This is a genomic window from Peribacillus sp. Hz7, from assembly GCF_042136355.1.
Lineage (GTDB): Bacteria > Bacillota > Bacilli > Bacillales > DSM-1321 > Peribacillus > Peribacillus asahii_A.
This window is the reverse complement of the sequence record NZ_JBHHJV010000010.1, coordinates 78,809-136,479: the sequence shown is the minus strand read 5'-3', so window position 1 is coordinate 136,479 and position 57,671 is coordinate 78,809. Positions and strand designations below refer to the sequence as shown.

Sequence of the window (57,671 nt, the reverse complement as noted above, 5' to 3'; positions counted from 1 at the left end):
GAAGAAGGCAAAGATTCATTTGCGAAAATAGAATCACAAGATAATATGATTTCTGCACCACAAGTAAGTGAAGTATTTAATACGAATACAGTATACATAACAGGTCAATTTACAGTAGAAGAAGCAAAAGAATTAGCGAATTTATTAAATGCAGGTGCTCTTCCTGTTGATTTAGAAGAAGTATACTCAACGTCTGTAGGCGCACAGTTTGGCGAAGAAGCGCTTAACAAAACTATTTACGCTGGTATTATCGGGATTGCCTTAATTTTCTTATTCATGTTAGTCTACTATCGCTTCCCGGGCTTTATCGCGATTGTTACACTAACGATTTATATCTTTTTAACGCTTCTTGTGTTTGACTGGATGAATGCGGTTTTAACGCTTCCAGGTATTGCAGCATTGGTGCTCGGAGTGGGGATGGCCGTTGATGCGAATATTATTAGTTATGAGCGAATTAAGGATGAATTGAAATTAGGCCGTTCCGTAAAAGCAGCTTTTGCGGAAGGAAACAAAAACTCGCTAGCTACGATTTTTGATGCGAATTTAACGACGTTGCTTGCCGCAGCCGTTTTATTCATTATTGGGACAAGCTCTGTTAAAGGGTTTGCTACAACGTTAATTATTTCGATTCTAATGAGTTTCATCACTGCTGTTTACGGTACACGACTTTTCTTAGGCTTATGGGTAAAAAGCGGCATCTTTGATAAGCGTCCGGGCTGGTTTGGAGTAAGAAAGAAAGATGTTCATCAATTATCAGAAAAGCTTGATTTAGCCGATTTAAGCACACCATTTGATCGTATTGGCTTTGTTAAGAATAGAAAAGTGTTTTACGGCATTTCAACAGTAATCACGATTATTGGGATTATCTTCTTGTTTGTATTTAAGTTAAATCTTGGTATTGATTTTACAAGTGGAACGCGCATTGAAATTGGCGGAGATAAGCCATTAACAACGCAGCAAATTGAAACAGAAATGAACAAGCTAGATATTGAAGTGAAGGATATTAATTTCGCGGGTACAAATAATGAAATTGGTGTCGTTCGTGTAATCGGTGTTCTAGATAAAGAAGAAATTGCTGAATTGAAGGATCACTTCAGTAAAGATTTTGGTGTTGAGCCAAATGTTAGTACGGTTTCACCAACGGTTGGTAAAGAGTTAGCGAAAAATGCGTTAATTGCTGTAGCCATTGCCTCACTTGGAATCATTTTATATGTTTCTGTACGATTTGAGTGGAGAATGGCTGTACCATCTGTTGTTGCTTTAATACATGACGCCTTTTTTGTCATTACGCTTTTCAGCGTTCTGCGATTAGAAGTAGATATTACGTTTATTGCCGCGATTTTAACAATCGTGGGGTATTCGATTAATGATACAATTGTTACCTTTGACCGAATCCGCGAAAATTTACGGAAGAAGAAGAAAATTAAAACAGTGGAAGAGCTTGAAGAAATTGTGAATATTAGTATTCGTCAAACATTAACAAGATCGATTAACACCGTTTTAACCGTTCTTGTAACGATTATCGCTTTAATGATTTTCGGCAGCGAATCCATCCGTAACTTCTCGATTGCGCTATTTATTGGGATGGTTTGTGGTGTGTACTCTTCTCTATACATCGCTTCTCAATTCTGGCTCGATTTGAAGGCAAAAGAATTGAAGCAAAAAGGTACGTTAAAAACAGAAAAAGTGAAAAGAGAAAGCTTAGAAGGACAAGTATAAGCTTTTGAATGGAGAGACTGGCAATATGTCAGTCTCTTTTTTTTAATGGAATTGGCAGATAAGAGGCGCTCTTTTTGAGTGTGAAATTAAAATTGAAACTGCTCCTCTCTTTTTTGTATAATGAATAGATTGAGGGGTGAATTCATGTTAAAGCCAAAAACGCGGTGGAATGTACAAGCCGCTGATTCAAATAAAATTACTGCACTAGTGGAACAGCTTCATATTACACCTCTAGTAGCAACGCTATTAGTTAATCGAGGCTTAGATGATGTCGAAGCTGCTCGATCTTTTTTATATGTAAAAAAACAAACGTTTCATGACCCATTTCTATTAAAAGATATGGATAAAACCGTTCATCGTATACAAGAGGCGATTCACCGTGGCGAGAAAATTCGCATATTCGGCGATTATGATGCGGATGGTGTCACATCGACAACGGTGATGATGACAACGCTAAAAAGACTAGGCGCTCACGTAGATTTCTATATTCCCAATCGTTTTACAGAAGGATATGGGCCGAATGAGATGGCTTTTCGTCTTGCTGCTAGTGAAAGCGTTCAGCTATTAATTACCGTTGATACAGGAATTGCTGCCGTAGCAGAAGCAGCACTTGCCCGTGAGCTTGGGATGGATTATATTGTGACAGATCATCATGAACCAGGACCAGAGCTTCCAGAAGCATTCGCTATCATTCATCCAAAGTTAGAAGATAGCAGCTATCCGTTCAAAGAATTAGCTGGAGTTGGGGTAGCATTCAAGCTTGCACATGCCCTGCTTGGAGAACTGCCGGAAGACTTACTAGAAATTGCTGCGATTGGAACGATTGCAGATTTAGTACCGTTGATTGGGGAAAATCGCTTGATTGCTGCAAAAGGGATTGAAAAGATGCGCCAAACGAGAAGACCAGGTCTTGTTTCTTTAATGAAAGTAGCGAACATTGAGCAAAGTTCGTTAACGGAAGAGTCGATTGGGTTTTCTTTGGCGCCGCGTTTAAATGCAGCCGGACGTTTAGGTCCTGCAGATCCTGCTGTTGATTTACTAATGGCAGAAGATTTGTTAGAGGCAGCTGAGCTTTCAGAAGAAATTAATGAGCTCAATAAAGAGCGTCAAGCAATTGTAGCAGAAGCAGTAGAGGAAGCAATTCGTGAAGTAGAAGAACATTATCCACTCGCTAATAATCAGGTTCTGATTGTTGGGAAAGAGGGATGGAATTCAGGTATTGTAGGAATTGTTGCTTCAAAGCTTGTTGAGCGTTATTATCGACCGACAATCGTTCTAAGTTATGATCGAGAAAAAGGTTTAGCAAAAGGATCAGCACGCAGTATTGCTGGATTTGATTTATTTCGGAATTTATCTACTTGTCGCGAATTATTACCTCATTTCGGAGGTCATCCAATGGCAGCTGGAATGACGTTACAAATTGATGATGTGCCCGAATTGCGTATGCGTTTAAATCAATTGGCGGCTGAACAATTAACAGCGGAAGATTTTATTCCTGTAGTGAGCTTAGATGGAGCCGTACATATTGAAGAGGCTTCCATTCAAACAATTGAGGAAATGAGCTTATTAGCTCCATTTGGTGTCAGCAATCCTAAACCGAAAGTTTTACTTGATTCTGTTCAGCTTGCAGGCATTCGAAAAATCGGTGCCAATCAAAATCATTTAAAGTTCCAGTTTGCAGAGGAAGATAAGCAGCTTGATGGGGTGGGATTTGGCTTAGGACATTATGCTGATCATATTGCTCCGCATGCCAAAGTGTCCGTTATTGGAGAACTTTCTATTAATGAATGGAATAATATGAAAAAGCCGCAAATTTTTGTGAAAGATGTTGCTGTTGATCATTGGCAGCTATTTGATTATCGTGGTAAAGGGCAAGTGGAAAAGTGGTTAACGGAGATTTTGCCAACGAAGCGAAAAATCATTGTTTTTTCGGCAGAGACGATGAAACAGTATCCGTTTTTGCAAGATTATCCAGATGTGATGTTGGTTCAAACGGAGCAGGATGTAGAGAGGATAGAAGGAATTAATAGCTATTTAGTATTGATGGACCTGCCAATGTCTCGCGAGATTTTACAGAAAATCATCCGTAATCAACAACCAGAGCGGATTTATGTTCACTTTTTTCATCAACAAGATCATTTCTTAAGTACGATGCCAACTCGGGACCATTTTAAATGGTTTTATGCATTTTTATCGAAAAAAGGGCCGCTCGATTTAGGAAGATATGGAGATGACCTTGCTGCATACCGTGGTTGGTCCCGAAATACAATTGATTTTATTTCTAAGGTGTTTTTTGAATTAGATTTTGTTACAATAGATAATGGATTAATTATGCTTAAAACCAATGCGAAAAAACGCGAACTAACTGATTCAATATCGTATCAACGAAAGAAAGAGCAATTTGAGCTTGAAAAAGAGCTTGTTTATTCTTCCTATCAGCAATTATTCGATTGGTTCAATCAAGAATTAATTCAAGAGGTAATAGACCTTGAGGAGGAAACAAAGCAATGGATTTAAAGCAATTTGTAACAATTGTGCCAGATTGGCCGAAAAAAGGAATTATTTTTAAAGATATCACGACGTTAATGGATAATGGTCAAGCCTATAAATATGCAACAGATCAGATTGTAGAATATGCACGTGATAAAAAGATTGATTTAGTCGTTGGACCGGAAGCACGTGGCTTCATTATTGGATGCCCAGTTGCTTATGCATTAGAGGTTGGCTTTGCACCGGTACGTAAAGAAGGGAAGCTTCCACGAGAAACTGTGAAAGTCGAGTATGGATTAGAGTATGGGAAAGATGTACTAACGATTCATAAAGATGCGATTAAGCCGGGACAGCGTGTGTTAATTACCGATGACTTGCTGGCAACAGGAGGCACAATCGAAGCAACAATTAAACTTGTGGAAGAATTAGGCGGAGTAGTTGCAGGGATTGCCTTCTTAATTGAGTTAAGCGATTTAGATGGCAGAGATAAACTAAACGGCTACGATGTCTTAACATTAATGACATATTAATAATGAAGAAAGAGCATTCTTGAAATAGAATGCTCTTTTTTACAAGGCTGCTTAATAAAAAATGGCCAGTTATTAAGAAAATACAAGGAATTCTCTTTACATCCTCCCTTTTTTTTTCGATAATAGTAACAATAATGTTTTTTTTCTGCAAAAATTGTCGTGTTTTGAATGAAGTCTAATAGATATGATTAATTATACTCAATCCGGTGTATTAGTATAAATAGAGACAATAAGATACCGGTGGCAGTTAAAGTGGGGTTAAGGTGATTTCATGGCTAATGATCAAATATTGACTGCCGAGCAGGTTGTCGAAATAGCGAGCCGGTATCTTCAGCCCGAAGAAGCTGAATTTGTTTATAAAGCATACAAATATGCTGAGCATGCTCATCGTGAGCAATATCGTAAATCGGGTGAGCCTTATATTATTCATCCGATTCAAGTAGCTGGAATTCTAGCCGATCTTGAAATGGATCCAGCGACGATTGCAGCGGGCTTTTTGCACGATGTTGTGGAAGATACCGAAGTGACGCTGAAGGACCTTGAGGAACATTTCAGTGCTGAAGTTGCGATGCTCGTTGATGGTGTAACAAAACTCGGAAAAATTAAATATAAATCTCAGCAAGAACAGCAAGCAGAGAACCATCGCAAAATGTTTGTTGCTATGGCTCAAGATATTCGTGTTATTTTAATTAAGCTTGCGGATCGCTTGCATAACATGCGGACATTGAAGCACTTGCCGCAAGAAAAACAACGTAGAATTTCGAATGAAACATTAGAAATTTTTGCTCCGCTTGCTCATCGACTTGGAATTAGTACGATTAGATGGGAGCTTGAGGACACAGCGCTTCGCTACTTAAATCCACAGCAATATTATCGCATTGTTAATTTAATGAAGCGAAAGCGTGCTGAGCGTGAGCAGTATCTTCAAGAGGTTATTAATGAAGTTCGGGATAGTGTTGGTGCTGTGAACATTAAGGCAGATATTTCAGGAAGGCCAAAACATATTTATAGTATTTATCGTAAAATGGTAATGCAAAATAAGCAATTTAGTGAAATTTATGATTTGTTGGCAGTTCGTGTTGTTGTCAGCAGCATTAAAGATTGCTATGCCGTACTTGGGATTATTCATACATGTTGGAAACCAATGCCGGGGCGCTTCAAAGATTATATCGCTATGCCGAAGCCAAATATGTATCAATCTTTGCATACGACAGTGATTGGACCAAAAGGTGATCCGCTAGAAGTCCAAATTCGGACGAGTGATATGCATCGAATTGCTGAATTTGGTGTTGCAGCTCACTGGGCGTATAAAGAAGGAAAAGATGCAAGCGATCAGCCATCACTTGAGGATAAGCTTACATGGTTCCGTGAAATTCTTGAATTTCAAGATGATGCTACAAATGCTGAGGAATTTATGGAATCGCTGAAAATTGACTTATTTTCGGACATGGTGTTCGTTTTTACTCCAAAGGGTGACGTAATTGAACTGCCGGCTGGTTCGAATCCAATTGACTTTGCTTACCGAATTCACTCGGAGATTGGTAACAAAACAATCGGTGCAAAAGTAAATGGGAAAATGGTTCCGCTAGACTACAAATTAAAAACGGGCGATATTATTGAAATTTTAACATCTAAGCATTCGTATGGCCCAAGTCAAGACTGGTTAAAACTAACGCAAACTTCACAAGCGAAGAATAAAATTCGAGCCTTTTTCAAAAAGCAACGCCGCGAGGAAAATATTGAAAAAGGAAAAGAGCTTGTTGAAAAAGAGATTAAGGCGATGGAATTTGATACAAAAGAAATTCTTACGCAGGATAATTTAAAGAGAGTAGCTGAGAAGTTTAATATTATTAATGTAGATGATCTGTTTGCTGCTGTCGGCTATAATGGTATAACTGCGCTGCAAGTAGCTAATCGCTTAACGGAAAAATTACGCAAACAAAAGGAACGTGAACAAGAGCCGGATATTAAAAATGCGGTTTCTGAATTAAAATCGTTCCCAATGAGTAAAAAGCGTGAATCGGGTGTACGTGTACCAGGAATTGATAATTTATTAATTCGTGTTTCTCGTTGTTGTAACCCGGTGCCGGGTGATGAAATTGTTGGTTATATTACAAAAGGGCGCGGTGTTTCAGTTCATCGAAAAGATTGTACAAACCTAGATGTAAGCGAAGATGAAAATCGCCTTATTCCGGTTGAATGGGAAAGTATTGCGAATGATCGAAAAGAATATACAGTGGAAATTGAAATTAGCGGTTATGATCGTCGAGGCTTGTTGAATGAAGTATTACAAGCGGTAAATGAAACAAAAACAAATATTTCGGCTGTTTCAGGAAAATCAGATCGTAATAAAGTAGCGACGATTCATATGTCCATTTATATTTTTAATCTGGCTCATTTACAGAAAGTGGTCGAACGGATTAAGCAAATTCCAGATGTCTATTCTGTAAGAAGGATGATGAATTAAGGAGTTTTATTTATGCGTGTAGTATTGCAACGATCAAAGGCAGCTAAAGTAGTAGTAGCTGGAGAAACAATTGGTGAAATTGAAAGCGGTCTTGTTTTGCTAGTGGGTGTCACTCATGGTGATACAGCAGAAGACGCTGCTTATTTAGCTGAAAAAATTGTGAATTTACGAATTTTTGAAGATGAGAATGGAAAAATGAATCACTCGGTTCTTGATGTTGGTGGCTCTATTCTTTCTGTCTCTCAATTTACGCTATATGGTGATTGTCGCAAAGGTCGTCGTCCAAACTTTATGGATGCAGCACGTCCGGAAGAGGCCGAGGTGTTGTATGAACGATTTAATGAGGAAATTCGTAAGCGAGGCGTCCATACCGAAACCGGGCAATTCGGTGCAATGATGGATGTTCAGCTTACAAATGATGGGCCTGTCACCCTAATATTAGAAAGTAAGTAACAAAAAAATCCCTATCAGGGATTTTTTTGTTGTTTAATAGTAGATTCATTATATCTAGTAACATAGCCTTATTTGAAATATCGAGCAAGTCCGTTGTAGATTGCCGATGTGACATTTTCTTGATAGTCATTTGTTGTGACAATTAACTCATCAGCAGGGTTACTTAAATAGCCGAGTTCGACTAGTGCTGCTGCTCGTTTATTTTCCCTTAGTACGTGATAATTTCCAAGGCGATGCCCGCGGTTTTCAACTTGTAAGGCCGAGGCGAGCGAGTAACTAATGGATGAGGCTAAAGCTTGTTGATATCCATGATAATAATAGGTCGTGATTCCACTCGTTGCGAGATTTACCGTACTATCATAATGCAGGCTAATAAAAGCGTCTGCGTTATGAATATGAGAGATGCTTACACGAGAGGGAAGCGGTACATATGTATCCGTACTTCTTGTTAAGATGACATCGGCTCCAGCTGCATGTAGCTTGTCGTATAGCAGCTTGGCTGTGCGACTTGTTAAATGCTTTTCAAGTGTGCCTCGCAGGCCGATTGTTCCGCCATCACGTCCACCATGACCAGGGTCAATAATAATGACCTTATCTTTTAAATATTTTTCTACACCAGGGCGGGTAACTTGTTCGTGCTGGCCATCGATGCTTACCATCCAGCCCGCTACATAGCCTGTTTTTCCGCTCTTCCATTTTACTTTATACCAATCGTCTTCAAGACCTGTAACCGAGAAGGTATCTCCTTCTTTTGTTTGTTTAAGGATGGTTGAATTTGCAGTTGGTTTTTCTCGAATCAATGTATCATCGTACATAATGGAAATTGTGCCGTTCGTTGCTTTCTTTTTTTCGGAAGAGAGTGCTGGCTGTTCTTCTTTTTCTAAAAACCAGTTAGCTACCCACCCTTTTTTTTTCGAATTAAGCTGAATTTGTGTTAGGTACCCTTTTTCTTTTATAATAGGATAACTTTCATTTTTTTTGACTTCACCTAATATGCTGCTCGTTAGCGAGGCCTCTTTATGAACGGCTAAATTTGGTGCTAATACTTTTGCGGTTGCCCGGCTGGATGCTGCATCTTTTGTTTGAATATATTGCTTTAAAACCCAGCCTTTATAATTTTGGAAGTTAATTTGCACCCAATTGCCTTCTTCCTGATAAACAGTCACTTCGCTATTTTTCGCTAATTTGCCTAAAACTGCTCCGCTCGTAGATGGTTGTAAGCGTACATTTAATTGATCAACGTTTACTAAGCCTGTATATAGTTCTTTTGTTTTTGTTTTCGCTTCTTTTGCTTTTTCAGGTTGCTTGATGGCAGAAAGCTGAACATATTGCTTAGCTACCCAGCCTTGTACATGATCGGTTTTGATTTCGAGCCAATTCTCGTTGTCTGTTATGGTGATGTTGACAGCTGTACCGTGAGATAGTGAACCAATCGTTTGAAAGGATGTTCCAGGTCCAGTACGAATGCGAACAGAGTCTCCAATGATGGTACCTTGCTCCGTTGTCTGGTTCACTGTTTCAGTTTTTTCTACAAGCCAATTGGCAACCCAGCCTGTTTTGGCTGCTGATAATTTAATTTGAATCCAATCGCCTTCTTCTTTTATAACAACGTATTCTTCCCCTTTTGCTAATTGACTGATGACAGGAAAGCTAAGTCCTGCTCCATTGCGCACATTGACGCTGTTGGATGTTGCGGTAACTTTTTGCTGCTCACTAAAGGCGTATGCATGTGGAAAAGCAATGAATATGATAAGTAAAGCGAGAGTAAGTATGATCCCTTTTTGTTTCAATGAGCTCAATGCCTCCTCTTAGATAAAATTTTGTTTATATGTAACATTTCAATATTTAAAAAACCCTCTAATAGGAAATACTATAACTAAATGAGGAGGGGGTTCGTTTATGAAATTTAGTGAGAAAGGGCAAACGAGTTTAACTGGTGCCAATCAATTAACAGGAGTCGACTTTCACGATTTTATTCAAAAAGAGCAAAGCACTAATTTAATTGAATTAGCGACTGAATTTGGCGTGAACGTTCGGACAATTAAAAATCTAAAAAAGCATTTACGGTAAAGCGAAATTTGTCGAGCGAGTCTTGACATTTGAAGACAACGTCCGTATGATTATAGAATATCATACATATTACTGCAACAACCAATGATGGAGAAAAGTAGTTAAGATACACATGAAAAGAGAGGAAATGCCTTAGGCTGAGAGCATTCCACATGATGCCTTAATGAAAGAACACTCTGTAGGCTTCACTCTGAACAAGCATTCTTTAGTAGGAGATGAACGTAGGCAGGCGTTAACTGCTTAAAAGAGGAGGCACTTATTACGTGCTTCAACTAGGGTGGCACCACGGGATATTCAACTCTCGTCCCTTGTAGCGATTGAGTTACAGGGGACGAGAGTTTTTTGTATGGGCAAATAAGAATGGAGGGAACGCAATGGGTATTCAAATTCCACGAGGTACGCAGGATTTACTGCCGGGCCAAACGGAGATCTGGCAATACATTGAGAATACAGCGCGCGAGCTTTGTCGTCGCTATCAATATAAAGAAATTCGCACACCGATTTTCGAGCATACGGAACTGTTCTTACGCGGTGTAGGTGATACAACAGACATCGTGCAAAAGGAAATGTATACGTTTCAAGATCGCGGTGGAAGGGACTTAACACTGCGTCCAGAAGGAACGGCATCTGTTGTTCGTTCGTATATTGAAAATAAAATGTTTGGTCATCCATCACAACCAGTTAAGCTTTATTATATTGGACAAATGTTTCGTTATGAGCGTCCACAAGCGGGTCGCTTCCGTCAATTTGTTCAATTCGGAATAGAAGCTTTGGGCAGCAAAGACCCAGCTATCGATGCAGAAGTGCTGGCATTAGCGATGAACCTTTATCAAGAGTTAGGGTTGAAAAAACTAAAGCTTGTCATTAATAGTTTAGGTGATAGCGAAAGTCGAATCGCTCACCGCAATGCGTTAATTAATCATTTTGAACCGCGCATTGGTGAGTTTTGCGGCGATTGTCAAAATCGCTTGCAAAAGAACCCGCTTCGCATTTTAGATTGTAAAAAAGATCATGATCATGAGTTAATGAAAACGGCTCCGTCGATTATTGATTATTTAAATGAAGAATCACGTACGTATTTTGATAAGGTGAAACAGCATTTGACAGATTTAGAGATTGAATTTGTGGAAGATCCAACGCTTGTACGTGGTTTGGATTATTATAATCACACGGCATTTGAGATTATGAGTGAAGCGGAAGGATTTGGGGCGATTACAACATTAGCTGGAGGCGGGCGTTATAACGGCCTTGCTGAAAGTTTAGGCGGTCCAGAAACACCGGGTATTGGTTTTGCTCTTAGTATTGAACGCTTAATTGCGGCTTTACAAGCAGAAGACGTCAAGCTTCCTATTGAGCAAGGCATTGACTGCTATTTTGTTTCCTTAGGAGATGCTGCGCGTGATTATACGGTCAAGCTTGCTTACCAATTGCGCAATGCGGGCTTTACTGTTGAAAAAGATTACTTAGACCGTAAAGTAAAGGCACAATTTAAATCAGCTGACCGATTAGAAGCAAGATATGTGGCTGTACTTGGGGATGATGAGTTAGCAAATAACAAAATCAACCTTAAAAACATGGCGACAGGCGAGCAAGTTGAATTAGACTTAGCAACATTTATTGAACAATTTAAGAAGTTACAAGCTTAAGGAGGAACTAAGATGTTTGGTAGATCATACTTCTGTGGAGAAGTGTTAGAAACAGCAATTGGTGAAAAAGTAACATTAAAAGGATGGGCTCAAAAGCGACGTGATTTAGGTGGATTAATTTTTATTGATCTGCGTGACCGTACAGGCGTTGTTCAAATTGTGTTCAACCCAGATGTATCAGCGGAAAGCTTAGCCATTGCTGAGAAAGTTCGTAACGAATACGTTCTTGATGTGCAAGGAACGGTTGTAAAACGTGATGAAACAACGGTGAATCCAAATATTGCAACAGGTACAATTGAAGTACAAGTTGAAAATATTACGATTATTAACGAAGCGAAAACTCCTCCATTTGCTATCGATGGAAATACGGATGTCTCTGAAGATGTTCGTTTGAAATATCGTTATTTAGATTTACGTCGTCCAGCGATGTTTGAAACATTAAACATGCGCCATAAAGCGACAAAAGCAATCCGCAACTATTTAGATAGCGAAGGATTCCTAGACATTGAGACACCAATTTTAACAAAAAGTACACCAGAAGGAGCACGTGATTACTTAGTACCGAGCCGTGTTCATGAAGGGGAATTCTATGCCCTGCCGCAATCACCACAATTATTTAAACAATTATTGATGGTATCTGGATTTGAACGTTACTATCAAGTAGCTCGTTGTTTCCGTGATGAAGATTTACGAGCTGACAGACAACCTGAATTCACACAAATCGATATTGAGACAAGCTTCATGAGCCAAGAAGACATTATGTCTATGACAGAAAACATGATGGCTAAAGTGATGAAAGCAGTAAAAGGCTTAGATGTGACACTTCCATTCCCTCGTATCACATATGATGATGCGATGAATCGTTATGGTTCAGATAAACCGGATACTCGCTTCGGCATGGAACTTATTGATATTGCTGAAGTGGCGAAACAAAGCAGCTTAAAAGTATTTACAGGTGCTCTTGAAAAAGGCGGCCAGGTAAAAGCAATCGTAGTCAAAGGCGGAGCTGCGGACTACTCTCGTAAAGAAATGGATGCTTACGCAGAATTTGCAGCAATTTACGGTGCAAAAGGTCTTGCTTGGTTAAAAGTTGAAGAAGACGGTTTAAAAGGACCAATCGCGAAATTCTTTGGTGAACTTGAAGAAGCGTTAATCCAAACTGTGAAAGCTGAAGTTGGCGATATTATCATGTTCTGTGCCGATAAGAAAAGCATTGTAGCGGACACACTTGGGGCTCTTCGCGTGAAGCTTGCGAAAGAACGCGGCTTAATTGACGAATCTGCATTCAACTTCCTTTGGGTAACAGATTGGCCGCTTCTTGAGTACAATGAAGATGAAAAACGCTATACAGCAGCACATCATCCATTCACAATGCCATTCCGTGAAGACTTAGATAAATTGGAAAGTGCGCCACAAGAAGTACGTGCTCAAGCGTATGACATTGTCTTAAATGGTTATGAGCTTGGCGGTGGATCTCTGCGTATTTTTGAACGCGATGTTCAAGAGCGTATGTTCAAAGCACTTGGTTTCTCTGAAGAAGAAGCAAAAGAGCAGTTTGGTTTCTTAATGGATGCTTTCGAATACGGAACGCCTCCACACGGCGGAATTGCTCTTGGTTTAGACCGCTTAGTGATGCTGCTTGCAGGTCGTACAAACTTGCGTGATACAATTGCGTTCCCAAAAACAGCAAGCGCAAGCGACCTGTTAACAGCGGCACCAAGTACGGTAAGTCCAGCGCAGCTAAAAGAATTGAATTTAGCGATTACACCTTCAAAAAAATCATAACCAATATCGCTTGAAACAGACAAAAGCAATATGGTATGATATTTCCAAGTAAGAGAGAGTCCTGATGTGTACGTTTCCAAACCTATAAGTTTTGACCGAACACTTATAGTTAAGGGAGCTCCCAAGTTTCTAAGCCGCGTACATGCCTCCTTGAGAGGACTTACAATCGTTTAGAACAGAGCACCCACCTGCGGAGAGCGGGTTCAAAACAAGGGCACAAACGGCATAATTGGGACCTCTTAATCATGAATGTACAACCCTACATACGTAGGGTCTTTTGCATTTAACGGGTAAAGTACTGCCATTGGCAGGTAAATATATCAATTTAACAGGTAAACGAGTTAATATAGTAGATAAAAGTAAATAATCATAATATAACAGCACATTCCTGGTAAACTTTCGTACATATATAATAACGATAACAAGTGAAGAGAAGAGTGGGCATCTTGAAGGATCTATTGAACGTAAAGAAACAAGAAATGCTTCATTTTTTAGAACAAATCGTAAATATAGATAGCGGTTCTCACATAAAGTCGGGGATTGATGAAATAAGCGGGTTACTAAAAGTAAAATTTGAGCGTCTTGGTTTTATCGTAGAGGTAGTAGAAGAAAAAGCGCATGGTAATCATCTAGTTATCCAACATCGTGATGCTGTACAACCTGAAATTATCATTATCGGTCATATGGATACAGTCTTTCCAGAAGGAACGGCGAAAAGACGGCCATTTACAATGAAGGACGGCCGTGCATATGGTCCGGGTGTAATTGATATGAAGGCAAGCTTAGTTGAGTTAATCTATGCACTAACATGCATGAAGCAGACAGGAAGAAAGGGATACCAGAACGTTCAGATTGTTTTAAATAGTGATGAAGAGCTTGGGTCTCCAACCTCTAGGTCACTTATTATGAAGCAGGCTATCAATAAAAAATATGCTTTAATTTTAGAGGCGGCACGTCCAGATGGTTCAATTGTAACAGCGAGAAGAGGAGGAGGGCAGTTTAAGGTTTTTGTAGAGGGTAAAGCAGCCCATTCCGGGATTGAGCCAGAAAAAGGTCACAGTGCCATTGAAGAACTAGCTTATAAAGTGATTAAACTTCAGCAATTGACGAATCATGAAGAAGGAATTAGTGTAAACGTTGGTCTTATACAAGGTGGAACGGCTGCCAATACTGTAGCAGCTGAAGCTTCTGCTCATGTGGATGTCCGTATTTCACAAAAAAAGCAAATCAATCCTTTGAAAGAGCAAATTGAAAAAATTTGTGCAACAAATTATATTGCTGGGACAAAAACAAATGTAATTGGGAAAATAGAGAGAATTCCAATGGAAAAAAACCAAAGAACAGAGGCTCTGCTATCCGTAATTAAGCAGGCGGGGCAGGAGCTTGGTTTAACGATTACAGATACGGCGACAGGTGGAAGTTCAGATGCTTGCCTTACATCTGCTATGGGAGTGGCGACAATTGATGGGCTAGGGCCAATTGGTGGTTTCTTTCATAGTGAAGAGGAGTATTTAGTCATCTCGAGTTTATTGGAACGAACGTTATTATTAGCGACCGTTATCCAAAAGCTGTCGGAATAATTCAGAGCGGGAATCATTCCGATAGGCTGGCTTTTCATTTTAACTTGTCATGTACTGTAGTTATGTTATATTCTTGACTTTATAAGTAATTTTATTGGAGTTGAGAATAATGTTGCACCAATTTTCGCGAAATGAATTAGCTTTAGGCCAGGAAGGCTTAAACTTATTAAAAAATTCAACGGTCGCTGTACTCGGTATTGGCGGAGTCGGCTCGTTTGCAGCAGAGGCCTTAGCACGTTCCGGTGTTGGACGTCTTGTTTTAGTCGATAAAGATGATGTAGATATTACAAATGTTAATCGACAAATTCATGCCCTGCTTTCAACAGTTGGACAGCAAAAGGTTGAATTGATGCGCGACCGCGTAAAAGAAATTAATCCAGACTGTGAAGTTATTGCTTTAAAAATGTTTTATACAGAAGAAACATATGAACAATTTTTCAGCTATGGCTTAGATTATGTCATTGATGCGTCTGATACGATTATGTATAAAATACATTTGATGAAAGAATGTTTAAAGCGTAATATCAAGATGATTTCCAGCATGGGTGCTGCCAATAAAATGGATCCAACTCGTTTTCAAATTGCGGATATTTCTAAAACACATACCGATCCGCTGGCGAAAGTGATTCGTACCAAACTTCGTAAAGAAGGCATTACAAAAGGGATTCCTGTTGTCTTCTCTGATGAAAGTCCAATTGTCATTCGTGAAGATGTTCGAAAAGTGGTTGGTAACGATGAGGCAAAAATTCGTAAAGCGAAAATGCCGCCATCATCCAATGCATTTGTTCCTTCAGTGGCAGGATTAATTGCTGCAAGCTGGGTAGTCCGAGATATCGTTCGCGATATTGATATCCGCCGTGTAAGCGATGAGAAATGAATATAGTTGAACTGACTCTGTAGGCAGGGTCAGTTTTTTTATTTGAGAATGATTCGTAAATATTAGTGTTCAATAATAAAATTGGATTTGTAGATGGGCTAGAGAATAGTATTTCTAACGAAAAAATTCATAGTTTATCCCTTATTTTCCCTATTTTGATAGAAAAAAACAATAGGGATATAGACGTAATTAAGTTTTTAAGGTAGAATATTTTTAATATTTACTTATTTGTAAATATTTAGTTAATTTGTTGCTTTTTACAAAAGACGTTGGGGGGATTTTTGCATGAAAAAGAAAAAGCTAGCGGGAATATTTATGTCCCTATCACTAGCGGCAGGGGTACTAGCTGGTTGTTCCGGCTCGGATGAAAAGGCAAGTAATTCTTCTACAGGTAAAGAAGAAACGATTAAAGTTGGAGCTAATCTTGAGCTATCTGGCGGTGTTGCTTCATATGGGCAATCGATTTTAGAAGGGCTTGAACTGGCACTGGAGGAAATTAATAAGGAAGGCATTGATGGCAAGAAAATTGAGCTTACGACCGTTGATAATAAATCGGAAGCCGCTGAATCAACAAGCGCAGCATTAAAGCTTACTTCACAAGATAAGGTAGCGGTAATTATTGGAGCGGCGACAAGTGGGAACACGATTGCACAGGTGCAAATTGCACAAGATAGTCAAACACCGGTTATCTCACCAAGCGGGACAAGCCCAGATATTACATTTAAAGATGGAAAATTAAATGATTTCATTTTTAGAACAAGCTTTATTGATCCGTTCCAAGGAACAGTAGCCGCAAACTTTGCAACGAAAGAAGTAAAAGCGAAGAATGCAGCAGTTTACATTGATAGTGCAAGCGATTACTCAAAAGGCTTAGCAAAAGCGTTTATTGAGCAATTTAAAGCAAACGGTGGCGAAATTGTAGCTGAAGAAGCGTATGTTGCAAAAGATACAGATTTCCGTGCGACATTAACGCGAATTAAATCAGCGAAACCAGACTTTGTTTTCCTTCCTGGTTATTACGAAGAGGCTGGCCTAATTGTAAAACAAGCTCGTGAAGCGGGATTAGACGTACCGTTTATGGGTGGAGACGGCTGGGATTCTCCTAAGCTTGTTGAAATTGCCGGTGCAGACGCTTTAAATAACACCTTTATTACAAATCATTATTCTTCAGGTGATCCCGATGAGAAAATTCAGAATTTTGTAAAAGCATTTAAAGCAAAGTATAAAGATAAATCACCGGATGCGTTCAACGCTCTAGGCTATGACACGGGTTATTTCTTAGCGGATGCGATTAAGCGCGCTGGCTCAGCGGATTCTGTAAAAATTAAAGAAGCACTTGAAGCGACAAAAGATCTTGAACTAGTATCAGGTACATTTACATTAGACGATAAACATAATCCAATTAAATCCGCTTCTATTCTTGAATTTGTAAACGGAGAACAACAATTTAAGACAAAAATCGATCCTGAATAAGAGATTGACGGAATAGGGGGGCGAAATGGCCTCCTATTTCGGGTTTAAAAAAACTATCATCATAATGAAGGAGGTTCAAAATCATGGAACTGATTCAACAGCTTGTGAACGGACTTTCACTGGGCAGCATATACGCTCTCATTGCCCTCGGCTATACGATGGTATATGGGATTGTTAAGTTGATTAACTTTGCCCATGGGGATGTATTTATGGTTGGGGCATTTGTCGGTTTTTATTCTATTACTATTTTAGAGTTACCTTTTTTACCAGCTTTATTGATCTCTATGATTGTCTGTGCCATCTTTGGAGTACTCATCGAGAGAATTGCGTATAAACCTTTACGGAATGCGACGAGAATTGCTGCATTGATTACAGCAATTGGTGTGTCCTTGCTTATCGAATATGGGATGATTTATATTCGCGGTGCGCAACCGGAAGCCTATCCAAAAGATGTTATGCCAACGAGCAAGATTGATATTTTAGGCGTTTCAATTAGCAGCCAGTCCCTATTAATTTTCTTTGTTGCGATTGTATTAATGATTATTTTGCAATTTGTTGTACATAAAACAAAAATCGGAAAAGCGATGCGTGCTGTCTCTTTTGATGCCGATGCGGCAAGATTAATGGGCATTAATGTAAATAACACGATTTCGGCGACATTTGCGATTGGCTCTGCCTTAGCGGGTGCAGCCGGTGTTATCTTTGGTATTTATTATATTAAAATAGAGCCTTTAATGGGAATCATTCCTGGACTAAAAGCGTTTGTTGCGGCTGTCCTTGGTGGGATCGGGATTATACCTGGCGCCATGGTCGGGGGATTACTTTTAGGGGTGATTGAAGCGTTAGTAAGTGCAGCTGGATTTTCCTTATGGCGTGATGGTGTAGCATTTGTTGTCCTTATCTTAATCCTCATCTTTAGACCACAAGGCTTATTCGGAAAAAATAAAAAAGAAAAAGTATAGGAGGGACAAGGCGATGACGATTTTGAAGCGAGCAAAAGGCTTTTGGCTCTCTATTTTGCTATCATGTATCTTCTTTACCATTATTCAAACGATGATTAGCGGTGGACTATTAAATCCCTTTTATCAAAATACAATTATGTTAATTGGTATTAATATTATCTTGGCGGCAAGTCTTCATTTAATTATTGGGATTACAGGTCAATTTTCAATTGGTCATGCTGGATTTTTGGCGGTAGGTGCTTATGCATCCGCTATTATGACTATGAAGCTTGAAATGCCGTTTTTTGTATCCTTACTAGTTGGAGGGCTAATGGCCGCTCTTGCAGGATTAATTATCGGAATCCCGAGTTTACGCCTAAAAGGAGATTATTTAGCAATTGCAACACTTGGATTCGGAGAGATTGTTCGAATTGTTCTGCTGAATATTGATTATGTTGGTGGAGCGAGCGGCATGCAAGTTTCCCATTTGACGACGTGGCCATGGGTATTTGCCTCCGTTCTTTTGACCATTTTAATTATTCGTAACTTTACGAGTTCTACGCATGGCCGCGCCTGTATTTCGATTCGTGAAGATGAAACAGCAGCAGATTCTATGGGGATTAATACAACGTACTATAAAGTAGTTGCTTTTGCGATTGGTGCTTTTTTAGCCGGGGTTGCTGGAGGCTTGTATGCACATAATTTTTATATTATTTTGCCTTCGAACTTTGGTTTCTTGAAATCGTTTGATATTTTAATTTTTGTTGTACTAGGTGGTCTAGGCAGCTTATCTGGTGCTGTATTAGCGGCTATTTTGTTAACGGTTGTGACGACTTTCCTACAAGATTACCCGGAAACACGAATGATTATTTATAGCCTTGTCTTAATTATTATGATGATTTATCGTCCACAAGGATTATTAGGTACAAAAGAGTTTACAAGCTTCTTTAAGCGTAAAGGAGGTCACAAGCATGACAACGAACAAACCATTGCTTAAAGTTGATGCTGTCGGGATTCAGTTTGGCGGATTAAAGGCTGTGTCCAATGTGAATGTTGAACTCTACCCAGGTGAATTAATTGGATTAATTGGACCCAATGGAGCGGGAAAAACGACGTTCTTCAACTTATTGACAGGAGTGTATGTACCAACAGAAGGAAGTATTTCATTAGAGGGACAGAACTTAAGGAAACTGCCGCCATATAAAATTAACCAAAAAGGAATCAGTCGTACGTTCCAAAATATTCGTTTATTCGGCGACTTGTCTGTTATTGATAATGTAAAAGTAGCCTATCATTCGCTAGCGAAACACAGTATGATAAGCTCTATTTTACGCCTCCCAGCTCATTTTAAAGGTGAGCAAGAAATGGATGAAAAAGCGCTTGAATTTTTAAAAATCTTTAATTTAGATCATTATCAACATGAATTAGCTAAAAACTTGCCTTATGGTCAACAACGGCGCTTAGAGATTGCCCGTGCGTTAGCAGCTAATCCTAAATTGCTTCTTCTTGATGAACCAGCAGCTGGAATGAACCCGCAGGAAACACATGAATTGATGAACTTAATTGCCTTTATCCGCGAAAAATTTAATTTGACCGTCCTTTTAATCGAACATGATATGTCACTTGTGATGGGGGTATGTGAACGAATTTATGTATTGGATCACGGCCAGCTCATTGCTGAAGGAAAGCCCGAAGAGATTCGTAACAACCCAAAAGTGATCGAAGCGTATTTGGGTGAGGAGGTTGTGTCATAATGTTGAAAATTGAAGATATCAATGTGTATTATGGGAACATTCAAGCAATACGCGGAGTTTCAATGGACATTAACAAAGGGGAAATTGTTACCTTAATTGGTGCTAATGGAGCAGGGAAAAGTACGTTATTAAAGACGATTTCGGGCTTATTGAAGCCGAAACAAGGGAAGATTTTATTTGAGGGAGAATCGATTGGCGGAAAAGCGGCACAATCGATTGTAAAATTAGGTATCTCACATGTTCCGGAAGGTCGAAGAGTGTTTGCGAATATGACTGTAGAAGAAAATCTGGAATTAGGTGCTTTTTTACGAAAAGATAAAGCAGGGATTAAGCAAGACTTAGAGAAAGTGTATACGCTTTTTCCAAGATTGTTAGAGCGAGTTAAACAGCAGTCGGGAACATTATCGGGTGGCGAACAGCAAATGCTTGCGATGGGTCGGGCATTAATGGCTAGGCCCAGACTATTACTTCTTGATGAGCCTTCAATGGGTTTAGCGCCCTTATTAGTAAAACAAATTTTTAATATTGTAGAAGAAATTAATAAAGGAGGAACAACAATTTTACTCGTTGAACAAAATGCTAATCTAGCTTTATCGATTGCGGACCGAGCATACGTTGTAGAAACAGGAAGTATTGTTTTATCGGGAGAAGCGGAAGAGTTAACAGCTAGTGAGGAAATTAAAAAAGCTTATCTCGGTGGGCACTAATGAGAAACCGCTATTGCGGTTTTTTTTTGTTGAATGTGAAAGAATAGGTTGTTTCGTCCTTTTTAACTAAAGCCAAGATGAGGAAATAGAGCGTATAATAGATTCATATATTTTTAGGAGTGAGCATAGTGTACAAATTTGTGAATCGTCTATTATTCTTCATCTTAGTTGTAAGTTTTCTATCCATTCTTCAGAGTGAGTCTAAGGTATATGCTGAAGAAATGGACATTGACCAAGTGATTGTAAAATATAAATCTGACGAAGAAATGGTCACTCTAGATGTTCCAGCTAAAAAGTCAGCCGCGAACTTTATAGCTGAATTAGAAGAACAGCCGAATGTGGAAGCAGTAGAACCGAACTATGTAATCAAGCGTTCTGCTACGGCTAGTGATCCGTATTATACAAGACAGTGGTATCATCAAGTGATTGGAATAGAAGATGCTTGGGACGTTACGACAGGATCTAGGGAGGTTGTCGTTGCTATTATTGATGACGGTCTCGATATCAATCATCAAGAATTTAAGAATCAAATTATCACTCCTTATGATGTTATATTAGATAGCAAATTAGAAATTACAGCAGGGGAGCACGGCACTCATATTGCAGGAATTATTGCGAGTTCTATAAACAATGACTATGGTGGGACGGGGATTGCGCCTAATGTCAAAATTATGCCGATTAATGTTTTTGATGGAGAAAATGCGAGGCATTCCGATGTAATAACAGCGATTGATTACGCAATTAAGCAAGGAGCGGATATTATTAATTTAAGCTTAGGCGGGACAGACCCTTCTGCTTTATTTAATGAGGCTATTCAAAGGGCTCATAAGGCGGGTTTACTTATTATTGCTGCAGCCGGAAATGATGGGAAAAACATATATGATTATCCAGCGTCTTATGACCATGTGATTGGGGTAAGTGCAACAGATAAGAGCGATAAAATTGCACGTTATTCCAATTACGGGTCTACAATTGATCTTGCCGCTCCAGGTACTAGTATTTATTCCACGTTACCTTATAATACATATGGTTATATGACAGGTACTTCTATGGCAACACCTATCGTTGCCGGTGTTGCTGCTCTTGTCTGGTCGATTAATCCGAGCTTAACGAATGAACAAATTGAACAACAATTATATAGAACGTCTTTCGATTTAGGGGTGGAAGGAAAAGATCGATATTACGGATATGGGCGCATTGATGCGAAGAAAGCGGTAGCAGTTATTCCAGCTGTAGAGCAGAAACAAGTGATTTTAACGGTCGATGAAATTGTCGATTCTGCTACCATTGTAAAAGGAAGAGTATCGACGAGTATTGTAGATGGAAAGGTGACGATTTATACGAATCAAGAGGTTCTAGCGACTGCTAATCTAGTCAATCAGAATACTTTTGCTGTTAAGATTCCAAAGCAACGAGCTGGCACTGTTCTGCATATTGAAATAGATCAACCGAATGTAGAATCGGTTACTTTAACGGTTATTGATCAAACATCACCGGCTCGTCCTGCAGTAAAGAGTGTAGGGGATCATACAACCAAGCTTACAGGTACAGCAGAAGCAGGCTCGACCGTTCGTGTTAAATCTGGTATAAAACAACTCGGTGCAGCAAAGGCGAATAGTGAGGGGAAGTTTACGATCACTATGAAGACAAAACAAAAAGCAGGAACGTTACTCAAAATAACAGCTACAGACAAAGCGGGAAATGTGAGCGCTGCTACAACAATCAAAGTTATCGACCAAACACCGCCAGCTAAGCCAACTGTCTCGATTAAAGCAACAAGCAAAACAATAACGGTAACCGGAAAATCTGAAGCGTATTCAACGGTCTACTTTCGAGGAAAGGGAAAAATAATCGGTACGCAACAAACCAATGCTAAAGGCAACTACACGATTAAAATCAGCAGACAAAAAATTGCTAAAATCTTACGTATTTATGCCCAGGATCGAGCTAACAACCAAAGTGAGCGTGTCACAGTGACTTTTTAAATTGTGGATAATCTGTGGGTAAATTCCTGTGGTTTCCAAATAAAAAAGGGAAGCGAATGTATGTAGAATTCGCTTCCCTTTTCGTTATGTTTGCTTATTTCGTATCAATAGCCAAATGTAGATGACAATAGATAGAAGTACGGATAAAGCAGCTGTTATGTAGATGCTTCGATAGTCCAAAAAGTATCCAATTTGTCCAAATAGAATAGCGCCGAATCCAATCCCGAGATCAAAAAAGGAAAAGTACGTTGCATTGGCCATTCCTTTGCGATTGGCGGCCGCTCTTTCGACAGACCAAGCTTGAAGTGCAGGCTGCAAGGCGCCGAATCCTAGACCATAACAGATCGCAGCGATATACAATACGGTGTTGTTTGGCATCCAAGCTAAAAGCAGCATAGCGATGCTAATGAGGATCGTAGATGGAATATAAATTGCTTTATGTCCGTGTTTATCATAAAGTTGTCCGGCAAAAATTCTTGTTGTCATGAGAGCTGCGGCAAAGATAAAGAAATACCATTGAATCCCTGTCACACCGCGTTGGTCTGCATAAAGGGGTAAAAATGTTGAGATTCCTCCAAACGTGACCGAAATGAAAAAGATGAGGATGGACGGCTGAAGGGCGCTTTTTTCGTATAAGTTCCATTTCGTTGTTTTCGTTGCTATAGCAATAGGCTCGGCTTTTTTATAGCGAATGGTCGAAGCGGAAATCCAGGCGATGACACCTAAAAGCCCACAAATTAAAAAAAGTTCTTTAAACGAGATCATATTGACCAAAATTAATCCAAGCGATGGACCAATAGCAAGTGCGACATTTCCTGATAATCCATAATACCCCATTCCTTCACCGCGTCTTTTGGCTGGAATAAGGTCTGTTGCAATGGTGCCAGATGCTGTTGTTGAATATCCCCAGCCTATACCTTGAATGACACGTATAGCAAAGAGTAGGATCAAACTTGTGGTAAAGCCAAAAACGCCAATAGTGAGGATAAAAATTGTTAATCCAGCTAGAAAAACAAAGCGTCGACCCTTTGTTTCCAATAATTGTCCTGCAAACGGTCGAATCAGCAGGGCGGAAAAAGTGAAAATGCCGACAACTACACCAATGAGGCGATCATTTCCACCGAGACTTTCAACGAAAAGCGGAATAGTCGGTAAGGTCATTTGAAAGCCGAGAAATACAAAAAAGTTAGCTAAGCAAATTAAAATAAAATCTCGTGTCCAGATTTTTTCCTTGCTACTTACGTGTTCTTTCACCAAAGATTCAGCCATGCATATTCACCTTCAATCTATAGATGCCGTTATTTTACTAAAAATGTATGAAATTTACCAATGATTGAGAATTGAAGTGTTGAGTTTTTTTATTCGAATCAATCCACCTCCATGATTAAGTTTTTACTGGGCTAACAAACGAATTCCGCTAAAATGGGTTAATAGCAGATAGCGGAATTGATTAAAGGCGCATATACATGCATTATAAATATCCCTAAAGTATAAATAACTATTTGGAGGCAAGGTAAATATGGCAGATAAAGTGGGTTTATCATACCTTGAGAAGTTAGTCGGTAAAACTGTGACCGTTTTTAAAGGAGGACCACATTCAAGAACAGGCGAGCTTTTGGCGGTGCAAAGTGATTATTTGGTGATAAAAACAGAAGATCAACAAGTTGTGTATTATCCACTAACACAATTAAAAAGCGTGATTGATAATACGAAGAATAGCACAGTATCAATTGAGAATCTGTACACAAGACTAGCGGCACAGGAAACAATTATTTATCCTGATACGTTTCAAGAATTAGTGCAGTCTCTGCAATTGGGCTATGTTCAAGTAAATGGAGGAGGACCATCTTCTAGTAAAGGTTACTTACTTGATGCTAAGTCGGAATACATTGCTTTGACAACAGAAGAAAAGGGACTTGTTTTCTATCGACTTGATCAAATCAAGAGTCTTTCTACAGCGGAATCTGAGTTTTCAGAGGTGTTACCAACAATTGCATTTGGCGGTAGCGAATTATTTACAGATTTGCTAAGGTCTCTTCTGTTACAATGGACGACGGTTAATCATGGACCAGATAAAGTAGAAGGTATATTGATTGAAGTAAATGACGAATATTCCGTACTTGTAAAACATAAAGAAGTTATCTATGTACCAAATGATTCGATTAACTTTGTTGCTCAAAAAGTAGCAGTTGAAGAGGAAGAAAACAGTCAAGATGGAAATATGGATAGTACTCCTCAAAACATTATCCAGCCTGCAATTACTCAAAGCAATACACAGCCTGTAAATACAACCTCTGCAAGAACCTCTGCAAGAAACTCTACGATTAGACGTATGTTAATCGAGAATATTATGAGAAATTCATCGGTTGGACAGTGATAAATAAGTAATTAAAAGTACAACAACATGCTCGTTGTTGTACTTTCTTTTTTTGCTTTGTTAAGCAATATGGTTGATCATACGATTATAGAATCATTTGTGTCAGAACAAAGTCTCACATAAATGATTCCAAAATGAATCAAACCTCAATAGTGACATAACTTTTAGCTTGGACATTATGGCAAATGAAGCGTTTTGAGATGCTGGCAATTCCAATAGACGATTTCCTCTTCCGCAGTTATGAGTGTCAATTGCTGATCTTGTACTTTTTGAAGCAGACCAATTTTCTCGGGATGATCACCGCCATCTAAGATGACAATATTATTTTTAAGTTTTTTACACTGTTCACTAAAAGATCTAGCTAATGCAATTGAAGTAGGGTTAACAGGGAGAAATTCATTATTTAATGAATAAGGAGCAGAATTTTTGCTATATGGAATTAACCACTTTAAGTGATTCATGGAGATAAACATGACTTTATAGGCAGGAGAGTAGAAGACGAAGTAATCATTCATAATGCTTGTTAAATAGCCATGAATCGTTTTATTTCCTTCAATATAGATTTGGACAAAAGTTCCTTTCGCATTAGTGAGAATCTTTCGAAAGGAAATCGATTCTGAGTTTGTTGTAATAGGCTGTTCTGGCTGAAAGTCAGTTGCTAATTCTAATATATTTTGAGTGTCTAGCTTGACTCGTTGAATATGAATAATGGGGATATAGAAATATTGCCCATTGTAGAGAACGAGAATATCTAATCCAGCATCGACAAGTTGCCCAAATATTTCTATTCTTCCTGATATCTCTACATTTATCGTTTTACCGATTAGGTGATGAAAATGATTCATAATTCATTGTAGCTCCTATTCTTTTATAAAATGTTGTTGTTAAAATAGCCAAGATACCCAGTAGTATAAGAGAACTAAAGTTAAAAGTGTGGCAGGGGGAATGACGATAAAGGTTACCTTCATATACTGTCTCCACGTAATCTTGATTCTTTTACTTTTCACAATATGCATCCACATAATGGTCGCCAATGTTCCCATAGGGAGAAGCAGTGATCCCATATCGCTACCGATTACGTTTGCCAGATAAGAGACTTTTAATGTGAGTGGATCGAGATTCATATTCATTAATGTTAACGTACCGACCATCAATGCCGGATGATTATTAAAAATATTCGAGAGAACCGATAGTAATCCACCCATCATGACACTTGCATGCAATAAGCTTCCGGAAACGATTGGATCCATGACGTTAATCAGCCACGTTGTTAAGCCAATATTATGCAATCCATAGATTACGACGTACATACTAAAGGCAAAGACAAGAATATACCAAGGTGTTCTTTTTAGCACATCAGTTGGTGATACTTTTAAATAAAACCAACGCCATCCGAGTAGGATAGCAGAGCCGATTACCGCCATAACGGAGACAGGGATGCCATAGTAAGAGGCTAGAAATAAGCTGATACGAACGATTAATACAAATAGAAGAATTTTAAGCATAAAACGAGTATTTTGCTTGGTTAATGAAGATGTTGAATTTTTAAGAGGATGATATGGAACCGTTACCATGCCTGTCACTTTCGTAGGAATCACTTTTGGTAGTTTCTTATAAAAAACAAGAAATAGAAGCAGAACAAGGAATAATAAACCGACTGTCGCAGGTACAAACATCATGGCAGTATACATGTATAGATCCATGTGGACAATCTTGAGCGAGATTAAATTGACGATATTACTGACACCAATTGGGGCACTTGAGGCAGTTGCAACGAGGGCACCAGATAACAAGTACGGAATCTTCTGATGATGCTTCACACCTAAATTATTGAGTAGGAGAATGAGAATCGGGGTTGTAATGAGAATACTACCATCATTATTCACGAATAGCGTCATGAGAAAGCATAAGAGGTTCACATACCAGAATAAGCGAATCCCAGAACCTTTTGCTTGATGGGCTAATAATTCAGCTGTCCATTTAAAGAAACCAAAACTCTCTAAAACTATCGCCATAACAATTGTTGCTATAATAGTGATGGCTGCACTGCCAATGGTTTCAATAATTTGCCATAGGTCTGAAATAGAAACACTGCCTGTCATCAAAACGAAAACAGCACCAATCGTCGCTGGAATAGCTTCGTTTACCCCTTTTGGTCGCCACATCACAAACACGATCGTAAATAAAAACGCTAAAATGGTTAATAAGCTTGTAAAGTCAAGCACGTTTTCCTCTCCTTTGGTTATTGTTCACGGATCCTAAGTTATAAATAATTCGGCGAATGTCACTATCCTTCAAACCTCCTTTATATCCATTTTCCCTATAATATATGCGTTGTTGATAAGACAAGCTTCCGTCATTATCCTAATATTTTAAAATTCCGCTCATGAATCTATTAAACATTTGCTTGCAAGAGACGATATTTTAGAAGAAAGGCAAAATTGCCGAAAAGTAATGACGCAAAACTATAGGGACTTCTACCTGTGGTAAAGTCAGCCAGTTATCATCAAACGTAAGGAGAGTTATTATTGATGTCAAAACAACGTTGGATTACAGCTGAAGAAGCTTACGAAAGAAAATTGCGAAATAAGAAAATTTTTATTGCCTCTTATCTATTGTTTACAGTAATCCTTATTTCATCATTGACTATTTTATTAGGGTCATTGTAATTAGATTGATAGTTGTTGCTATTATACTGTATTGTGCAATATAGCTTATTAGAAAAAGGCAAATAAAAGAGGCTGTTTCGTTTTTGAAGCAGCCTCTTTTATTTAGACTGTATTAATGAATATTGTTGATTTATACAATTTTGGCTCATTCGTGTAAAACTGCGGTTTCACACGTTTTTCTTATCTTTTTGAATTTTTTTCGATTTTTTCGTACACAGAGGCGAGAGCTTGTTCGAATTTACCGCTTTTTTTAGGTATATAGTATTTTTTGTTGAGTAATTTATTTGGTAAATATTGCTGTTTGACCCATCCGCTTTCGTAATTATGCGGATATAAATAATCAATGCCTCGTCCGAGCTCTGCGGCACCTAAATAATGTGCATCTTTTAAGTGATTTGGCACATCACCGCTATGTCCCGAACGGATATCTGTAAGAGCATGGTCAATAGCTAAAATAGCTGAATTCGATTTTGGTGATAAGCATAGTTCAATAACAGAATTAGCAAGTGGGATGCGAGCTTCAGGAAATCCGAGTCTTTCGGCTGCTTCTACTGCAGCCAATGCGCGTGGACCAGCTTGAGGGTTAGCAAGACCGATATCTTCATACGCGATGACAATTAAGCGACGGGCAATGCTGGTCAGATCACCTGCTTCTACTAAACGACCAAGATAATGGAGCGCAGCATGAACATCACTGCCGCGAATCGATTTTTGGAATGCAGAAATGACATCATAATGAGCATCGCCATCTTTGTCATGAGAGAAGCTTTTTTTCTGCATGCATTCTTCAGCAATTTCTACATCGATTGTTACAATATTAGCCGTGTCTGGTTCAGTCGAGATTACAGCGAGTTCTAAGGCATTTAAAGCGCTGCGCACATCGCCGTTTGAAGCGGTAGCAAAATGAGCAAGTGCTTCCGGTGTGACGTTTGTTTGATAAGTACCTAGACCGCGTTGGTCATCTGCCAAAGCGCGCTGCAGGGCTTGAACAATTTCTGCTACTTCGAGTGCATGTAATTCGAATATTTGGCAACGACTGCGAATGGCGGGATTAATCGCATGATATGGATTACTTGTTGTTGCTCCGATTAATGTAATCATGCCATTTTCAAGATAAGGAAGCAAAAAGTCCTGTTTCGCTTTATCAAGACGATGTACCTCATCAAGAAGTAAAATGACTTTGCCCGACATTTTCGCTTCAGCGACTACAATTTCTATATCTTTCTTATTATTTGTGACTGCATTTAATGTACGGAAAGCGAATTTTGTACTTCCTGCAATGGCACTTGCGATGGATGTTTTACCAATCCCTGGCGGACCGTATAAAATCATCGAAGACAGCTGCCTCGCTTTAACCATACGTTGAATGATTTTTCCTTCTCCCACAAGATGCTGTTGACCGATAATTTCATCGATTGTGCGCGGACGCATACGAAAGGCTAGTGGTTGAATCGGCATCTTCTTCACTCCTTCCTATATACAGTAACACAACTTGAGAATCATGCGTAATGATTGAAGGGATTCTGTTGTTTTCCAACTTATTTGATGGGGATAATTGACAACATGAGGAGTCAAAGTATGCATTTCTGATGGGAATATGCTATAATTTCATCAGTTTAAAGTTACGGAAAAAATTTGAGGTGTATGAAAATGAAAATTTCAACTAAAGGCCGTTACGGTTTAACCATTATGATTGAATTAGCGAAACATTACGGTGAAGGTCCAAAATCTTTAAAATCGATTGCGCAGTCACATGATTTATCGGAGCATTATTTAGAGCAGTTAATTGCGCCGCTTCGTAATGCGGGACTAGTGAAGAGTATTCGTGGTGCATATGGAGGATACATTTTATCACGAGAACCGCAGGAAATTACTTCTGGAGACATTATTCGTGTTTTAGAAGGTCCGATTTCTCCGGTGGAAGGAATTGAAGATGAAGAGCCAGTAAAACGCCAACTTTGGATTCGCATTCGCGATGCCGTGAAAGATGTGTTAGACAATACGACATTATTGGACTTGGCGAACTATAAAGATACAGGTGAGCAAGGCTCTTATATGTACTATATTTAAAATGAAAACAAGAGGTAGTTTTTAAAGCACTGTTGTGATAACGGTGCTTTATATCATTGTTGAGACGAATTAAAATATGCCACCGTTAATGGTGCGTTTAGATTTTTTGGAGGCGACAAAGTGAACAGAATATATTTAGATCATGCCGCGACCTCGCCGATGCATCCAAATGTAATAGACAAGATGATGACGGTGATGAAAAGTGAGTTTGGTAACCCGTCAAGTATTCATGCGTTTGGGCGTCAAGCACGCCATGTTTTAGATGAAGCAAGAATGGGGATTGCTGCAAGCATTGGAGCTGAACGGAACGAGATTATTTTTACAAGCGGCGGGACGGAAGCGGACAATACAGCGCTTATTGGTATTGCTGAGGCAAACAAGGCGAGGGGCAAGCATATTATTACGACTGAAATTGAACACCATGCAATCTTGCATACGAGTCAGTATTTAGAGAAAGAAGGCTTTGAGGTTACTTATTTGCCTGTTAACAGTGAAGGACTTATTTCGGTGGCTGATGTAAAAGCAGCTCTTCGAGAGGATACAATCCTAGTTTCTATCATGTATGGAAATAATGAAGTCGGTACGATTCAGCCGATTGCTGACATTGGTGCTCTTTTAAAAGAACATCAAGCTTATTTTCATACCGATGCTGTACAAGCGTATGGTTTAGTTCCCATTGATGTAAATGCGCTTCATATTGATTTATTAAGTGTATCAGCTCATAAAATTAACGGACCAAAAGGAATTGGATTTTTATATGTTCGTGAAGGTGTGAAGCTGCAACCGCATGCTCATGGCGGGGAACAGGAGCGGAAGCGCCGTGCTGGAACGGAAAGTGTTCCAGCAATTGCTGGATTTGCCGAAGCGGTGAAGATTGCGCAACAGACGATGGCAGAAAAAGTGGAGAAGTATCGTACATTTAAAGAAATCTTGCTTGCTCGTTTTGAAGAAGCTGGTATACAATATCAACTTAACGGATCATTAAAAGCATCGTTGCCACATGTATTGAATGTTAGTTTTCCTGGGACGAATGTGGAATCGATGCTCGTAAATTTAGATTTAGCGGGAATTGCTGTATCCAGCGGTTCGGCATGCACTGCGGGTTCTATTGATCCGTCGCATGTGCTTGTTGCGATGTTTGGTAAAAATTCAGAGCGGACGAAAAATTCCATCCGCTTTAGCTTTGGTTTAAACAATACGAACGAAGAAATAAAACAAGCTGCAGATGAAACGGTGAAAATCGTGAGCAGATTGGTTGATAAATAAAGAGGTGACAAGAATGAAGAAAGCACCAAAAGATACGCGTGTCGTTGTCGGTATGTCAGGTGGTGTGGATTCTTCTGTTGCAGCCCTGCTTCTGAAACAACAAGGCTATGATGTGGTCGGGATTTTCATGAAAAACTGGGATGATACAGACGAAAATGGAGTTTGTACGGCAACGGAAGATTACAACGATGTTATTGCGGTATGCAATCAAATTGGCATACCTTACTATGCGGTCAATTTTGAAAAGCAATACTGGGAGAAAGTATTTACGTATTTCTTAGAAGAATATAAAGCAGGACGAACACCAAATCCGGATGTAATGTGTAATAAAGAAATTAAGTTTAAAGCATTTTTAGAGCACGCAGTTAGTCTTGGCGCGGATTACTTAGCAACAGGTCATTATGCTCAAGTAGCCTTTAGAGATGGCGATTACAAAATGCTTCGCGGTATCGATGATAATAAAGACCAAACGTATTTCTTAAATCAATTAACTCAAGAACAATTGGAAAAAGTAATGTTCCCATTAGGGCATATTGAGAAAAAAGAAGTGCGTGAAATTGCGAAACAAGCTGGACTTGCTACAGCAGCGAAAAAAGACTCCACTGGTATTTGTTTTATTGGAGAGCGCAATTTTAAAGAGTTTTTGAGTCAGTACTTGCCGGCGCAGCCTGGTGAAATGATGACGATGGATGGAAGAGTGATGGGCAAACATGATGGGCTGATGTATTATACAATCGGCCAACGTCATGGTCTTGGAATCGGCGGAAGCGGCGAACCTTGGTTTGCTGCTGGAAAAGACTTGAAACGCAATATTCTATATGTGTGCCAAGGTTTTGATAATGATTTGTTGTACTCGACTTCTTTGACGGCAGTGAAAATGAGCTGGGTTGCCAATCAAGCACCAGCGAAAGAATTCACATGTACAGCTAAATTCCGCTATCGTCAAACAGACAGCCCTGTGTCTGTAAAAGTGCTGGAAACGGGCGATGTTGAAGTTGTTTTCGCTGAACCTGTTCGTGCGATTACCCCTGGACAAGCGGTCGTGTTTTATGACGGGGATGTCTGCCTCGGCGGCGGCACGATTGATGAAGTGTTTAAACATGGTGAAAAATTAACATATGTAGGGTAATATAAGAAGGGTCCCCAACTGTTTACGGTTGGGGACTTTATTTGGAAAAGCCTTATGGTATACTTTCTATAGAAATTTAGGAGTGTGAAATAGATGGATAAAAATCAACAAGGGATTCAATATATGCAAGAAGGAAAATATGAGGAAGCAGCGAAGATTTTTAATGAAGCGATTGAGGAAAATCCGAAAGATCCCGTTGCGTATATTAACTTTGGAAATGTGTTGACGGCAGTTGGTGATTATGAAAAGGCAATTCTTTTTTATAAAAGAGCGCTTGAAATAGATGAGCAGGCAGCAGCGGCCTATTATTCGCTTGGAAATTTATATTATGAAAGTGATAAATTAATAGAAGCGAAAGATATGTTTGAAAAAGCACTTCGTCATGGTTTGGAAAATGCGGATGCGTATTTCATGCTGGGCTTGACTTTAATGGCGCTTGATCAAGCAAAACTGGCGATGCCTTATTTACAACGTACAGTCGAGTTAAATAAGGATGACGTAGATGCGCGTTTTCAGTATGCCCTTTGCCTCGCTAATGCAGAGTTGTATGAGGAATTGATTCAGCAATTGAATATCGTGATTGAACAAGATCCAAATCACGCCGATGCTTACTATAATTTAGGTGTCGCTTTTGCCGGGTACCGTGATGATGTAGATGCGGCCATTGCTTATTTTGATAAAGCGCTTGAGGTGCAGGCTGATCATATGCTTGCCGCTCATGGGAAAAAACTAATGGAACAAATGAAAGCAGAAAACTAAACAGGTATTTTAAGTCATGAAAGGTGGGAAAGGCTTTGAGTCAACAAGAGGCTTTAGATTTGTTTTCGGAAGAGAAGCAGTTTATGAAAGGGCGGCACTTAGTGACGATTTTTCATAATGAGGAAAATATGTATTCTGTTGTTCGGATTCGCTTGGATGAAACAAATTTGAATTATGATGAGCAGGAAGCTGTTGTGACTGGTTATTTCCCACGTATTCATGAGCATGAAACGTATATCTTTTACGGAGTATTAAAGGAGCATCCTCGCTTTGGTCTACAGTTTCAAGTTAATCATTTTCGCAAAGATTTGCCACAGTCGAAGGAAGGTATTGTGGCTTATTTATCCGGCGATATGTTTAAAGGAATTGGGAAGAAGACGGCAGAAAGCATTGTGGAAACACTTGGTGAAAATGCAATTTCAAAAATTTTAGCGCAGCCTTCTGTACTGGATAATATTCCGCGTTTGTCCGGTGAGAAAGCAAAAGCTTTATATGATACATTGCTTGAAAATGAAGGTCTTGAGCAAGTGATGATTGCACTGAATCAATATGGTTTTGGACCGCAGCTTTCGATGAAAATTTATCAAATGTATAAACAGGATACAGTTTCTATTATTCAAAGTAACCCATATAAACTTGTAGAGGATATTGAGGGAATTGGTTTTGGACGGGCGGATGAACTTGGATTTCAGCTAGGCATTTCCGGGGGGCATCCAGACCGTATTAAAGCGGCTTGCCTATATTGCCTTGACACGCAATGCATGCAGGATGGACATGTCTATATGGAGGCGGAGGAATTATTAGAGTCCGTTCAACGTTTATTGGAAGAAAATAAGCGTGATGTCATTGAATTTACGAATATTTCCTCAGAAATAATCAAACTAGAAGCGGAAAGAAAGATTGTTGTCGAGGAAACACGTATTTACTTGCCTGCTTTGTATTTCTCGGAAAAAGGAATTGTCATGAATATTCAACGGCTCCTCCAACAAACAGAGTATGAAGACCAATTTCCAGAATCGGAGTTTTTATTAGCGCTTGGTGAATTGGAGGAGCGTCTTGGTGTGACGTACGCTCCCGCACAAAAAGAAGCGATTCAGACGGCTTTGCAATCGCCTATGCTCATTTTAACAGGCGGCCCGGGAACAGGGAAAACGACGGTCATTAAGGGAATTGTGGAGCTATATAGTGAGCTTCATGGCGTGTCGATGAACATAAAAGATTATAAAAAGGATGAGGAGCCGTTTCCCTTTGTGCTTGCTGCGCCGACTGGTCGTGCAGCTAAGCGAATGGCGGAATCTACTGGTCTGCCAGCTGTGACGATTCATCGATTACTAGGTTGGAATGGCAGTGAAGGGTTTGCTCATGATGCAGACAATCCTATTGAGGGACGTATTGTGATTATTGATGAGATGTCGATGGTCGATACATGGCTGGCTCATCAATTGTTGAAAGCATTGCCAGAGCATAGTCAGCTCATTCTTGTTGGGGATGAAGACCAGTTGCCGTCTGTTGGTCCTGGTCAAGTGCTGAAGGATTTACTAGCTTCAAAAGCTATTCCAACGATTGCTCTCCAACATATTTATCGTCAAGCAGACGGTTCTTCGATTATTGAACTTGCTCATGAAATGAAGAAAGGCCATGTGCCGCATGATGTGGCAAAGCAACAAGTTGATCGTTCTTTTATTCGATGTCAACAGAGCCAAATGGCTGATGTCATTAAGCAGGTCGTTCAAAATGCACGTAAAAAGGGGTATAGTTCACGTGACATTCAAGTACTTGCCCCGATGTATAAAGGTCCAGCTGGGATTGATGTACTGAACAAGATGCTCCAAGAAGTATTAAATGGAGATAGCGAGAAAAAACGTCGTGAGTTGCAATTTGGTGATGTCGTCTATCGAACAGGTGATAAAGTGTTACAGCTTGTGAATCAGCCTGAAGAAGGTGTTTTCAATGGAGACATGGGCGAAATTGTAACGATTATATTTGCTAAAGAAAATACCGACCATGTAGATAAAGTTGTCATTTCCTTTGAAGGCATTGAAGTGACGTATACGAAGCAGGATTTAAACCAAATCACACATGCGTATTGCTGTTCCATACATAAATCACAAGGAAGCGAGTTTCCAATTGTTATTTTACCTGTTGTGCGAAGCTACTATAGAATGTTACGCCGAAATTTATTATATACGGCGATTACACGCAGCAAGGATTTTCTCATTATATGTGGAGAAGAAGAAGCATTTCGACTTGGAGTGGAACGTAATGATGAAACACAGCGCCGGACAACATTGCGCGAAAAATTACAGGAAATACATGCAGGAAGCGATACTAAAGTTATTGAAGAAGGTGAATCATACCTCGATCGCTTAATGAATGAGGACCCGATGATTGGCATGGGCGATGTAACTCCGTATCATTTTATGTAAAGGTTTCGTTATGGGACGCTGTTGTACTCGTTTTATCAATCATATTGTTTAACATATAGTCTATGTAAAAGTAAGCGAGAGACCCTTTATGGTTTCTGGCTTATTTTTGTTTTAATGTAAGATGGAAAACGTTTCAGCTTATCATTCTCGACAAGAAGATGAATACTATACTTGTTCGAGAAGGTGGGATGACTTTGCGGACGTTTTCTTTATTAAAAGGTTTGCCGGTTGTTGATAAAAATGGAGAAAAAATCGGTATGGTTAACGATTTATGTATATCTGAAGCGGGGATTATTACAGGACTTGTTGTGCAGAAGCAAAGATTGTTCAAAAAAAATGTCTATGTAGCGTTAGATGACGTATCTTCTTTTGGTCCTGATGGAGTCATTGTAAGCGGTGAGTTTGAAGAACAAATTCCAGAAGTGGACATGCTGCTGAATAAGGATGCAATGTTAGGAAGAATGATGCTTTCAGAAATGGGCGAGGAATTAGGATTGCTGCAAGATGTATGTTTTTTGGAAAAAATGGGCACGATTGTAGCATATGAAACAACGGATGGTTTTTTTTCAAAAAACAAGCTAATCCACTCAGAAGAGCCGCCTATATGTGGAAAAGATGCCATCATTGTTTCAGTATCAAAACAGTGAGGTGTCCATTTTGGAAATTATATGTCCGAATTGCCGCAGTAAAGATGTCGGGAAAATCGGTGTGAACCAGTACTATTGCTGGGGTTGCTTTATTGAAATGTCGCTCTCTAATGGACTTATTTCAACACATCAGGTCGAAGAGGATGGGAGTCTTAGCTCTCTAGATGATTTATTTGAGGAACAGGATCGCCGCTTCACCATGTAGAGAAAAGAGGTGTGAGAGATGGCTAAACGAAATGTCACTAAAACAATCAATAGAAGCATTAAAAAAATGAGAAAAAAATTAAAAGAAATGTTGTAATAGAAAGCAGCCTCCGCAAATATGCATGGAGGCTGTATTTTGTATGAATACTTGCTAATCATGAAGATTATCCTGCCAAATTTAACACAAAACCTGCTAACTTCCATCATAAACGCATGAAACGTCAGCTTGATTCAAAAACTAAGCTGGGAGGCATCATTTGTGGATATTCGCTTAAAATGGTTTTATCGACTGGGATTTATGCTGCTTTTGTTTATTGTTTTTTATATTTTTATGAAATTGAAGCCGATATGGGGCCCCGTTTTGTCCGTTATGCTGGTTGTATTACTCCCCTTCATAATCGGTGCATTTATTAGCTATCTATTACACCCTGTTGTTGAGGCGCTTCATCAAAAAGGCGTAAGGCGAGGGCTGTCTGTTATTATTATTTATTTACTTTTCTTTGGAGGTTTAGGGTTTGGAATTTATAAAGGCATTCCAACCATGATGAATCAAGTAGAAGAGCTTTCTGAAAATGTTCCTGTTGTAACGGAACAATATAAAATGTGGATGAAGAATCTGGAATATCAAACGTCTAATTGGCCCATTGATGTACATGAACGAATTGAAAAAGGAATGGATGTAATTGCAATACGTATGAATACCTTTTTAAATCATTTAATGAATTATGCAATGAAAGCATTTGATTTTTTGGTGCTTATTGGCCTAATTCCTTTCATTGCTTTTTATATGTTAAAAGATTTTGAGTCGTTAAAGAAAATGATTTGGTATATTACGCCGAAAAAATGGCGTCAGCAAGGCCGTGCATTTTTACGTGATGTCGATACATCGCTCGGTGGCTATATTCGTGGACAGCTATTTGTGTGCGTGGCGATTGGAGTTGCTGCCGCATTATTGTTTTGGTTATTTGATATGAAGTATCCGTTGCTGCTTGGTGCCATTATCGGGATTACGAATGTGATTCCATACTTTGGTCCAATTTTTGGAGCGGTTCCCGCTATCATTATTGCAGCAACATTATCAATTAAAATGGTGATTACGGTTGCGATTATTGTGCTCGTTTTGCAATTTTTAGAAGGGAATGTGCTATCTCCGTTGATTGTGGGGAAAAGCCTTCATATGCATCCGTTATTCATTATGCTTGCCTTGCTAGCAGGCGGTGAAATAGGGGGAATTATCGGTATGATTGTATCGATTCCCATCCTTGCTATTTTAAAAGTTTTTGTTCTCCATGCACGTGTTCACTTCGGAAAGAAGGAGCCGCTTGTTGACAAATAAAATAGTAGTGAATAAAATACAATACATAAGATAATTCGTTGAAGGACCAAGTATGCTGAACACTGTCTACTAGAGAGAAATCCCCTGGGCTGAAAGGATTTTAGATCAAGAGCAGCAGAAAGCTAGTCCAGAGAGCAGCTAATACCTGCCGTTACGCCGCGTTAAGGCTAGATGAAGGTGATGGACAGGCAAGATGTCCATAATCAGGGTGGTACCGCGAGCTAACTCTCGTCCCTGTTTTTTAGGGATGGGAGTTTTTTGTATGCCCAAAATTAAAAGGAGGAAAAAATAGATGAAATATTTAACTGGTGCACAGATACGCCAAATGTATCTTGATTTTTTCAAAGAAAAAGGACATAACATTGAACCGAGTGCGTCACTTGTTCCGCATGAAGATCCATCTTTATTATGGATTAACTCTGGGGTAGCGACGTTGAAAAAATATTTTGATGGACGAGTGATTCCAGAAAATCCAAGAATTACAAATGCGCAAAAAGCAATTCGTACAAATGATATTGAAAATGTAGGGAAAACAGCACGCCATCATACATTCTTCGAAATGTTAGGAAACTTCTCAATCGGCGATTATTTTAAAGAAGAAGCCATTACATGGGCTTGGGAATTCCTTACAGATGAAAAGTGGATTGGTTTTGATAAAGATAAACTAGCTGTAACCATTCACCCTGAAGACGATGAAGCATTTGAGTTATGGAATAAGAAAATTGGGGTTCCAGCTGAGAAAATTATTCGTTTAAAAGAAAATTTCTGGGATATTGGAGAAGGCCCAAGTGGTCCAAATACAGAAATTTTCTACGATCGCGGACCAGAATATGGCGACGACCCGAACGATCCAGAATTATATCCAGGTGGAGAAAATGAACGTCATTTAGAAGTATGGAACTTAGTTTTCTCTCAATTTAATCATAATCCAGATGGTACATATACACCGCTTCCAAAGAAAAATATTGATACAGGTATGGGCCTTGAGCGTATGGCTTCTGTCGTTCAAAACGTACCAACGAATTTTGATACAGATTTATTTATCCCAATTATTCGTGCCGTTGAACAATTTACAGATGTGAAATATGGGGCAAATAAAGAAACAGACGTAGCGTTTAAAGTCATTGCCGACCACATTCGTACGGTAACATTTGCAGTAGGTGATGGTGCGCTCCCATCTAATGAAGGCCGCGGCTATGTATTACGTCGTTTACTTCGTCGTGCCGTTCGTTATGCAAAACAAATCAACATTAACGAACCATTTATGTTAGAATTAGTGCCCGTTGTTGGGGAAATCATGAAAGACTTCTATCCAGAAGTGCTAGAGAAAAAAGACTTTATTGCTAAAGTTGTGAAAAACGAAGAAGAGCGATTCCATGAAACACTGCATGATGGATTAAGCATTTTATCTGAAGTGATTAAGAAACAAAAAGAGCAAGGGCAAAGTATCATTCCAGGTGCGGATGCGTTCCGTTTATATGACACATATGGTTTCCCAATTGAATTAACAGAAGAGTATGCAGAAGAAGAAAACATGACCGTTGACCATGACGGCTTTGAGAAAGAAATGGAAGCACAACGTGAACGTGCACGTGCTGCGCGTCAAGATGTAGATTCTATGCAAATTCAAGGCGGCGTTTTAGGTGATGTGAAGGTTGCAAGTGAGTTTGTTGGGTATGACAAACTTCAAGTAGAAGCGCAAGTTGTGGCAATCGTTAAAGACGGTGAGCTTATTACAGAAGCGCACGAAGGCGAAGAAGTTCAAATCATTTTAGATCAAACACCTTTTTATGCAGAAAGCGGCGGTCAAATTGCTGATACAGGAATGATTACTAGTGAGGCTGTACAATTAGCTGTACAGGATGTTCAAAAAGCACCGAATGGACAAAATCTTCACCGCGTAACAGTCGTTGCTGGAACATTATCGGCTGACGCACAAGTAGTAGCAACTGTTGACTATGCAAACCGCAGCGAAATTGTGAAGAATCATACAGCGACACATCTTTTACATCAAGCATTAAAAGATACACTCGGTACACATGTTAACCAAGCGGGTTCCCTTGTGCAAGCAGAACGCTTACGTTTTGATTTCTCACACTTTGGTCAAATTACGCCAGAGGAATTAGAGAAAATTGAGGCGATTGTAAACGAGAAAATTTGGCAAAGCTTAGAAGTAACAATTGATTTGAAAGATATTGACGAAGCAAAAGCAATGGGGGCAATGGCTCTATTCGGTGAAAAATACGGTAAAATTGTCCGTGTTGTTCAAATTGGAGACTATAGCTTAGAGCTTTGCGGTGGTTGTCACGTACCAAATACAGCGGTAATCGGTCTATTCAAAATTGTTTCGGAAAGCGGAATTGGTGCTGGAACTCGTCGTATTGAGGCCGTAACAGGAGCTGGAGCTTACAAATTAATGGCGGACCAAATTACGCTTTTAAAAGAAGCCGCTTCTAAACTAAAAACGAATTTGAAAGACGTACCAGCACGTATTGATGCCGTGTTAGCTGAAACGAAAGAACTGCAGCGCGAAAATGAAAGTCTATCTGCGAAGTTAAGTAACATTGAAGCTGGAAACCTTGTTTCAAATGTGAAAGAAGTGAATGGTGTTAACGTATTAGTTGCGAAAGTGCAAGATACAGACATGAATAACTTACGCGTCATGGCAGATGATTTAAAACAGAAACTGGATTCCGTTGTTCTTGTACTTGGTTCTGCACAAGGTGACAAAGTAAACTTAATTGCTGGTGTAACGAAAGATCTTATTGATCGAGGCTACCATGCAGGAAAATTAATTAAAGAGGTAGCAACTCGCTGCGGCGGTGGCGGCGGTGGTCGTCCAGATATGGCACAAGCTGGCGGGAAAGATCCAGCAAAATTGGATGCAGCACTTGATTTTGTCGAAGAATGGGTACGTTCACTTTCATAATCGGTAAGAAGTGTTGTACAATGTATATTATGGAAGTCTCTACGTAGAGGAGAGGTGCATGACCATATGAGTTCCTTTGATAACACGATGAAATTTAGTTTTCCTGAAGAACCATTTGAAAGAGATGTACAGGAAGTATTATTTCAAGTGTATTCTGCTCTTCAAGAAAAAGGGTATAACCCAATCAATCAGATTGTTGGCTATCTATTGTCAGGTGACCCCGCTTACATTCCACGTCATCAGGATGCGAGAAATCTAATTCGTAAGCTTGAACGGGATGAAATTATTGAAGAGCTGGTCAAATCGTATTTAAAGAATCAGCGAGAGGAATACTAATGCGTACAATGGGACTTGATTTAGGTTCAAAAACGCTTGGCGTTGCAATTAGCGACGCCATGGGTTGGACCGCACAAGGATTGGAAACAATTAAAATCAATGAAGCAGTAAAAGACTTTGGCATAAAACGGCTTGGAGAAATTATTCAAGAACATGAAGTGTCAAAAATCGTACTCGGTCTTCCCAAAAATATGAACGGGACGATTGGACCGCGCGGAGAAGCAAGTCAAAATTTCGCAGCGTATTTAGAAAAGAAATTCAAACTGCCTGTCGTGTTATGGGATGAACGATTAACTACAATGGCTGCTGAACGGGTGCTGCTTGAAGCCGATGTGAGTCGGAGTAAACGCAAGAAGGTCATTGATAAAATGGCGGCTGTCATGATTCTGCAAGGTTTCTTAGACAATCAAACAAATTCTCTTTGAGGTGAAAAAGAATGGAACATGGTGAAAATAATATTACAGTAGTAGACGAAAACGGAAATGAGCAACTTTGTGAAATTTTGTTCACATTCGATTCTGATAAATTTAACAAATCATATGTGCTATACTACCCAATTTCTGATAACGAAGATGAAGAAATCGAAATTCATGCTTCTTCTTTCACACCAAGTGAAAATAACGAAGATGGTGAACTTGCTCCAATCGAAACAGATGAAGAGTGGGATATGATTGAAGAAATGTTGAACACGTTTTTAGACGAAGAAGGCGAAGAGTAAGATGCGGGCTGATCCTCCTAATGGGGATCAGCTTTTTTTGTATGAAACTATTTAATTATATTATTGATAAAGTGAAACTTCTGTCAGTGGGGCCCCTCATCCCAGTTAAGTGTGAGATAAAATGATTTTTTCCTTCTTTACCCATCTTTCCTCTTGAGATAGGGGCTTATTGCCTGTTAATCTGCGATAAATATGTAGGATAAATTGTATAATTTCGTAAAAGTTATGTATTTGCTGTTTTGTTTTAGTATAATATTCGAAGTGATTATTTCTATAAATAATCAATTTGTGTTGTGGTTGTGCAAGGGGGGAATGAAGATGGACTCAAAGCAATCTAAAAAGGAAAATATTAGAGAGAAGTTATTAGAGCAGCAAGAGGATGCTCAATTAGTTCGAAAGATTGTTCTTCGAATTATGATCGCGATGATTGTGATAATAGGAATAACAGGAATAGGCGGTTATTTATATGTCAATTCAGCGCTAAAGCCGCTGGACCCGGATGATAAGAAAAAGAGAACGGTAGAAATTCCAATTGGTTCTTCTGTTAGTTCTATCTCTAACTTGCTAGAAGAAGAAGGAATTATTAAGAATGCACGAGTGTTTAAATATTATATTAAATTTCGCAATGAATCTGGTTTTCAGGCTGGGAAGTATTCATTATCTCCGTCGATGACGCACCAAGAAATTATTAACAGCATTAAGACCGGAAAGATGATGAAAGAGGCGGCTCTGAAGATTACGATTCCTGAAGGCAAGCAACTGGTCCAAATCGCCGAGATTGTAGCCGAAAAAACAGATCAAAATCCGAAAGAAGTATTTAAGAAACTAAATGATAAAAAATTTATTCAAAGTATGGAAGATAAGTTCCCTGCTTTATTGACAGACGATATTTATGACAAGGATATTAAATATTCACTTGAAGGATATTTATTTCCTGCAACGTATGATTTTGAGGAAGAGGCTCCATCGTTAGAAACCGTTATTTCAAAGATGCTTAAACAAACAGAAGAAATGTTAACTAAATATGAAGAACAAATGATAGAGCAAGATTACTCTGTCCATACGCTGTTGACAATGGCTTCTCTTGTGGAAGAAGAAGCAACAGAAAAAGTCGATCGTGCTAAAATTGCTTCTGTTTTTTATAATCGTCTAGATAAAGGGATGCCGTTACAAACAGATCCAACGGTGCTATATGCAAAAGGAGAACATAAGGACCGCGTTTTTTATAAAGATTTAGAGATTGATTCTCCTTATAACACCTATAAAGTGAAAGGCTTACCGCCTGGACCGATTGCTAATGCTGGTGAGATGTCCATTAAAGCAGTGTTAGAGCCGGAAAAGACTAAATACTTGTATTTCTTAGCCACTCCTGAAGGGGAAGTGCTGTATTCGAAAACATTGGATGAGCATAATGTGAAGAAAGCGGAACATATTACAAATCAATAATAAGGGATTAGGTATTTTCACTAAATATTTCATCAGAATTAATCGCCAGTTTGAAAAGCAAGATTTATTTTTATATGATAGAATAAGACAAGTGAAAAAGGACATAATGACCTTTTGGCTCGGCAGTTGCCGAGTTTTTTCTAATGTAGGCCGATTAGAGGACTCCAAAAGTCTAGTCGTCACAAATATTAAGAATGTACGACCATCTTAAGGGATCGTACGTATTTGGAGGAACAGATTTTGAACGGAAAAATAGATGAATATCTTCAATCATTAATTCCAGAGCGGACTGGATTACTGAAAGAGATTGAAGAATTTGCAGAAGCAGAGCATGTCCCGATTATGGAGCCGGAAGGGATTGCGACTTTATTACAGTTTTTACGACTTCAGCAGCCGCAAAAGATTTTAGAACTAGGGACGGCGATTGGATATTCAGCCATTCGAATGGCGATGACTTTGCCAAGTGCTCGTATTGTCACGATTGAGCGGATTGAAAAGCGAATCGAAGCGGCGAAGCAAAACTTTGAGAAGTCTGGTTTGAGCGACCGTATTACCCTTGTTGAATCTGATGCATTGGAAGCCTTTGAGGTTGTAAAGGACCATGGACCATTCGATTTAATCTTTGTAGATGCAGCGAAAGGACAGTATCGTCGTTTTTTTGAATTGTATGAGCCGCTGCTAAGTGAGAGAGGAATTATCATTACAGATAATGTTTTATTTAAAGGTCTAGTTGCGGAGGATTTAGCTACTATTACCCCAAGACGTAAACGTGGTCTGATTAAACGAATTCAAAATTTTAATACATGGCTGCTCAGTCATCCACATTACGATACGGTCATTATACCGATTGGAGATGGCATAGCCATTAGTAAACATAGAGGTGAACAAAATGAAAAAGCCTGAATTGCTCGTAACTCCAACAAGTGTAGCGGATATAGAACCGCTTATTAAGGCAGGAGCCGATGCGTTCATTATCGGTGAGCAGCGTTATGCGCTTCGCTTACCCGGAGAATTTACACGTGAAGATGTGAAGGAAGTCATTCAAATTGCTCATGCTGCAAACAAAAAAGTATATGTATCGATGAATGCACTTTTTCATAATGAAAAAGTAGATGAATTAGAAGAGTACATTGCTTTTCTAAAAGAAGCAGGAGTTGACCGCATCGTTTGGGGAGACCCGGCTGTGTTAATGGCAGTTCGAACTGCAGCGCCAGATATGCCGTTGCACTGGAATACAGAAATGACGGTAACAAATTGGTATACAGCGAACTATTGGGGACGCCGTGGCTCAGTTCGTGCTGTCGCAGCTCGTGAAATTAATATGGATGCTGTCATTGAAATGAAAGAACATGCTGAAGTAGAAATTGAAGTACAAGTGCATGGAATGACGTGCATGTTTCAATCTAAACGAACATTGCTTGGAAACTATTTTGAATACCAAGGGAAATCACTAGAAGTAGAAAATCGTGCACAACAACGAAATATGTTTTTACATGATAAAGAGCGTGAAAATAAATATCCGATTTATGAAGATGAAAACGGTACACATATTATGAGCCCGAACGATATTTGTATGATTGACGAGCTCCAAGAATTAGTTGAAGCAGGTATTGATTCGTTTAAGATTGATGGGATTTTAAAAACACGAGAATATATTATTGAAACAACGAAATTATATCGTCAAGCTATTGATTTATGTGTAGAAGACGTGGATCGTTATGATGGAATTAAGAGTGAACTTTTTGAAAAAATTGAAGCGATTCAACCGAAGAATCGGGCGTTAGATACAGGATTTTTCTTTAAAGAAACAGTTTATTAATACAGGAATGAGGAGGAATAGCCTTGAACGCTATTGCTGATAAAATTTCCAAAATTATTGATGGAAAAAGAGTCATTGTGAAAAAACCGGAGCTGTTAGCACCTGCCGGAAATTTAGAAAAATTAAAAGTTGCCGTTCACTACGGTGCAGATGCCGTTTTTATTGGTGGACAAGAGTATGGTTTACGTTCAAATGCCGGAAACTTTACATTCGAAGAAATGAAAGAAGGCGTTGAATTTGCGAAAAAGTATGGGGCAAAAGTATATGTAACAACGAATATTTTTGCTCATAATGAAAATATTGATGGGTTAGAAGAATACTTAGCTGGTTTAGAAGAAGCTGGTGTACATGGTATTATTGTAGCGGATCCATTAATTATTGAAACATGTAAGAGAGTAGCACCGAGTGTGGAAATTCATTTAAGCACTCAGCAATCATTATCGAACTGGAAAGCCGTTCAATATTGGAAGGAAGAAGGGCTGGAGCGCGTTGTACTTGCTCGTGAAACAGGTGCTGAAGAAATTCAATTAATGAAGGAAAAAGTCGATATTGAAATTGAAGCCTTCGTGCATGGTGCGATGTGTATTGCTTATTCTGGCCGCTGTACGTTATCTAATCATATGACGGCTCGTGATTCTAACCGTGGTGGATGCTGTCAATCTTGCCGTTGGGATTATGATTTATACGAGCTGGATAGTGACGGTGAAAAAGCGTTATTTGACGAAAAAGATGCTCCATTTGCTATGAGTCCAAAAGACTTAAAACTATTGGAGTCACTGCCAAGAATGATTGAGATTGGCGTGGATAGCTTAAAAGTAGAAGGACGAATGAAATCGATTCACTATATCGCAACTGTTATTAGTGTATATCGTAAAGTGATTGATACGTATTGCGCGGATCCAGACAACTTCTCAATTAAGCAGGAATGGTTAGATGAATTGGACAAATGTGCGAATCGTCCGACGGCTCCAGCGTTTATGGAAGGAGATATTCCGGGGTATAAGCAGCAGATGTTTGGGAATCATAGCACAAAGACTCGTTTTGACTTTGCGGGGCTTGTGTTAGATTATAATCCGGATACTCAAATTGCTACATTACAACAGCGAAATTTCTTTAAGCCAGGGGATGAAGTAGAATTTTTTGGTCCAGAAATCGAAAACTTTACGCAAAAAGTAGGCGTCATTTTAGACGAGAAGGGCAATGAACTAGACGCTGCTCGTCATCCGTTGCAAATTGTTCGTATTAAAGTAGATCACCCTGTATTTGTTAACAACATGATGCGTAAAGAAAATGAATAGGACGTATACATGGACAAAGTGTTAAACAAAATCTTGAATAAAAGTCTATTTTGTAATAACATAGCATAAATAAAGATAGGTGAAATTTTCCTGAACCCTGCTGTTTTTCTAAAGTCTACGTTAATGAATATTGTTGATTTATACGATTTTTCGCTCATTCGTGTGAAACCGCGATTTTACACGCCTTTCAGCTCTGCTGAAAGTTAAATGAGCCAAAAATCAACAGTGTTATTTAACGAAACCTTTGTAAAAAGACTAGACAAATGAAGGGAAAGGTCATACTCTATCTTAAAGACAGTGAAATAATCGACTGCTTCTTTAAAGGCAGTCGATTTATATGCTAGGATTTCTCTAGTAGATAGCGCGTCCTTTTATGAGGTCGCGCACTTATATATATTCGACTTGTTTGAATTAAAAAGTACATATACATCACGGAACCTTTGTATCTGTGAGAACTTGAAGGAGTGAAGAGTTTTGGCTATAGAAAAAGTATTTCCGATGACAAAAGAAGGTAAAGAGAAATTAGAGCAAGAGCTTGAACAGTTAAAAACAGTAAAACGTAAAGAAGTAGTGGAAAGAATTAAAATTGCACGCAGCTTCGGAGATTTATCAGAGAACTCTGAGTACGATTCTGCAAAAGATGAGCAAGCATTTGTAGAAGGCAGAATTACAACCCTTGAAAATATGATTCGCAATGCGAAGATTATTGAAGAAAGCGATTTAGATTCAGATACGGTTTCTCTTGGGAAATCTGTTACATTTATTGAGCTTCCAGATGGAGACGAGGAAACGTATACAATCGTTGGTAGTGCAGAAGCAGATCCGTTTGAAGGAAAAATTTCAAACGATTCACCAATTGCTCAAAGTTTAATTGGTAAAAAAGTGGGCGACCAAGTAACCGTACAAACACCAGGCGGCGAAATGCAAGTAAAGATTACTTCTATTCAGTGATTTTTCTGCAGATGAATAAGTATTAAAACGCTGTCTCGAAACATCATGAAATCTTTGCCGCTTTCAGGTAAAGATTTAGCCAAAAAGCAGATTTGATTGATGAATCTGCTTTTTTGCCATTTAGAGACTTATAAAGTGAAACTTCCATCAGTAGGGACTCCCGTCCTTTAAGTATGGGATAAAATTTAAAAATGGCAGACAATCTTTTGATATCCAGTGCAAGCGAACTCAGGTTAATTGGTGAGTTTTCTAATGGGGAAAGAATTAAATTGTTTAATCGCGTCAACAATGGTAACGAGGTGTTGTTGGATGCATAAACGACGAATGATCATCGTTGCCACGATACTAATGGTATTAATTATCACCTTAGTTGGCCGGCTTGTACAAATACAGCTAGTTGCGACAGAATCGTTTTCTAAACATCATGTAAATTTAATTGAAGCGAGTGTGAAGCAGCGTTCACAAGTATTAAAAATTGATGATGGAAGAGGGAAGTTTTATGATCGAAATGGAAAGCCGCTAGCTCATGAAGAAATTCCAACGCTTGTACTCTTTCCGTTTTTAAGTAAAATGACATGGCCCGCTGATGAAGTAGCGCGTATTATTGGAACTTCAGAACAAGCACTGATTACCGCAGTTGCAAATGCAAAAGAGCCTTTTGCATTTGGCGGGGATACGCCGATTCAGTTATCATTAAGTCAATCAAAAGCTATTAATGAATTAAAAATCCCAGGTGTGTTTGCGGTCAATCAGAAAATTTACGGAGAGGATAGGCTTGCTGCTCAATTAATTGGTACGACGGTTAAATCGGATGCGCTAAAACTGGAGCGCTATCCAGATTTAAACTTATCCCCTGAAACGAGAATTGGAGATAAGGGTTTACAACGAACATTTGATGAGTTTTTACTATCGGAAGGCGAATCTAAGCTTGTGTTTCATGTCGATGCAAGCGGCGGCCCTTTGTTTGGAGTCGATGTGAAATATGTGGAGCCTGCGAACCCCTTATATCCTGTTAAAGTCATCACAACTATTGATAGGGAGATTCAAGAAAAAGCAGAAGCACTTGTTGACCAATATAAGATTACCAATGGAGGGCTTGTTTTACTAGATATCGAAAAAAGTGAGATTGTTGCGATGGTATCACGTCCAGCACTTAAAAAAGATGACCCAAATGGAATAGGCTCAGTCAATATGATGACGACACAAAAAGCCCCAGGTTCGGTGTTTAAAACGATTACGGCAGCAGCGGCAATCGATTATGGTGCCATTCCATCTAATCGAATGTTCAATTGTGACCTGACGATTGAAGGAAAGGTTGATCAACAACGTCCGTTGGGCAGGCTAAACTTTAAAAATAGTTTTGCTCAAAGCTGCAATCGAACATTTGCTGAGCTTGCTACAGAAATAGCGGAAGAGAATCCTAACTTTTTCGAGGAATATGCTAAAAAGTTAGGAATCATCGGTCAAGTAGGGTGGAGCGGCGATGTATATCACACCCATGTTACCCAGCTTTATCGCGAGCAATCAGGAAAAGTTTGGCATGATCAAGCATTAAAAAAAGATAAGAAAATGATTGCCAAAACAGCGATTGGACAGCAGGATGTTCAGACGACACCACTTGCTATGGCAAATATGATGGCCACGATTGCGCGCGGCGGTAAAAAAGATCAAGTAAAAGCGGTATCAAAAGTTGAGTTTAATAATGGGACAACAGTGGTCGATTTTCCAAATCAAAAGATAGAAGGAGAGACTATCTCACCTTATACAACGATTAAACTGCAGCAGTTGTTAAGAGGGGTCGTTACGGAAGAGAAAGGAACAGGTGCCTTGCTGCAGAACCTTCCTTATGAGGTTGCCGGTAAGTCGGGGACGGCTCAGACAAATCTAGAAACAGGCAAGTTAAATAAATGGTTTGCTGGCTATTTTCCATATAAAGAGCCAAAATATGCGCTTGTAACAGTTAGCTTAGATACAACGGAACAGTCAAGCAGTATGACTCCACTATTCGCAGACGTTGTGAAAGTGGTTCATCAACTAGAGTCCCAATGACGAAAGAAGTAGGATGCGATTTTAGGATAGGTCATGTTAGAATAGAAAGAAAAGATAAGGGAGGTTATATTTTGTCTTCTCGTCTTGATCGACATGATAAAAAGCGAAAAATAAATAAATTTTACAACATCGCGATTACGATTGTATCTTTACTTATTGTGATTGTTGCTATTACTATTTTTACGAATAATGATGTAGACCCAGTATCTAAAGAACAGGAAAAAACAGCTCCAAAAGAAGAAGTAAAGGAATCCACACCAGAATCGGAACCGGAGGATAAAGGGAAAGATGAAACTGAGGAAGCGGTTACTGAAGAATCAGAGTCAGAAGAGGAACAGGCTGACGGTGTTAAACTTGAACAAATAGAAGGCAGTGGAGATGCCAATGTATTAAATACGTACACAAGCGAAGATTGGCAGCCGATTGGAACGGAGCAAACTGGTTCACATACGACAAGCTTTGAAAAAGGCTCTAAAGATTGGAATGAAATGACGAAGGCTATTGCTTACGGAGCTGGGTTAGATGAAGGCAGTATGCGCCTTTGGTGGTTGAAAAATGGAGGTTCCCCGACTACAGCCATTGGTACTGTATCAGAAGGGGATAATCCGCAAGCTTATCGCGTGTATATTGAATGGGTTGATGGAGCTGGCTGGAAGCCTGTGAAGGTGGAAGAATTAAAGGAAAATGATAGAGGCAGATAGTCTTTAAACAAAGAACCCTCAGGCTATGTGAGGGTTCTTTGTCATTTCATCCCACTCTTAACGGGCAGTAAGACCCCCATCTCAAGATTCAGAGTGAACAAGGAAGATAGGTGGGGGACAACTGCCCGTAAAGGTCCGATTGGTTCAACTAACCATCAGTGGGGGATGAAGAAAAACCCCCACTGATGGAAGTTTCACTTTATTATTTCTTAGCTTTAAAATGGACAACAGCGCTATAAAAACGTCGCCCTTCTTCGCTTACATACATCTCATGTGAAACAGAGTGAACATGGAGCATGAGCGCTTTATTGTTTTCAATTTGTGTTTGAATTTTTTCTTCTAATATCTTAATGCTTTCGGCTTCAAAAAATTCAATTTTATCATCTATTAAGTCTAAATTTAGTTGAAAAGTCATTGTTCTGCCCTCCAATGTTTTATTCACTTTATTGTAGCATGCATGGCGGTTCATTTATATTGAAACCGTTTGAAGATAAGGGCGGTTTATTATAAATATTGAACCATTTTTAAATAGAATCATACTATATCCATATGTTTCATGTATAATATTTTTGAAATTGAAGACTATGTTATAGAACGTTATTGATTTTTGGATTAATAACATTGTCAGCACGTATGCTTTTCATCATTTAACAGATGAAGAAAAGGAAAAAGCGATTGTGAACTATAGCAAGTTACTCCATCCAGGTGGTAAAATAGTATTTACAGATACGATGTATCAGTCTAAAGAAGTGCATCGAGCAGCTATTCAACAGGCAAAAGCTGCTGGATTCCTGAATCTAGCAACGGATTTGTCGACGGAATACTATACAATGATTCCTTTTTTACAGAAGGTGTTGAAAGAGAACGGATTTGATGCTTCGTTCATTCGTTGCAATCAATTTGTTTGGATTGTTGAAGCTCAAAAATTATAGGAAGAGGTTTAGTGAATGAAAGTAGCAATTATCGGAGCAATGGAAGAAGAAGTAACGATTTTACGAGATAAATTAGAGAATTTAGAACAAGTTAACATTGCTGGGTCGGAGTTTAATATCGGTACACTGAATGGTATAGAGGTTATTGTTCTAAAGTCAGGCATCGGGAAAGTCAATGCGGCGATGTCGACGACCATTTTATTAGAGAAATTCAAACCAGATGCTGTAATCAATACAGGTTCGGCTGGTGGATATCATGAAGAATTAAATGTTGGGGATGTTGTTATTTCAACGGAAGTTCGCCATCATGATGTCGACGTAACGATTTTTGGCTATGAATATGGTCAAGTACCGCAATTGCCGGAAGCCTTCTTGCCAGATTCAAAGCTGTTTGCCATTGCAGAAGAAGCAGCGAAGGAAATGACTCATTCACAAGTAGCAAAAGGGTTGATTGTAACAGGAGATTCTTTTATGAACGATCCTGTTCGTGTGGAGTTTGTACGCAGTAAGTTTAAAGACTTATATGCAGTAGAAATGGAAGCAGCAGCAATTGCTCAAGTGGCTCACCAATTTGGAACGCCTTTTGTAGTGATTCGTTCCCTTTCTGATATTGCAGGAAAAGAATCGAATGTATCATTTGATCAGTTCCTAGAAACGGCAGCCCTGCATTCTGCTGAGCTTGTTTTAAAAATGATTGAAAAAATGAAGTAGTCATCTGATAATTGACGAAATTATTTTTCGTCAATTATCATTTTACACATTAACCGGGTAAAGAGGTATGTTAACTTATATTTGGTGAAAAGGTGGGAGAATATGAAAGTTGTTCGGAATATACATGAATTAATTGGGTCTACCCCTATGTTAGAAATTACTCGATTTTCTCTTCCGAAAGATGTGCGAATTTTCGCTAAATTGGAGTTCTTTAACCCAGGTGGCAGTATAAAAGATCGTTTAGGAGTAGAGCTATTAGAAGCAGCTTTTGCGAGCGGTGCATTAAAGCCAGGTGGAACGGTGATTGAACCGACGGCTGGAAATACGGGGATTGGTCTAGCGCTGGCAGCTCTTCATTATGGGGTCCATGTTATAGTCTGTGTACCAGAGAAGTTTAGTATAGAGAAGCAAGAGTTGATGCAGGCTCTCGGTGCCGAGATTGTGCGTACACCTTCGGAAGCAGGGATGCAAGGAGCCATTGCAAAAGCTCAAGAGCTTTTAAAAGAAATTCCTCATTCCTATTGTCCGCAGCAATTTGCCAATCCAGCCAATCCAGCAACATATTATAAAACACTAGGACCTGAAATCTGGGAGCAGCTTGATGGAAAAGTAGATGTATATGTTGCCGGAGCTGGAACAGGAGGTACGTTTATGGGAACCTCCCGCTATTTAAAAGAAAAAAATCCTTCTGTAAAAACAGTTATTGTTGAACCGGAGGGATCGATTTTAAATGGCGGCAAACCCGGCCCGCATAAGACAGAAGGAATAGGCATGGAGTTTTTACCAACCTATATGGATGAATCTTATTTTGATGATACTCATACGATTGTAGATAAAGAGGCGTTTCGCTATGTAAAAGAGTTAGCTGCCAAAGAAGGACTGCTCGTTGGAAGCTCTTCAGGCGCAGCTTTTGCTGCTGCAGTGAAGGAAGCACAAGTTGCTTCGAAAGGTACAAACATTGTCGTAATCTTCCCAGATGCGAGCGATCGCTACTTAAGTAAAAAAATCTACCAAGGAGGTATTTGAATATGAAGAGGAAAACACAATTAATTCATGGGGGTATCTTTGGTGATGAACAAACAGGAGCGGTTTCTGTCCCGATTTATCAAGTGAGTACGTATAAACAATATGGACCAGGCAATCATACTGGTTATGAATATTCACGTACAGGTAATCCGACACGTCATGCGCTAGAAACATTCATTGCGGAGCTAGAAGAAGGAAAACGCGGTTTTGCTTTCGGTTCAGGAATGGCAGCGATGACAGCGGTGCTGATGCTGTTTAATCAAGGAGATCACATTTTAGTGACAGATGACGTATACGGCGGTTCTTTTCGTGTAATTACAAAAGTGTTACATCGATTTGGACTAAGTGCCACATTTATTAACACGAGCGATTTAAGTGAAATTGAAAAAAATATTCAAGAAAATACGAAAGCGTTGTTTATCGAATCCCCAACAAATCCTCTTCTGAAAATTACCAACATTAAAACCGCAGCCAAAATTGCAAAAGCAAACGGCTTATTAACCATTGTAGATAATACATTCTCAACACCATATTGGCAAAATCCAATTTCGCTTGGTGCGGATATTGTTCTTCATAGTGCAACGAAATATCTTGGCGGTCACAGTGATGTTGTCGCAGGTCTTGCTGTTGTGAAGGATGAGAAGTTAGGTGAAGACCTTCATTTTGTTCAAAATTCAACAGGGGGTGTGTTAGGCCCTCAAGATTCTTGGTTATTAATACGAGGTATGAAGACGCTCGGTCTTCGTATGGAAGAGCATGAGAAAAATGCCAACAAAATTGCAAGTTACTTAGTTAATCATGATGCTGTTTCAAAAGTGTATTACCCAGGACTAGAAAGTCATCCCAATCATGATATTGTGAAGCACCAATCTCGTGGCTTTGGCGGCATGATTTCCTTTGATGTCGGCAGTGCCGAAAAAGCAGCGCAAGTGTTAAATAAAGTGAAGTATTTTACACTTGCAGAAAGTCTTGGGGCAGTGGAAAGTTTAATTTCTATTCCCGCTCTTATGACACACGCATCGATTCCAGCAGAGCGCCGTGCCCAATTAGGCATTACAGACGGTCTGATTCGGATTTCTGTTGGCCTTGAGGATGTTGAAGATTTACTTGAAGATCTAGAACAAGCCTTACAAGACTAATCCTAGTCTTCACCTTCTCTGTTTGAAAATATTAACAAATAGTAAATGGATGTATATATGGTAGAATAAATTATCCGTGTTTTACTAGTTATGAGAGAAGGTGAGTATTCTTGAATAAAAAACTGAAAAACCTTTCTGCAAAGATGATAGATTACAAACGCTTTGCGATTACTTTATTATGTGTTGGTTCTTTTTTCTATTTAGGAACGATTCTTCCGACAGAAGGAAAGACAGCGTTTGATGTGAACGGTTATATGCTTGCTTCGGTTTTGTTTTTGGCAGCATCGATTGGATGTTTCTTGCAATCTTCTAAATATAAAAAGAATCTTGCTGAATTAAATGACTAGATTCAGAGTAATCGATTTCTTTTAAATAACCTCAATCCTATTTTTAATAGGATTGAGGTTATTTTTTATACGGCTATGATAATCAACAAAAGCTGTATAAAAAATGTCCAGTATCCACTATTGTATTACACAAATTATCGCCTACAGAATATCTTATGAATAGAACTTGAAATCAAATAAATGTATGTATAAGAACAGGAGGTAAGTAAAGTGGAGGGTTTTTCACAACAAGGAAATAATCATTCATCTTTTCGAAAAGCCGTATATTTGTATAAGCATTTTACGGAGGGGGTAAACAAGCGGGAACAAGAGGATAGAGAGGTAGAAGATGAAGCTACTGAAGATACTGATTTAGATGTATTAACCGAAGTTGTACCTGAGGAACAAGCATTTGAGGCAGTACTGGCAACTCAAGAAGAAAATCTATCAGAAGAGAGTTCGGAAGAGGAAAGCCCAGGTTACGAAGAGGAGAATTCAAGTTCGGAAGAGGAGAGTTCAAGTTCGGAAGAGGAGAGCTCAAGTTCGGAAGAGGAGAGTTCAAGTTCGGAAGAGGAGAGCTCAAGTTCGGAAGAGGAGAGTTCAAGTTCGGAAGAGGAGAGCTCAAGTTCGGAAGAGGAGAGTTCAAGTTCGGAAGAGGAATGCTGTTCAGGTTCTGAAGAAGAGAGCTCAAGTTCGGAAGAGGAATGCTGTTCAGGTTCTGAAGAAGAGAGCTCAAGTTCGGAAGAGGAATGCTGTTCAAGTTCTGAAGAAGAGAGCTCAGGTTGGGAAGAGGAATGCTGTTCAAGTTCTGAAGAAGAGAGCTCAGGTTGGGAAGAGGAGAGTCAAGAAGAGTACGAGTCAGGAGACGGAAGCGGGGACCAAAGCGGAGACGAAAGCGGAGAAGAAGAAGAGGAGAGTCAAGAAGAGTACGAGTCAGGAGACGGAAGCGGGGACGAAAGCGGAGAAGAAGAAGAGAGTCAAGAAGAGTACGAGTCAGGAGACGGAAGCGGAGACGAAAGCGGAGAAGAAGACGAAGATGAATCATAAAATAATATAGGTTGTATAGTATGGTCTTAATACTTAGACCGAATATACAATTTTATTCAGCAGGTTTTTCCTTAAAGGGGACCTGCTTTTCACATGCATACGGACTTTTATTGTGACACTGTAAGTTAAATGATGAACGTACATATTGGAATCTTGTTATGGACATTATCTTTCAATTGTTGAATTCTTTAAGCGGTTGTCCTATACAAATATTTTTTTTGAGCATAGTTTAGTAAAAAGTAGTGAATGAATCCTGCAGGTACAAAATCCTAGACATAATGCATCTGTTAGGAAGAATGAATGCTCTATGCTTTAATTTTGCAAACTTGATTATTTTGATTTTATAGGAGGGATAAGGTGGAGAACATACTGATTGAACCATGGGAACTGGACGAATTGACGTTGGAACTTTTTGTGCCTGAATATATTGAAAAAATAGCAAGTGAAGTTCTAGTACATTATGATTTTTCAGTTCAAAGTATGCAAGTCATGGCAACTAAGCCGGCAAGAGGTGGCGCTATTTGGAAAGTTGAGACATCTGCAGGGCCAAAAAGTTTGAAGTTATTGCATCGTAGGCCGACTAGAAGCTTATTCAGTTTAGGAGCTCAAGAATATTTAGTGGAAATTCAAAAAGCAAGAGTTCCGGCGATTGTGAAAACAAAGGATGGAAGCAATTATGTTGAAGCAAACGGGAAATTATGGTTTGTTGCGGAGTGGATTGAACCTTTAGCACCTGCTTCAAAAGACTTAGAGGGTGCGAAACATTTATGTAGAGCTATTGGTGAGTTTCATCGTTTAAGTAAAGGATATGAACCTCCAAAGCATGCTGAAATGGCGACAAGGCTGCATAAATGGCCAAGGAATTTTGAAAAGATTATTACTAAAATAGATTGGTTACGAAATATTGCGTATGCTTATCCAGAAATGCCGGCTAGCTCTCATTTATTACAAGCAGTAGATGTCTTTGAACAGCAAGCCATACAGAGTTTAGAAAGACTGAATCAATCAAGCTATCTTGATTTAGTGGCTAAAGGGAACGCGTATTGGGGATTAGTGCACCAAGATTATGGCTGGTCCAATGGTCAAATGGGTTCAGATGGGATGTGGATTATTGACCTCGATGGTGTCGCCTTCGATCTTCCGATTCGGGATTTACGAAAACTAATTTCGAATAAAATGATAGATAATTCTCAGTGGGATACGACTTGGGTACGAGAAATGATTAAAGCTTACCATGAAGTGAATCCAATAAGTGCTGAAGTATATGACATCTTAATGCTTGAATTGTCACTTCCTAATGAATTCTATAAGAACTTGAAAGGAGTCATATTTGAGCCGGAATTATTTTTAAATGAAGAAGCGGTTCAATTAATTCAAACGATTATCAATCTCGATCAAACGAAATGGCCTGTGTTAGAAGAAATTAAAGACGATTGGATTGGGGTTGAAGCATTATGAAAGTTTTAATGATCTGTACTGAAAAACTTCCTATGCCTCCGATACGAGGGGGAGCCATTCAAACATATATAGCGGGTATCCTCCCTTATTTAAAACAATCACATGATATTACAGTACTTGGAATTAGTGATCCTGATTTACCAGATCAGGAAACAATCAATGGTGTTTCTTATGTGCGGGTGCCAGGGAAAATATTAGAATTGTATAAAGAAGGAGTCGTTCGTTATCTTGAATCTAATCAATTTGATTTAATCCATATTTTTAATCGTCCGCGACTTGTTCTCCCTGTTCGTAATGTAGCTCCGGAAGCTAAAATTACATTAAGCATGCATAATGACATGTTCAATGCAGAAAAAATTGATCCTATTGAGGCCAATGCGGTCTTGAATGAAGTATCAAGTATTGTAACGGTTAGCGATTACGTTGGAAACGTTATACAGAGCCTATATCCACAGGCTGCTGGAAAGGTTCATACGGTTTATTCCGGGGTAGATACCGAGCAATTTTTACCAGGTAGCCATCCAAATATGAAAAAGATTCGCCAAGATATTCGTCAGGCACATGGATTAGAAAACAAAACAGTCATTTTATATGCGGGAAGGCTTTCACGAAATAAAGGGGTCGATCGATTAATTAGGGCATTGCCGGAGCTATCTCAGAAATATAAGGACTTAGCCTTGGTCATCGTAGGAAGTAAGTGGTTTAGTCAGGATGCTGTAACAGATTATATTGCCTATGTAAGAGCACTGGCGAAAAAGTTGCCGATACCTGTTGTGACAACAGGCTTTGTAGCACCAAGTGAAATTCAAAACTGGTTTGCGGCCGCTGATTTATTTGTGTGTACATCTATATGGCCAGAACCTTTGGCAAGGGTTCATTATGAAGCGATGGCAGCAGGCCTTCCTATCGTAACAACGGCAAGAGGAGGGAATGCAGAAGTTATCCAATTAAGAGAAAATGGTCTTGTAGTAGAAAATCCCGAGGATCCAGGTCAGTTTGTAGAAAAGATTACAGAAGTATTGTCCAACAAAGCAATGATGAAAACAATGGGAGAAAGAGGAAGATCGCTTGCCCTATCGCACTACAAATGGGATCGCGTAGCTTCTGAGGTTCTTACAGTATGGAAACAAGCTAAACAAACAGCGGTTTCAGTGAATAAGGCAGAGACTCCTATGGAACTGACAGCGAGCCAGCCTAAAACTGCAGAAACTATTTCATTTATTACAGATAGAATAGATAAACCAACAGAGAAACCAGCTGCAATGAAAAATCAAAAAACTAAAAAGAAACGAATCACAACGGAAAATCAAAAAGTAACAGAGAAACCAGCCACAGTGAAAAATCAAAAAGTAACAGAGAAACCAGCCACAGTGAAAAATCAAAAAGTAACAGAGAAACCAGCCACAGTGAAAAATCAAAAAGTAA

At 39.2% G+C, this 57,671-nt stretch carries 51 protein-coding genes, 1 other RNA gene, 1 riboswitch and 2 other annotated features (1 of these 55 cut by a window edge); of the genes, 46 read left to right on the top strand and 6 right to left on the bottom strand.

The genetic code is table 11. The features are described from left to right. The 5 genes from secDF to dtd form a co-directional block, all read left to right on the top strand. On the top strand, window positions 1–1,719 hold the 3' portion of the coding sequence (gene secDF / locus ACE199_RS14835; RefSeq protein ID WP_375350459.1) for a protein translocase subunit SecDF. Its footprint begins 534 nt before the window's first position; 1,719 of the gene's 2,253 nt are visible here — the last part of the coding sequence; its start codon lies off the left edge, out of view; its stop codon occupies window positions 1,717–1,719. A 144-nt stretch (window positions 1,720–1,863) separates the two neighbouring features. After that, window positions 1,864–4,236, top strand: coding sequence for a single-stranded-DNA-specific exonuclease RecJ (recJ, locus tag ACE199_RS14830; RefSeq protein WP_375350458.1), 2,373 nt, complete (start codon window positions 1,864–1,866; stop codon window positions 4,234–4,236). Then, window positions 4,227–4,739, top strand: a complete 513-nt coding sequence (locus ACE199_RS14825) for an adenine phosphoribosyltransferase (RefSeq protein WP_119117469.1) — start codon at window positions 4,227–4,229, stop codon at window positions 4,737–4,739. The genes recJ and ACE199_RS14825 overlap by 10 nt, the downstream gene beginning before the upstream one ends. 271 nt (window positions 4,740–5,010) lie before the next feature. Continuing rightward, window positions 5,011–7,206, top strand: a complete 2,196-nt coding sequence (locus tag ACE199_RS14820) for a RelA/SpoT family protein (RefSeq protein ID WP_375350457.1) — start codon at window positions 5,011–5,013, stop codon at window positions 7,204–7,206. A gap of 12 nt (window positions 7,207–7,218) precedes the next feature. Then, window positions 7,219–7,659 (top strand): D-aminoacyl-tRNA deacylase, encoded by a 441-nt coding sequence (gene dtd, locus ACE199_RS14815; protein WP_375350456.1) that lies wholly within the window; start codon window positions 7,219–7,221, stop codon window positions 7,657–7,659. 68 nt (window positions 7,660–7,727) lie between these two features. On the opposite strand, the gene ACE199_RS14810 is transcribed toward dtd, so the two are convergent. After that, window positions 7,728–9,449 carry an N-acetylmuramoyl-L-alanine amidase family protein gene (locus ACE199_RS14810; RefSeq protein ID WP_375350455.1) on the bottom strand — a complete coding sequence of 574 codons (1,722 nt, stop codon included), beginning with the start codon at window positions 9,447–9,449 and terminating at the stop codon, window positions 7,728–7,730. Between the two features lie 109 nt (window positions 9,450–9,558). Between ACE199_RS14810 and ACE199_RS14805 the strand changes: the two genes are divergently transcribed. The 12 genes from ACE199_RS14805 (at window position 9,559) to ACE199_RS14750 (ending at window position 22,477) form a co-directional block, all read left to right on the top strand. Beyond that, window positions 9,559–9,729: a hypothetical protein gene (locus tag ACE199_RS14805; protein WP_164853281.1), complete on the top strand. Its 171-nt coding sequence runs from the start codon at window positions 9,559–9,561 to the stop codon at window positions 9,727–9,729. 75 nt (window positions 9,730–9,804) lie between these two features. Further along, window positions 9,805–10,041, top strand: a binding site (T-box leader). Window positions 10,042–10,103: 62 nt separating this feature from the next. After that, the gene (gene hisS, locus ACE199_RS14800; RefSeq protein WP_252290959.1) at window positions 10,104–11,375 is read left to right on the top strand and encodes a histidine--tRNA ligase; all 1,272 of its coding nucleotides are present in this window, start codon (window positions 10,104–10,106) and stop codon (window positions 11,373–11,375) included. Window positions 11,376–11,387: 12 nt separating this feature from the next. Continuing rightward, a complete protein-coding gene (gene aspS, locus ACE199_RS14795; protein WP_375350454.1) occupies window positions 11,388–13,160 on the top strand; it encodes an aspartate--tRNA ligase in 1,773 nt (590 codons plus the stop codon). A 55-nt stretch (window positions 13,161–13,215) separates the two neighbouring features. After that, a non-coding RNA gene (gene ssrS / locus ACE199_RS14790) (6S RNA) lies at window positions 13,216–13,400 on the top strand. A gap of 197 nt (window positions 13,401–13,597) precedes the next feature. Further along, complete coding sequence (locus ACE199_RS14785; RefSeq protein WP_375350453.1) at window positions 13,598–14,740, top strand: M20 family metallopeptidase; 1,143 nt, start codon at window positions 13,598–13,600, stop codon at window positions 14,738–14,740. A gap of 109 nt (window positions 14,741–14,849) precedes the next feature. Next, the gene (locus tag ACE199_RS14780) at window positions 14,850–15,617 is read left to right on the top strand and encodes a tRNA threonylcarbamoyladenosine dehydratase (protein ID WP_119117462.1); all 768 of its coding nucleotides are present in this window, start codon (window positions 14,850–14,852) and stop codon (window positions 15,615–15,617) included. A 285-nt stretch (window positions 15,618–15,902) separates the two neighbouring features. After that, window positions 15,903–17,090: an ABC transporter substrate-binding protein gene (locus ACE199_RS14775; protein ID WP_375350451.1), complete on the top strand. Its 1,188-nt coding sequence runs from the start codon at window positions 15,903–15,905 to the stop codon at window positions 17,088–17,090. Window positions 17,091–17,173: 83 nt separating this feature from the next. After that, entirely contained in the window at window positions 17,174–18,052 is an 879-nt protein-coding gene (locus ACE199_RS14770; RefSeq protein WP_252282593.1) for a branched-chain amino acid ABC transporter permease, read from the top strand. Between the two features lie 13 nt (window positions 18,053–18,065). Continuing rightward, window positions 18,066–19,028: a branched-chain amino acid ABC transporter permease gene (locus ACE199_RS14765; RefSeq protein ID WP_127761479.1), complete on the top strand. Its 963-nt coding sequence runs from the start codon at window positions 18,066–18,068 to the stop codon at window positions 19,026–19,028. Then, window positions 19,003–19,785 (top strand): ABC transporter ATP-binding protein, encoded by a 783-nt coding sequence (locus ACE199_RS14760; RefSeq protein ID WP_375350449.1) that lies wholly within the window; start codon window positions 19,003–19,005, stop codon window positions 19,783–19,785. The genes ACE199_RS14765 and ACE199_RS14760 overlap by 26 nt, the downstream gene beginning before the upstream one ends. Further along, window positions 19,785–20,492, top strand: a complete 708-nt coding sequence (locus tag ACE199_RS14755) for an ABC transporter ATP-binding protein (protein ID WP_375350447.1) — start codon at window positions 19,785–19,787, stop codon at window positions 20,490–20,492. Before ACE199_RS14760 ends, ACE199_RS14755 begins: the two co-directional genes overlap by 1 nt. A 128-nt stretch (window positions 20,493–20,620) precedes the next feature. After that, complete coding sequence (locus ACE199_RS14750) at window positions 20,621–22,477, top strand: S8 family serine peptidase (RefSeq protein ID WP_375350446.1); 1,857 nt, start codon at window positions 20,621–20,623, stop codon at window positions 22,475–22,477. 84 nt (window positions 22,478–22,561) lie between these two features. Here the strand turns inward: ACE199_RS14750 and ACE199_RS14745 are convergent, their stop codons facing one another. Beyond that, window positions 22,562–23,746, bottom strand: a complete 1,185-nt coding sequence (locus ACE199_RS14745; RefSeq protein ID WP_375350445.1) for an MFS transporter — start codon at window positions 23,744–23,746, stop codon at window positions 22,562–22,564. A gap of 250 nt (window positions 23,747–23,996) precedes the next feature. Between ACE199_RS14745 and ACE199_RS14740 the strand changes: the two genes are divergently transcribed. Next, on the top strand, window positions 23,997–24,854 hold the full coding sequence (locus ACE199_RS14740) for a hypothetical protein (RefSeq protein WP_375350444.1): 858 nt from the start codon (window positions 23,997–23,999) through the stop codon (window positions 24,852–24,854). A 176-nt stretch (window positions 24,855–25,030) separates the two neighbouring features. Here ACE199_RS14740 and ACE199_RS14735 read toward each other — a convergent pair whose 3' ends face one another. Together ACE199_RS14735 and ACE199_RS14730 are read right to left on the bottom strand one after the other, a co-directional pair. Continuing rightward, window positions 25,031–25,699 (bottom strand): DUF2642 domain-containing protein, encoded by a 669-nt coding sequence (locus tag ACE199_RS14735; RefSeq protein WP_375350443.1) that lies wholly within the window; start codon window positions 25,697–25,699, stop codon window positions 25,031–25,033. A gap of 39 nt (window positions 25,700–25,738) precedes the next feature. After that, window positions 25,739–27,079, bottom strand: a complete 1,341-nt coding sequence (locus ACE199_RS14730) for an arsenic transporter (protein ID WP_375350442.1) — start codon at window positions 27,077–27,079, stop codon at window positions 25,739–25,741. A gap of 199 nt (window positions 27,080–27,278) precedes the next feature. Then, a riboswitch (cyclic di-GMP riboswitch) is annotated at window positions 27,279–27,362 on the top strand. 23 nt (window positions 27,363–27,385) lie between these two features. Between ACE199_RS14730 and ACE199_RS14725 the strand changes: the two genes are divergently transcribed. Further along, window positions 27,386–27,523 carry a hypothetical protein gene (locus tag ACE199_RS14725; protein WP_182480591.1) on the top strand — a complete coding sequence of 46 codons (138 nt, stop codon included), beginning with the start codon at window positions 27,386–27,388 and terminating at the stop codon, window positions 27,521–27,523. Between the two features lie 180 nt (window positions 27,524–27,703). On the opposite strand, the gene ACE199_RS14720 is transcribed toward ACE199_RS14725, so the two are convergent. After that, a complete protein-coding gene (locus tag ACE199_RS14720) occupies window positions 27,704–28,981 on the bottom strand; it encodes a replication-associated recombination protein A (protein ID WP_375350441.1) in 1,278 nt (425 codons plus the stop codon). Between the two features lie 192 nt (window positions 28,982–29,173). On the opposite strand from ACE199_RS14720, the gene cymR reads away from it, so the two are divergent. From cymR to ACE199_RS14625, 19 genes are all read left to right on the top strand, one after another. Continuing rightward, entirely contained in the window at window positions 29,174–29,593 is a 420-nt protein-coding gene (gene cymR / locus ACE199_RS14715) for a cysteine metabolism transcriptional regulator CymR (RefSeq protein ID WP_127761470.1), read from the top strand. Between the two features lie 120 nt (window positions 29,594–29,713). Beyond that, complete coding sequence (locus ACE199_RS14710; protein WP_375350440.1) at window positions 29,714–30,859, top strand: cysteine desulfurase family protein; 1,146 nt, start codon at window positions 29,714–29,716, stop codon at window positions 30,857–30,859. 13 nt (window positions 30,860–30,872) lie between these two features. Next, window positions 30,873–31,988 (top strand): tRNA 2-thiouridine(34) synthase MnmA, encoded by a 1,116-nt coding sequence (gene mnmA, locus ACE199_RS14705; protein ID WP_375350439.1) that lies wholly within the window; start codon window positions 30,873–30,875, stop codon window positions 31,986–31,988. A 93-nt stretch (window positions 31,989–32,081) separates the two neighbouring features. After that, window positions 32,082–32,747 (top strand): tetratricopeptide repeat protein, encoded by a 666-nt coding sequence (locus tag ACE199_RS14700; RefSeq protein WP_375350438.1) that lies wholly within the window; start codon window positions 32,082–32,084, stop codon window positions 32,745–32,747. 83 nt (window positions 32,748–32,830) lie between these two features. Beyond that, window positions 32,831–35,173 (top strand): SF1B family DNA helicase RecD2, encoded by a 2,343-nt coding sequence (gene recD2 / locus ACE199_RS14695; RefSeq protein WP_375350477.1) that lies wholly within the window; start codon window positions 32,831–32,833, stop codon window positions 35,171–35,173. A gap of 188 nt (window positions 35,174–35,361) precedes the next feature. Then, a complete protein-coding gene (locus tag ACE199_RS14690) occupies window positions 35,362–35,820 on the top strand; it encodes a PRC-barrel domain-containing protein (protein WP_375350437.1) in 459 nt (152 codons plus the stop codon). After that, a complete protein-coding gene (locus ACE199_RS14685) occupies window positions 35,789–36,025 on the top strand; it encodes a hypothetical protein (RefSeq protein WP_252286810.1) in 237 nt (78 codons plus the stop codon). Before ACE199_RS14690 ends, ACE199_RS14685 begins: the two co-directional genes overlap by 32 nt. Window positions 36,026–36,283: 258 nt before the next feature. Next, window positions 36,284–37,360 (top strand): AI-2E family transporter, encoded by a 1,077-nt coding sequence (locus ACE199_RS14680; protein WP_375350436.1) that lies wholly within the window; start codon window positions 36,284–36,286, stop codon window positions 37,358–37,360. A gap of 29 nt (window positions 37,361–37,389) precedes the next feature. Then, window positions 37,390–37,599 (top strand) — a binding site (T-box leader). A 53-nt stretch (window positions 37,600–37,652) separates the two neighbouring features. Next, window positions 37,653–40,289 carry an alanine--tRNA ligase gene (alaS, locus tag ACE199_RS14675; protein WP_375350435.1) on the top strand — a complete coding sequence of 879 codons (2,637 nt, stop codon included), beginning with the start codon at window positions 37,653–37,655 and terminating at the stop codon, window positions 40,287–40,289. A 66-nt stretch (window positions 40,290–40,355) separates the two neighbouring features. Continuing rightward, complete coding sequence (locus ACE199_RS14670; protein WP_127761461.1) at window positions 40,356–40,625, top strand: IreB family regulatory phosphoprotein; 270 nt, start codon at window positions 40,356–40,358, stop codon at window positions 40,623–40,625. Beyond that, window positions 40,625–41,050, top strand: a complete 426-nt coding sequence (gene ruvX, locus ACE199_RS14665) for a Holliday junction resolvase RuvX (protein ID WP_180319795.1) — start codon at window positions 40,625–40,627, stop codon at window positions 41,048–41,050. The genes ACE199_RS14670 and ruvX overlap by 1 nt, the downstream gene beginning before the upstream one ends. Before the next feature lie 11 nt (window positions 41,051–41,061). After that, window positions 41,062–41,343, top strand: a complete 282-nt coding sequence (locus ACE199_RS14660; RefSeq protein ID WP_119117440.1) for a DUF1292 domain-containing protein — start codon at window positions 41,062–41,064, stop codon at window positions 41,341–41,343. A gap of 312 nt (window positions 41,344–41,655) precedes the next feature. Beyond that, complete coding sequence (mltG, locus tag ACE199_RS14655) at window positions 41,656–42,789, top strand: endolytic transglycosylase MltG (RefSeq protein WP_375350434.1); 1,134 nt, start codon at window positions 41,656–41,658, stop codon at window positions 42,787–42,789. Between the two features lie 237 nt (window positions 42,790–43,026). After that, entirely contained in the window at window positions 43,027–43,692 is a 666-nt protein-coding gene (locus ACE199_RS14650) for an O-methyltransferase (RefSeq protein ID WP_375350475.1), read from the top strand. Further along, window positions 43,679–44,608: a peptidase U32 family protein gene (locus tag ACE199_RS14645; protein WP_375350433.1), complete on the top strand. Its 930-nt coding sequence runs from the start codon at window positions 43,679–43,681 to the stop codon at window positions 44,606–44,608. The genes ACE199_RS14650 and ACE199_RS14645 overlap by 14 nt, the downstream gene beginning before the upstream one ends. 23 nt (window positions 44,609–44,631) lie before the next feature. Further along, the gene (locus ACE199_RS14640; RefSeq protein WP_375350432.1) at window positions 44,632–45,906 is read left to right on the top strand and encodes a peptidase U32 family protein; all 1,275 of its coding nucleotides are present in this window, start codon (window positions 44,632–44,634) and stop codon (window positions 45,904–45,906) included. Window positions 45,907–46,380: 474 nt separating this feature from the next. Further along, entirely contained in the window at window positions 46,381–46,857 is a 477-nt protein-coding gene (gene greA, locus ACE199_RS14635) for a transcription elongation factor GreA (RefSeq protein ID WP_127761456.1), read from the top strand. A 309-nt stretch (window positions 46,858–47,166) separates the two neighbouring features. Beyond that, window positions 47,167–48,906, top strand: a complete 1,740-nt coding sequence (locus tag ACE199_RS14630; protein WP_375350431.1) for a peptidoglycan D,D-transpeptidase FtsI family protein — start codon at window positions 47,167–47,169, stop codon at window positions 48,904–48,906. A 71-nt stretch (window positions 48,907–48,977) separates the two neighbouring features. Beyond that, a complete protein-coding gene (locus ACE199_RS14625) occupies window positions 48,978–49,607 on the top strand; it encodes a YrrS family protein (RefSeq protein ID WP_375350430.1) in 630 nt (209 codons plus the stop codon). 202 nt (window positions 49,608–49,809) lie between these two features. Here ACE199_RS14625 and ACE199_RS14620 read toward each other — a convergent pair whose 3' ends face one another. Further along, a complete protein-coding gene (locus ACE199_RS14620; protein ID WP_375350429.1) occupies window positions 49,810–50,022 on the bottom strand; it encodes a DUF2536 family protein in 213 nt (70 codons plus the stop codon). Window positions 50,023–50,284: 262 nt separating this feature from the next. On the opposite strand from ACE199_RS14620, the gene ACE199_RS14615 reads away from it, so the two are divergent. The 8 genes from ACE199_RS14615 to ACE199_RS14580 form a co-directional block, all read left to right on the top strand. Continuing rightward, on the top strand, window positions 50,285–50,539 hold the full coding sequence (locus ACE199_RS14615; RefSeq protein WP_375350428.1) for a hypothetical protein: 255 nt from the start codon (window positions 50,285–50,287) through the stop codon (window positions 50,537–50,539). Window positions 50,540–50,554: 15 nt separating this feature from the next. Then, window positions 50,555–51,250: a 5'-methylthioadenosine/S-adenosylhomocysteine nucleosidase gene (mtnN, locus tag ACE199_RS14610; protein ID WP_375350427.1), complete on the top strand. Its 696-nt coding sequence runs from the start codon at window positions 50,555–50,557 to the stop codon at window positions 51,248–51,250. A 102-nt stretch (window positions 51,251–51,352) separates the two neighbouring features. Continuing rightward, on the top strand, window positions 51,353–52,276 hold the full coding sequence (locus ACE199_RS14605; protein WP_375350426.1) for a PLP-dependent cysteine synthase family protein: 924 nt from the start codon (window positions 51,353–51,355) through the stop codon (window positions 52,274–52,276). A 2-nt stretch (window positions 52,277–52,278) separates the two neighbouring features. Further along, a complete protein-coding gene (locus ACE199_RS14600) occupies window positions 52,279–53,415 on the top strand; it encodes a bifunctional cystathionine gamma-lyase/homocysteine desulfhydrase (protein WP_375350425.1) in 1,137 nt (378 codons plus the stop codon). Between the two features lie 110 nt (window positions 53,416–53,525). Beyond that, window positions 53,526–53,762, top strand: a complete 237-nt coding sequence (locus ACE199_RS14595; RefSeq protein ID WP_375350424.1) for a YrhC family protein — start codon at window positions 53,526–53,528, stop codon at window positions 53,760–53,762. Between the two features lie 210 nt (window positions 53,763–53,972). Beyond that, entirely contained in the window at window positions 53,973–54,788 is an 816-nt protein-coding gene (locus ACE199_RS14590) for a hypothetical protein (RefSeq protein WP_375350423.1), read from the top strand. Between the two features lie 357 nt (window positions 54,789–55,145). Beyond that, complete coding sequence (locus tag ACE199_RS14585; RefSeq protein WP_375350422.1) at window positions 55,146–56,246, top strand: CotS family spore coat protein; 1,101 nt, start codon at window positions 55,146–55,148, stop codon at window positions 56,244–56,246. Further along, on the top strand, window positions 56,243–57,671 hold a 1,429-nt coding region (locus tag ACE199_RS14580; RefSeq protein WP_375350421.1), incomplete at its 3' end, for a glycosyltransferase family 4 protein. The genes ACE199_RS14585 and ACE199_RS14580, both read left to right, overlap by 4 nt.

Coding starts and splice junctions, on each gene's coding strand:
- ACE199_RS14765 (WP_127761479.1), top strand. CDS start 18,066: ATGACGATTTTGAAGCGAGCAAAAGGCTTTTGGCTCTCTATTTTGCTA.
- ACE199_RS14735 (WP_375350443.1), bottom strand. CDS start 25,699: ATGAATCATTTTCATCACCTAATCGGTAAAACGATAAATGTAGAGATA.
- mtnN (WP_375350427.1), top strand. CDS start 50,555: ATGAAAGTAGCAATTATCGGAGCAATGGAAGAAGAAGTAACGATTTTA.
- ACE199_RS14645 (WP_375350433.1), top strand. CDS start 43,679: ATGAAAAAGCCTGAATTGCTCGTAACTCCAACAAGTGTAGCGGATATA.
- ACE199_RS14740 (WP_375350444.1), top strand. CDS start 23,997: ATGGCAGATAAAGTGGGTTTATCATACCTTGAGAAGTTAGTCGGTAAA.
- ACE199_RS14620 (WP_375350429.1), bottom strand. CDS start 50,022: ATGACTTTTCAACTAAATTTAGACTTAATAGATGATAAAATTGAATTT.
- ACE199_RS14825 (WP_119117469.1), top strand. CDS start 4,227: ATGGATTTAAAGCAATTTGTAACAATTGTGCCAGATTGGCCGAAAAAA.
- ACE199_RS14660 (WP_119117440.1), top strand. CDS start 41,062: ATGGAACATGGTGAAAATAATATTACAGTAGTAGACGAAAACGGAAAT.
- ACE199_RS14760 (WP_375350449.1), top strand. CDS start 19,003: ATGACAACGAACAAACCATTGCTTAAAGTTGATGCTGTCGGGATTCAG.
- ACE199_RS14745 (WP_375350445.1), bottom strand. CDS start 23,746: ATGGCTGAATCTTTGGTGAAAGAACACGTAAGTAGCAAGGAAAAAATC.
- ACE199_RS14630 (WP_375350431.1), top strand. CDS start 47,167: ATGCATAAACGACGAATGATCATCGTTGCCACGATACTAATGGTATTA.
- alaS (WP_375350435.1), top strand. CDS start 37,653: ATGAAATATTTAACTGGTGCACAGATACGCCAAATGTATCTTGATTTT.
- ACE199_RS14720 (WP_375350441.1), bottom strand. CDS start 28,981: ATGCCGATTCAACCACTAGCCTTTCGTATGCGTCCGCGCACAATCGAT.
- ACE199_RS14725 (WP_182480591.1), top strand. CDS start 27,386: ATGTCAAAACAACGTTGGATTACAGCTGAAGAAGCTTACGAAAGAAAA.
- aspS (WP_375350454.1), top strand. CDS start 11,388: ATGTTTGGTAGATCATACTTCTGTGGAGAAGTGTTAGAAACAGCAATT.
- cymR (WP_127761470.1), top strand. CDS start 29,174: ATGAAAATTTCAACTAAAGGCCGTTACGGTTTAACCATTATGATTGAA.
- ACE199_RS14775 (WP_375350451.1), top strand. CDS start 15,903: ATGAAAAAGAAAAAGCTAGCGGGAATATTTATGTCCCTATCACTAGCG.
- ACE199_RS14700 (WP_375350438.1), top strand. CDS start 32,082: ATGGATAAAAATCAACAAGGGATTCAATATATGCAAGAAGGAAAATAT.
- recD2 (WP_375350477.1), top strand. CDS start 32,831: ATGAAAGGGCGGCACTTAGTGACGATTTTTCATAATGAGGAAAATATG.
- ACE199_RS14690 (WP_375350437.1), top strand. CDS start 35,362: ATGACTTTGCGGACGTTTTCTTTATTAAAAGGTTTGCCGGTTGTTGAT.
- ACE199_RS14755 (WP_375350447.1), top strand. CDS start 19,785: ATGTTGAAAATTGAAGATATCAATGTGTATTATGGGAACATTCAAGCA.
- ACE199_RS14780 (WP_119117462.1), top strand. CDS start 14,850: ATGTTGCACCAATTTTCGCGAAATGAATTAGCTTTAGGCCAGGAAGGC.
- recJ (WP_375350458.1), top strand. CDS start 1,864: ATGTTAAAGCCAAAAACGCGGTGGAATGTACAAGCCGCTGATTCAAAT.
- mnmA (WP_375350439.1), top strand. CDS start 30,873: ATGAAGAAAGCACCAAAAGATACGCGTGTCGTTGTCGGTATGTCAGGT.
- ruvX (WP_180319795.1), top strand. CDS start 40,625: ATGCGTACAATGGGACTTGATTTAGGTTCAAAAACGCTTGGCGTTGCA.
- ACE199_RS14820 (WP_375350457.1), top strand. CDS start 5,011: ATGGCTAATGATCAAATATTGACTGCCGAGCAGGTTGTCGAAATAGCG.
- ACE199_RS14605 (WP_375350426.1), top strand. CDS start 51,353: ATGAAAGTTGTTCGGAATATACATGAATTAATTGGGTCTACCCCTATG.
- mltG (WP_375350434.1), top strand. CDS start 41,656: ATGAAGATGGACTCAAAGCAATCTAAAAAGGAAAATATTAGAGAGAAG.
- ACE199_RS14600 (WP_375350425.1), top strand. CDS start 52,279: ATGAAGAGGAAAACACAATTAATTCATGGGGGTATCTTTGGTGATGAA.
- dtd (WP_375350456.1), top strand. CDS start 7,219: ATGCGTGTAGTATTGCAACGATCAAAGGCAGCTAAAGTAGTAGTAGCT.
- ACE199_RS14805 (WP_164853281.1), top strand. CDS start 9,559: ATGAAATTTAGTGAGAAAGGGCAAACGAGTTTAACTGGTGCCAATCAA.
- ACE199_RS14770 (WP_252282593.1), top strand. CDS start 17,174: ATGGAACTGATTCAACAGCTTGTGAACGGACTTTCACTGGGCAGCATA.
- hisS (WP_252290959.1), top strand. CDS start 10,104: ATGGGTATTCAAATTCCACGAGGTACGCAGGATTTACTGCCGGGCCAA.
- ACE199_RS14685 (WP_252286810.1), top strand. CDS start 35,789: ATGCCATCATTGTTTCAGTATCAAAACAGTGAGGTGTCCATTTTGGAA.
- ACE199_RS14670 (WP_127761461.1), top strand. CDS start 40,356: ATGAGTTCCTTTGATAACACGATGAAATTTAGTTTTCCTGAAGAACCA.